This is a genomic window from Acidimicrobiia bacterium (assembly GCA_035948415.1).
Classification (GTDB): Bacteria; Actinomycetota; Acidimicrobiia; order IMCC26256; family PALSA-555; genus PALSA-555.
This window is the reverse complement of the sequence record DASZJD010000076.1, coordinates 1-57,671: the sequence shown is the minus strand read 5'-3', so window position 1 is coordinate 57,671 and position 57,671 is coordinate 1. Positions and strand designations below refer to the sequence as shown.

At 73.7% G+C, this 57,671-nt stretch carries 51 protein-coding genes, 2 tRNA genes and 2 pseudogenes (1 of these 55 running past the window's edge); 38 read left to right on the top strand and 17 right to left on the bottom strand.

The genetic code is table 11. From position 1 onward, the window contains the following. Positions 1–254, bottom strand: partial view of an alkaline phosphatase family protein gene (locus VG869_10840; GenBank protein ID HEV3451690.1) — the beginning only. The gene continues 1,213 nt to the left of window position 1, outside the view; 254 of the gene's 1,467 nt are visible here — the first part of the coding sequence; the start codon lies at positions 252–254; its stop codon lies off the left edge, out of view. 440 nt (positions 255–694) lie between these two features. Between VG869_10840 and VG869_10835 the strand changes: the two genes are divergently transcribed. From VG869_10835 to VG869_10825, 3 genes are all read left to right on the top strand, one after another. Next, on the top strand, positions 695–2,053 hold the full coding sequence (locus VG869_10835) for a hypothetical protein (GenBank protein ID HEV3451689.1): 1,359 nt from the start codon (positions 695–697) through the stop codon (positions 2,051–2,053). Further along, a complete protein-coding gene (locus VG869_10830) occupies positions 2,050–2,880 on the top strand; it encodes a hypothetical protein (GenBank protein ID HEV3451688.1) in 831 nt (276 codons plus the stop codon). The genes VG869_10835 and VG869_10830 overlap by 4 nt, the downstream gene beginning before the upstream one ends. Before the next feature lie 784 nt (positions 2,881–3,664). Next, positions 3,665–7,621: an alpha-(1->3)-arabinofuranosyltransferase family protein gene (locus tag VG869_10825; GenBank protein ID HEV3451687.1), complete on the top strand. Its 3,957-nt coding sequence runs from the start codon at positions 3,665–3,667 to the stop codon at positions 7,619–7,621. 1 nt (position 7,622) lies between these two features. Here the strand turns inward: VG869_10825 and VG869_10820 are convergent, their stop codons facing one another. Then, positions 7,623–9,803, bottom strand: coding sequence for a glycosyltransferase (locus tag VG869_10820; GenBank protein ID HEV3451686.1), 2,181 nt, complete (start codon positions 9,801–9,803; stop codon positions 7,623–7,625). A 299-nt stretch (positions 9,804–10,102) separates the two neighbouring features. Between VG869_10820 and VG869_10815 the strand changes: the two genes are divergently transcribed. The 9 genes and pseudogenes from VG869_10815 to VG869_10775 all read left to right on the top strand — a co-directional run bounded on the left by VG869_10815 (position 10,103) and on the right by VG869_10775 (position 17,956). After that, complete coding sequence (locus VG869_10815; GenBank protein ID HEV3451685.1) at positions 10,103–12,007, top strand: hypothetical protein; 1,905 nt, start codon at positions 10,103–10,105, stop codon at positions 12,005–12,007. A gap of 48 nt (positions 12,008–12,055) precedes the next feature. Then, positions 12,056–12,598, top strand: a complete 543-nt coding sequence (locus VG869_10810; protein ID HEV3451684.1) for a hypothetical protein — start codon at positions 12,056–12,058, stop codon at positions 12,596–12,598. A 497-nt stretch (positions 12,599–13,095) separates the two neighbouring features. Further along, positions 13,096–14,259: a hypothetical protein gene (locus VG869_10805; GenBank protein ID HEV3451683.1), complete on the top strand. Its 1,164-nt coding sequence runs from the start codon at positions 13,096–13,098 to the stop codon at positions 14,257–14,259. Positions 14,260–14,355: 96 nt separating this feature from the next. After that, positions 14,356–15,111: a methyltransferase domain-containing protein gene (locus VG869_10800; GenBank protein HEV3451682.1), complete on the top strand. Its 756-nt coding sequence runs from the start codon at positions 14,356–14,358 to the stop codon at positions 15,109–15,111. A 95-nt stretch (positions 15,112–15,206) separates the two neighbouring features. Beyond that, positions 15,207–16,631 carry a glutamate--tRNA ligase gene (gltX, locus tag VG869_10795; GenBank protein ID HEV3451681.1) on the top strand — a complete coding sequence of 475 codons (1,425 nt, stop codon included), beginning with the start codon at positions 15,207–15,209 and terminating at the stop codon, positions 16,629–16,631. A 76-nt stretch (positions 16,632–16,707) separates the two neighbouring features. After that, positions 16,708–16,779, top strand: a tRNA-Gln gene (locus VG869_10790). Positions 16,780–16,785: 6 nt separating this feature from the next. Then, a tRNA-Glu gene (locus VG869_10785) sits at positions 16,786–16,861 on the top strand. Positions 16,862–17,242: 381 nt separating this feature from the next. Next, a pseudogene (locus VG869_10780) lies at positions 17,243–17,530 on the top strand (HU family DNA-binding protein). Positions 17,531–17,581: 51 nt separating this feature from the next. Further along, positions 17,582–17,956, top strand: coding sequence for a histone-like protein 2 (locus VG869_10775; GenBank protein HEV3451680.1), 375 nt, complete (start codon positions 17,582–17,584; stop codon positions 17,954–17,956). 59 nt (positions 17,957–18,015) lie between these two features. On the opposite strand, the gene VG869_10770 is transcribed toward VG869_10775, so the two are convergent. Together VG869_10770 and VG869_10765 are read right to left on the bottom strand one after the other, a co-directional pair. Next, on the bottom strand, positions 18,016–18,732 hold the full coding sequence (locus VG869_10770) for a PIG-L family deacetylase (protein ID HEV3451679.1): 717 nt from the start codon (positions 18,730–18,732) through the stop codon (positions 18,016–18,018). Continuing rightward, positions 18,729–19,328, bottom strand: coding sequence for a hypothetical protein (locus VG869_10765; GenBank protein HEV3451678.1), 600 nt, complete (start codon positions 19,326–19,328; stop codon positions 18,729–18,731). The genes VG869_10770 and VG869_10765 overlap by 4 nt, the downstream gene beginning before the upstream one ends. Before the next feature lie 22 nt (positions 19,329–19,350). Here VG869_10765 and VG869_10760 point away from each other — a divergent pair, with 22 nt between their 5' ends. From VG869_10760 to VG869_10745, 4 genes are read left to right on the top strand one after another with little or no spacing between them, the layout of a single operon-like run. Continuing rightward, a complete protein-coding gene (locus VG869_10760; protein HEV3451677.1) occupies positions 19,351–20,070 on the top strand; it encodes a lysophospholipid acyltransferase family protein in 720 nt (239 codons plus the stop codon). Continuing rightward, complete coding sequence (locus VG869_10755) at positions 20,067–21,080, top strand: NAD(P)H-dependent glycerol-3-phosphate dehydrogenase (GenBank protein HEV3451676.1); 1,014 nt, start codon at positions 20,067–20,069, stop codon at positions 21,078–21,080. Before VG869_10760 ends, VG869_10755 begins: the two co-directional genes overlap by 4 nt. Further along, positions 21,077–22,252, top strand: coding sequence for a hypothetical protein (locus tag VG869_10750; protein HEV3451675.1), 1,176 nt, complete (start codon positions 21,077–21,079; stop codon positions 22,250–22,252). The genes VG869_10755 and VG869_10750 overlap by 4 nt, the downstream gene beginning before the upstream one ends. Further along, positions 22,249–23,340 carry an adenylate cyclase regulatory domain-containing protein gene (locus tag VG869_10745; protein HEV3451674.1) on the top strand — a complete coding sequence of 364 codons (1,092 nt, stop codon included), beginning with the start codon at positions 22,249–22,251 and terminating at the stop codon, positions 23,338–23,340. Before VG869_10750 ends, VG869_10745 begins: the two co-directional genes overlap by 4 nt. Here VG869_10745 and VG869_10740 read toward each other — a convergent pair. After that, positions 23,330–26,110: a glycoside hydrolase family 38 C-terminal domain-containing protein gene (locus tag VG869_10740; protein HEV3451673.1), complete on the bottom strand. Its 2,781-nt coding sequence runs from the start codon at positions 26,108–26,110 to the stop codon at positions 23,330–23,332. The genes VG869_10745 and VG869_10740 overlap by 11 nt on opposite strands. 49 nt (positions 26,111–26,159) lie before the next feature. On the opposite strand from VG869_10740, the gene VG869_10735 reads away from it, so the two are divergent. The 3 genes from VG869_10735 to VG869_10725 are packed head-to-tail and all read left to right on the top strand — an operon-like array spanning position 26,160 to position 27,585. Next, a complete protein-coding gene (locus tag VG869_10735) occupies positions 26,160–26,807 on the top strand; it encodes an HAD-IB family phosphatase (GenBank protein ID HEV3451672.1) in 648 nt (215 codons plus the stop codon). Positions 26,808–26,816: 9 nt separating this feature from the next. Beyond that, positions 26,817–27,236, top strand: a complete 420-nt coding sequence (locus tag VG869_10730; protein ID HEV3451671.1) for an RpiB/LacA/LacB family sugar-phosphate isomerase — start codon at positions 26,817–26,819, stop codon at positions 27,234–27,236. Between the two features lie 55 nt (positions 27,237–27,291). Continuing rightward, complete coding sequence (locus tag VG869_10725; protein ID HEV3451670.1) at positions 27,292–27,585, top strand: GYD domain-containing protein; 294 nt, start codon at positions 27,292–27,294, stop codon at positions 27,583–27,585. A gap of 4 nt (positions 27,586–27,589) precedes the next feature. Here VG869_10725 and VG869_10720 read toward each other — a convergent pair whose 3' ends face one another. After that, on the bottom strand, positions 27,590–27,799 hold the full coding sequence (locus VG869_10720) for a hypothetical protein (protein ID HEV3451669.1): 210 nt from the start codon (positions 27,797–27,799) through the stop codon (positions 27,590–27,592). A 79-nt stretch (positions 27,800–27,878) separates the two neighbouring features. On the opposite strand from VG869_10720, the gene VG869_10715 reads away from it, so the two are divergent. The 5 genes from VG869_10715 (at position 27,879) to VG869_10695 (ending at position 32,039) form a co-directional block, all read left to right on the top strand. After that, a complete protein-coding gene (locus VG869_10715) occupies positions 27,879–28,535 on the top strand; it encodes a ribonuclease HII (protein HEV3451668.1) in 657 nt (218 codons plus the stop codon). 51 nt (positions 28,536–28,586) lie between these two features. Beyond that, a complete protein-coding gene (locus VG869_10710) occupies positions 28,587–28,955 on the top strand; it encodes a hypothetical protein (GenBank protein ID HEV3451667.1) in 369 nt (122 codons plus the stop codon). After that, entirely contained in the window at positions 28,952–29,716 is a 765-nt protein-coding gene (locus tag VG869_10705; GenBank protein ID HEV3451666.1) for a class I SAM-dependent methyltransferase, read from the top strand. The genes VG869_10710 and VG869_10705 overlap by 4 nt, the downstream gene beginning before the upstream one ends. A gap of 96 nt (positions 29,717–29,812) precedes the next feature. Further along, on the top strand, positions 29,813–30,460 hold the full coding sequence (locus tag VG869_10700; GenBank protein HEV3451665.1) for a hypothetical protein: 648 nt from the start codon (positions 29,813–29,815) through the stop codon (positions 30,458–30,460). Beyond that, complete coding sequence (locus VG869_10695; protein HEV3451664.1) at positions 30,444–32,039, top strand: DNA polymerase Y family protein; 1,596 nt, start codon at positions 30,444–30,446, stop codon at positions 32,037–32,039. Before VG869_10700 ends, VG869_10695 begins: the two co-directional genes overlap by 17 nt. Before the next feature lie 58 nt (positions 32,040–32,097). On the opposite strand, the gene VG869_10690 is transcribed toward VG869_10695, so the two are convergent. After that, positions 32,098–32,976 carry a sterol desaturase family protein gene (locus tag VG869_10690; GenBank protein HEV3451663.1) on the bottom strand — a complete coding sequence of 293 codons (879 nt, stop codon included), beginning with the start codon at positions 32,974–32,976 and terminating at the stop codon, positions 32,098–32,100. 313 nt (positions 32,977–33,289) lie between these two features. Here VG869_10690 and VG869_10685 point away from each other — a divergent pair, with 313 nt between their 5' ends. From VG869_10685 to VG869_10675, 3 genes and pseudogenes are all read left to right on the top strand, one after another. After that, entirely contained in the window at positions 33,290–33,943 is a 654-nt protein-coding gene (locus VG869_10685) for a hypothetical protein (protein HEV3451662.1), read from the top strand. A 241-nt stretch (positions 33,944–34,184) separates the two neighbouring features. Then, positions 34,185–34,541, top strand: a complete 357-nt coding sequence (locus tag VG869_10680; GenBank protein ID HEV3451661.1) for a Rid family hydrolase — start codon at positions 34,185–34,187, stop codon at positions 34,539–34,541. 128 nt (positions 34,542–34,669) lie between these two features. After that, positions 34,670–37,900: pseudogene (locus VG869_10675) on the top strand (error-prone DNA polymerase). Positions 37,901–37,946: 46 nt separating this feature from the next. Here the strand turns inward: VG869_10675 and VG869_10670 are convergent. Beyond that, entirely contained in the window at positions 37,947–38,756 is an 810-nt protein-coding gene (locus tag VG869_10670; protein HEV3451660.1) for a L,D-transpeptidase, read from the bottom strand. A 95-nt stretch (positions 38,757–38,851) separates the two neighbouring features. On the opposite strand from VG869_10670, the gene VG869_10665 reads away from it, so the two are divergent. Both VG869_10665 and VG869_10660 read left to right on the top strand, forming a co-directional pair. Continuing rightward, positions 38,852–41,269 (top strand): HAD-IC family P-type ATPase, encoded by a 2,418-nt coding sequence (locus tag VG869_10665; GenBank protein ID HEV3451659.1) that lies wholly within the window; start codon positions 38,852–38,854, stop codon positions 41,267–41,269. A 10-nt stretch (positions 41,270–41,279) separates the two neighbouring features. Next, entirely contained in the window at positions 41,280–41,792 is a 513-nt protein-coding gene (locus VG869_10660) for a pyridoxamine 5'-phosphate oxidase family protein (protein ID HEV3451658.1), read from the top strand. 13 nt (positions 41,793–41,805) lie between these two features. On the opposite strand, the gene VG869_10655 is transcribed toward VG869_10660, so the two are convergent. Then, positions 41,806–42,501, bottom strand: coding sequence for a VIT1/CCC1 transporter family protein (locus VG869_10655; GenBank protein ID HEV3451657.1), 696 nt, complete (start codon positions 42,499–42,501; stop codon positions 41,806–41,808). Positions 42,502–42,659: 158 nt separating this feature from the next. On the opposite strand from VG869_10655, the gene VG869_10650 reads away from it, so the two are divergent. Together VG869_10650 and VG869_10645 are read left to right on the top strand one after the other, a co-directional pair. Beyond that, on the top strand, positions 42,660–43,964 hold the full coding sequence (locus tag VG869_10650) for an acyl-CoA dehydrogenase family protein (protein ID HEV3451656.1): 1,305 nt from the start codon (positions 42,660–42,662) through the stop codon (positions 43,962–43,964). Positions 43,965–43,975: 11 nt separating this feature from the next. After that, positions 43,976–45,055: an adenylate/guanylate cyclase domain-containing protein gene (locus VG869_10645; protein HEV3451655.1), complete on the top strand. Its 1,080-nt coding sequence runs from the start codon at positions 43,976–43,978 to the stop codon at positions 45,053–45,055. 3 nt (positions 45,056–45,058) lie between these two features. On the opposite strand, the gene VG869_10640 is transcribed toward VG869_10645, so the two are convergent. After that, a complete protein-coding gene (locus tag VG869_10640) occupies positions 45,059–46,549 on the bottom strand; it encodes an alpha/beta hydrolase (GenBank protein HEV3451654.1) in 1,491 nt (496 codons plus the stop codon). Between the two features lie 61 nt (positions 46,550–46,610). Here VG869_10640 and mca point away from each other — a divergent pair, with 61 nt between their 5' ends. Both mca and VG869_10630 read left to right on the top strand, forming a co-directional pair. Next, positions 46,611–47,537 carry a mycothiol conjugate amidase Mca gene (gene mca / locus VG869_10635; GenBank protein HEV3451653.1) on the top strand — a complete coding sequence of 309 codons (927 nt, stop codon included), beginning with the start codon at positions 46,611–46,613 and terminating at the stop codon, positions 47,535–47,537. A 17-nt stretch (positions 47,538–47,554) separates the two neighbouring features. Beyond that, a complete protein-coding gene (locus VG869_10630; GenBank protein HEV3451652.1) occupies positions 47,555–47,941 on the top strand; it encodes an SCP2 sterol-binding domain-containing protein in 387 nt (128 codons plus the stop codon). Positions 47,942–47,950: 9 nt separating this feature from the next. On the opposite strand, the gene VG869_10625 is transcribed toward VG869_10630, so the two are convergent. After that, the gene (locus VG869_10625) at positions 47,951–48,799 is read right to left on the bottom strand and encodes a polysaccharide deacetylase family protein (protein HEV3451651.1); all 849 of its coding nucleotides are present in this window, start codon (positions 48,797–48,799) and stop codon (positions 47,951–47,953) included. Positions 48,800–48,808: 9 nt separating this feature from the next. Beyond that, the gene (locus VG869_10620; protein ID HEV3451650.1) at positions 48,809–49,996 is read right to left on the bottom strand and encodes a steroid 3-ketoacyl-CoA thiolase; all 1,188 of its coding nucleotides are present in this window, start codon (positions 49,994–49,996) and stop codon (positions 48,809–48,811) included. 35 nt (positions 49,997–50,031) lie between these two features. Between VG869_10620 and VG869_10615 the strand changes: the two genes are divergently transcribed. After that, positions 50,032–50,673 (top strand): hypothetical protein, encoded by a 642-nt coding sequence (locus VG869_10615; protein ID HEV3451649.1) that lies wholly within the window; start codon positions 50,032–50,034, stop codon positions 50,671–50,673. 3 nt (positions 50,674–50,676) lie between these two features. On the opposite strand, the gene VG869_10610 is transcribed toward VG869_10615, so the two are convergent. Then, positions 50,677–51,633, bottom strand: coding sequence for a zinc-binding dehydrogenase (locus VG869_10610; GenBank protein ID HEV3451648.1), 957 nt, complete (start codon positions 51,631–51,633; stop codon positions 50,677–50,679). Positions 51,634–51,695: 62 nt separating this feature from the next. On the opposite strand from VG869_10610, the gene VG869_10605 reads away from it, so the two are divergent. After that, positions 51,696–52,058, top strand: coding sequence for a hypothetical protein (locus VG869_10605; GenBank protein ID HEV3451647.1), 363 nt, complete (start codon positions 51,696–51,698; stop codon positions 52,056–52,058). Positions 52,059–52,067: 9 nt separating this feature from the next. Here VG869_10605 and VG869_10600 read toward each other — a convergent pair whose 3' ends face one another. From VG869_10600 to VG869_10590, 3 genes are read right to left on the bottom strand one after another with little or no spacing between them, the layout of a single operon-like run. Continuing rightward, the gene (locus VG869_10600; GenBank protein ID HEV3451646.1) at positions 52,068–52,661 is read right to left on the bottom strand and encodes a DsbA family protein; all 594 of its coding nucleotides are present in this window, start codon (positions 52,659–52,661) and stop codon (positions 52,068–52,070) included. 23 nt (positions 52,662–52,684) lie between these two features. Then, complete coding sequence (locus VG869_10595) at positions 52,685–53,212, bottom strand: phosphatase PAP2 family protein (GenBank protein ID HEV3451645.1); 528 nt, start codon at positions 53,210–53,212, stop codon at positions 52,685–52,687. 43 nt (positions 53,213–53,255) lie between these two features. Continuing rightward, positions 53,256–54,083 (bottom strand): PD-(D/E)XK nuclease family protein, encoded by an 828-nt coding sequence (locus VG869_10590; protein HEV3451644.1) that lies wholly within the window; start codon positions 54,081–54,083, stop codon positions 53,256–53,258. Positions 54,084–54,157: 74 nt separating this feature from the next. Between VG869_10590 and VG869_10585 the strand changes: the two genes are divergently transcribed. Further along, positions 54,158–55,168 (top strand): LLM class F420-dependent oxidoreductase, encoded by a 1,011-nt coding sequence (locus tag VG869_10585; GenBank protein ID HEV3451643.1) that lies wholly within the window; start codon positions 54,158–54,160, stop codon positions 55,166–55,168. An 11-nt stretch (positions 55,169–55,179) separates the two neighbouring features. On the opposite strand, the gene VG869_10580 is transcribed toward VG869_10585, so the two are convergent. Continuing rightward, entirely contained in the window at positions 55,180–56,115 is a 936-nt protein-coding gene (locus VG869_10580) for a TIGR03621 family F420-dependent LLM class oxidoreductase (GenBank protein HEV3451642.1), read from the bottom strand. 340 nt (positions 56,116–56,455) lie between these two features. On the opposite strand from VG869_10580, the gene VG869_10575 reads away from it, so the two are divergent. Both VG869_10575 and VG869_10570 read left to right on the top strand, forming a co-directional pair. Then, positions 56,456–57,334, top strand: coding sequence for an LLM class F420-dependent oxidoreductase (locus VG869_10575; GenBank protein HEV3451641.1), 879 nt, complete (start codon positions 56,456–56,458; stop codon positions 57,332–57,334). Positions 57,335–57,362: 28 nt separating this feature from the next. Beyond that, positions 57,363–57,671 (top strand): hypothetical protein (locus VG869_10570; GenBank protein HEV3451640.1); only part of this gene is annotated, 309 nt, incomplete at its 3' end.

Here is a 57,671-nt window from a genome sequence, read left to right as displayed (position 1 = left end):
GCGCACTGGAAGGACTTCGGGTCCGGAAGGCACGCGGTGGGCACGCCGCGCCGCATCGGGATGCCGTTCGCGCCCGGATAGGTGCCGAAGTAGCTGTCGAAGGAGCGGTTCTCCTGCATGATCACGACGACGTGCTGGATCTTGTGGATGCCCGTCGGGGCCCGCGATCCCGTCGTCGCGGCCGCACTCGAGCCGCCCCAGCACAATGCGGTCACGAGCGCTGCCATCCCGAGCTTCGTGATGTCTCGTCGCACGGTCTCACTCCTCGTCGGCCCCGCCGCCGACGAGGGCGCTTCCACCGACGCATTCCCGACGCTAGCGATCCTGGTCAACCCGGGCGAAACCCGGCGGGCTTCAGTATTGCCGGCGCGACTCGAGAATCAGCGTCACGACGACCGTGTCGGCGACCAGTTCTCAGCGCCACAATCGCTGAGCTCTCGTGCGATCACGCGCGTCCACAGGGCACGGCCGAGATGTGCCGCGGCGGCCGAGTTCCGTTCCGGGAAGGCAGGAGGATGGCGTAAGGTACGGCGCCACCAGAGCGAAAGGGCGGACGCGCTCTGGCGCCCGGCGGGGCCGGTGCGGCACTCGTCGACGAAGAAGGGCCGGGCTTCGGTGAACCGTGTAGATGGAGACGTAGACGCGCCGACTCGTTCCGATGCGCGTCCTGCCTAGAACGCCGCATCGCGGTCGGGTGAGCCAGCGGCTCGCCCGCGGCTCGGTCCGACATCGTCACCTCATCGCGGGATCGGCGTGGCTGATCGCCGCCACCGTGACCGCTGCCCTCGGCGGCTTCGTGTTCTGGCTCGTCGCTGCGCATGTCGATTCGACGACGACCGTCGGCCGCGCCTCCGCCCTGTTCACCTCGGCTCAGTTCCTGAACTACGCCACGGGCATGGGCCTGCCCGTCGCTGTCGCCCGATACGCGCACGACCGCACTCGAGACACACGCGTCCTCCTGGAATGGGGGTTGCTGTACACGGCCGCGACCTCGGTCGTCGGGACGGCCGTGTTCTTCTTGTTCGCCCCGCACTCGCTGGCGGCTCCGCTGCTCGTTGGCGGTCACGCACTGGGGTTCGCGCTGTTCGCGATCATCGTGACGGGGATGTCCTTCACGCTGATCGTCGACATGCGCCTCATGGCCCTTCGACGTTGGGGCTGGGTATTTGGTCGGGCGCTGCTGGTGTCCGTGGTCCGGATGCCGTTTGTGTGGTTCCATCCGTTCGGCGACCGTGCCCTCTGGCTCCTCGTCCTCGTCGGGGGGACACAGGCAGCGTCGGGCCTCGTCGGCGCGTTGGCCCTCCAGGGCCGCGTGTGGCACGCGTTGCTGCCGCTACCGGCGAATGCGGCGCGCGTGTTTCGGTACGCCTCGGTCAACTACCTTGGCCAGCTCGCGATCCAAGCCCCGTTCTTCGTGCTGCCGGTGATCGTCCTGCTCAAGGTGCGACCCGCGACGAACGCGGTCTTCTACATCTCGTGGAGTGTGATGGCCGTTGTGCTGCTGAGTGTGCAGATGGTCAGCCAGGCGCTCCTGTCCGAGGGGAGCAAGGAAGGTGCGCGTCTGGCCCCGCAGCTCCGAGTCACGCTCTGCATCGCGCTCGGCTTCGCCGGCTTCTGCTCCGTGATCGCCTACCTCGGCGCGGACTCGGTCACGACGCTCTACGGGGCCGCCTACTCCCATGCCGCGCACCTGCTGCCGATCCTTGTCCTCGCTACGGTGCCGTGGGCGGTGACGGTGACGCTCCTCGCCGAGGCGCGGATCCGAGAGAGCTCCGCCTCCACGGTGGCGATCAGCGTCGCATTTGCGCTGGCGGTGCTCGTGCCCGCCGTGTTCCTGACCACGCAGAACGCCGCGGACAGCGCGGCTCGAGCCTGGCTCGAAGGAAACGCAGTGGCGGCGTGCATCGCGATCGTGGTCTCGGTGGCCAGTCAGATCCGCCGTGGCGTCCGGGCGTCGCGCGTCGCGCTCAGCCTCGAGCCCCTCGCCGGATCGCGGCTCGGCGACGTGGAACGGACCCGACCCGCGCTCTTCGCACCCGGAAGGAACCGGTGAACCAGGGAAGCTTCGATGGCATCGGCCGCGCGGCCGCGGACCGCCCGTACGCAGCGTCGTCACGCGCGAGAAGGATCCTGGCGCTGCTGCTCGTCTCGGTCGTCGTCGCCGGGGTGAGCGTCGGTCTCACGCTGGTGGCCACCGGTCAGACGTCGACCCCAGTCGCGCACGTCCAGAACCTTTCGTTCGGAGTGTTCGACACGTTCCGGCGAGCGGACAGCCCAACGACCCTCGGCCAGGCGGACAGCGGCAAGCGGTGGATCCCACGGGTCGGGACTTGGGGCGTGAAGGGCGGAGAGGCGTACGTCGCCACTCCGGCATCCCGCCGCTACAACCTGGCCGTGGCGGACATGCACACTGGGGACGGCACGGTCCAGGTGACGCTGGCCCGGATGGTCGAGAGCGCCGGGCTGGTGTTCCGGTATCAGAACATCCTCAACTACTACGCCATCGTCGCCGTTCCGAGGTTCGCGACCTGGGGTGTTCTGCGGGTCGACCACGGGAAGCTGGCCTCGATCGGGCGCCTTGGCCTCGTGCCGGTTCAAAACCAGACGACCATCAGCGTCGTGCTGCGTGGGACGGAGATCGACGTCGCTGTCAACGGGCAGCTTCGGAAGTCGTTTGCCAACAACACCCTGCTGCAGACCGCCCCGTATGCGGGCCTGGTCGCGTTCGGCAGCGGTGGGCGCAACGCTCGTTGGGTGAACTTCGTCGCGTCGGGTGCGGCGCCCGCACCGCCAGCTCCCGCCCCGCGGCCTGCTGGCACGGCACCGCGCCCGCGGACTCCTACGACGCGGCGGCGCCCACCCAAGACAGCACGCACCTAGCGGTCATGCCCTGACGGCGGCGCCGGCGCGTTCATCCGTTCGGTCGATCGCTCGACGAATCACGTGATCGCGGCGACCCCGCCCGAGGCCGTTGGCGCGCCGGCCGCTGTTCACCGCCGCTCGCCCGAGCCGGTGGCAGGACCGTCGGCCGCTCGTCGATCCCGTCCGGGAGCGCTGATCCACGATCCGGCGACGTCGGATCCACGTGCGGAGCACGCGGTGACCGGAGCGAGGATCGGCCTTGACGAAGCGGTCGCGGCCGAGACGTGCAACCACAGTGTGCGGGGAGCGTCACTGCTCGGCGACCGCGTGCGCTCGGCTCCGCAACGTCACGGGGCAGTCGGTATCCTTGTTTGTCTGCCCGCAACGTCGTCGTGCAGATGCTGCGGTTGGTGGGGCTCGGTGGGCTGGGCCGACTCTTGGGCTATCGAGGCGATGGGCACGCATTGACAGCGCGTACACAACTATGGGCCGCCGATCAGAGGGTCCGCGTCACGCGCCGCAAACGCCGCCGGCGCAACCGCTCGACGCCGGCGGGGACCGGCTGGTCGCAACACGCCGTTGCCGACTCGGCGACGGGACGGCGCTTCGCGGCGGCGTTCGTCACCCGGACGACGGCCTGGACGCGCTGATGCCGGGCCTGGCTCCCCAAGCAGTGTCCTGCCACCGAGCCGGCGGGCGACGGCAGCGGTGAGGCGCTGACGTGCGCGTGGCGTGGGAGACGGCCCGGGACGTAAGGAGTCCCCCGGCGGGGACGGCCCCGTCGAGGCCGCCGGGCCCGCCGATGACCGAGCGCGCGCGGTTCTGGACGACGAGCGGAGTCCTGGTCGCGGCAGCCGCGTTCGCAGTCCTCACGAACTCGCCGGGCTGGTACATCGCCGATGCCCGCTTCGAGCAGTACTGGGGGGCCCAGCGGTACATCGCCCGACAGCAGTGGCTCTGGGACTCCGTGCGCGGCGTCGGGCGGCCGGCTCCGTTCTTCTCGCCCGTCATTGGTTCGTACCTCGCGCTCCTGCGGACGGTCGGCCTCTCGCCCGCGCTCAGCGAGCGGATGCTGCACGGCACGTACCTCGTGATCGCGGGGCTCGGGATGGTGCAGGTCCTGCGGCTTTTTCGGCCGCGGCTCGGTCCGGAGCACTTGCTGGCCGCGCTCTTCTACATGTTCAGCCCGTTCACCACACAGTTCTTGGTGCCGTCGGGGCTCTTCGTCCACTACGCGCTCGCTCCGTGGCTGCTCATGGCGTTCGTCCGTGGTGTCCGCGAGCCTGAGCACCAGTGGCCGTGGGCGGCCGCGTTCGCCCTCGCCGTCCTGACGATGGGCGGTCTGAACACGCCGTCGCTCGTCTACGCGGCCCTCCCGATTCTCCCTACCGCGATCTACCTCGGCGTGGTGACGCGGTCCGTGCCAGCGCGGGCACTCTTCGGCTTCCTCGGTCGAATGGTGGTGCTGACACTCGCGATCACGTCGGCGACCCTGATCTATCTCCGGTTCAACGTGAGCGGCTTCGCCGAGAACCTCGGGACCACGGAGCTTCCGAGGACCGTGAGCAGCCACTCGACGTGGGCGGAGAGCTGGCGTGGACTCGGCAACTGGCTGTCGTACCTGCGGACGTCGCTCGGTGTGGCCCGCCCGGAGTCGATCTCCTACTTCACGAACGCGCTGGTGGTCGCCGCAACTTGCGTGATTCCCGTGGTTGCGGTCGCCGTGGTCTGGCGCTCGCGATGGCGGCCACGGCTCGTGTTCGGCGGGATGGCGGTGCTCGCCCTCGTCCTGATGGTCGGGCTCTATCCCACCGACCATCTCACGATCGCTGGTCGCGTCCTGCAGTTCGGATACGACCACAGCCTGGTCATCCGCTCGTTCCGAGACACGTACAAGGCCGGCGCCGGGCTCGGGATGGGTCTCAGCGCGCTCTTCGCGGTCGGCGTCATCGACGGAACGAGATGGCTTGGTCGCCGGCGGCCGCCGCGGTCGGCATTCTGGATCCGATTTCTGGGCCTCGGCCTGGCCGTCATCGTGATCGGCGTCGCCTCGTTCCCCTTCTGGACCGGCCGGCTGTACTCCCGGACGAACCGGGTGGCGGCGGTCCCGCAGTACTGGCGCTCCGCGACCGCGTGGCTGGATCGTCAACCTGGCGACGGCCGGGTGCTGGTGTTGCCTGGGACGACACGGACCCGGTATCGCTGGGGGTACGTCGGAGACGACATCTTGGACGCGTTGCTCGCGCGGCCCCATCTCGTCCGTGAGTCCTTGCCGCAGGGCTTGGGACAGGCGGCGGATCTGCTCGTGGCCTTGGACGACGCTGCGCTGTCTCGCACCTACTTGCCGGGCTCGGTCGCCGCGGTGGCGCAGCGGCTCGGGGTCCGCTGGATCGTGCTGCGGAACGACGTCGCCTGGGAGACCAGCGACGCCCCGCGGCCCAGCGATCTCAACGCGCTCCGCGCCGACGCCACGCTGCACCGAGTCGCGACGTTTGGCCGACCCGGACAGAACGTCATCACACCCGGCGATGTCACCGCGCGCCAGCTCGGGGAAGGGCGCCTGCCGCCGGTCGAGGTGTACCAGGTCCGCGGCGCGGGCTCGCCGGTGCAGGTGGTCGCGAGGCAGCCCACCTTGCTGCTCTCCGGCAGTGGCGAGGCGTGGCCCGCGCTCTCGAGCGACGGCACGCTCGCGGCGGTCGGCGCGGTGCGCTACACGGCGGCGAGCTCCGCGGGCACGCTCCGCCCCCTCCTGGCCGCAGGGGCCCGTGTCGTCGTTACTGACACCAATCGCCGACAGGTGACCCAGGTCACGACCCTGCGGAACTTCGTGTCGCCGACGCTGGCCGCGAACGAGCAGCTCACGAGGGCGCCGGATGACCTCTTCCATCGTCCCGGCAGCCAGAGCCTGGCGACGTACGCGGACGCGACGCAGATCGTCGCGTCGAGGTACGGCAATCCCGTCGTCAATCCGTTCCAGACCTGGGTGCGGCCCGCGAACGCCTTCGACGGTGACCCGAACACCGCGTGGTACGTGGGCGGGTTGTCGAGCCCAGTCGGCGCCTGGGTTCGAGTCGACTTCAAGCGCCCCGAGCGGATCAGCCGGGTCGATCTGACCCGGGCTTCGACCGGGAGACGACGCGTGACCGCCGCCACGCTGCGCTTCTCGGACGGGACCACGGTGCCGGTCGGGTTCACCTCCTCGTCGACGACGGCGACGTTCAAGCCGCGCACCACGCGCTCGCTCGAGGTGCGCATCCGAGCCGTGCTGGGCTTCGGCGGGAGCGTCGGCTTCTCGGAGGTGACGATCCCGGGGCTTAACCTCACCGAGACGATCGCCGCTCCGACCGATCTGGCGAAAGCCGCCACCGCGAGTCCGGCCCTCAGCCGCGCGCTCGCGGGGGCTCCGTTAACGTTCTCGTTCCAACGTCTCGTGGGAGACGGAGCGTCGGACACCGAGCTCGCGGTCCATCGCAGTTTCACGACCCTCGGCACGCGCTCCTACCAGGTGGGGGGGACGCTCCAGCTCGACTCGTCCACGCCGGCCGACGCGGTCGCGCTGGCTCGGAGCGGCCTGCTGAGCCCAGACGGGTGTACCGACCGCCTGCTCACGGTCGACGGGCGTCCCGTCGCCGTGCGCCTGACGGGGAGCAGCCTCGTGCTCATCGGGGGCAGGCCCGTCGACTTCCAGGCCTGCAGCCCGGTCTCGCTCGCTCGCGGTCAACACCGACTCGACTCTCGACCGGGAGCCGACGGCGTGATCAGCACCGTGGCGCTGCAGGCGGGGGCTCCGGCCCCGGCAACTCGGAGCGCGCCAGCCGCAACCGTCCGGGTGCTGTCCGAGTCACCGACTCGGCTCCACCTGCAGATCGCGGCGCCACACGGCGGGTCGCTCGTCATCGGCCAGTCGTTCAGCGCCGACTGGCACGCGTCGGCGAGCGGGCACGCCCTCGGCTCGGCCCAGTCGATCGACACGCTGACCGGCTGGCAGCTGCCGCACGCCAGGGCCATCGATGTCGTGGCTTCCTATCGCCCCCAGCGGCTCTGGGAGCTCGCGCTCGCGATCACCGGCGGGACGACCGCCCTGTGCATCTTCCTGGTGGTCGGTGCGAGCGTGCGACGGAGGGCCGAGAGCCAGATGGTGTCGTCGCGCCCGTCACCGGATCGACGCGAGCACGTGCCGGTCGCGGACTCCGTCGGCGCGCTCGTGGCGCGCGCGCTCGTCCTCGCAACCGTCGGATACCTCCTCGGTGGTCTGGGCGGCGCGCTGCTCGCCGGGCTGGCGGCGCTGATCGCGGTCTACGACGCGCGTCTGGTAGGGCTCTATGCCCTGTTCGGGGTGGCGTTCATGGCCCTGCTCACGGTCTTCGAGTCTCCGCTCGATGCCAGCCCGGCGGTCTCAGGCTTCGTTGGGAACCACCCGGCGGCTGCCTTCGTCGGCCGGCTCGCGGGCCTGATCTTCCTGGTGGCGATAGCGACCCTGTCGTTCGCCGAGCGCGCGGGCGCTCGGGCTCCGAGTGAGGCGCAGCTCGCCCCGCGGCCGCGCCCGCCGCGAGCGTGGCGGGATTGGGCGGCGCCGATCGGCGTGTTCGCGCTCGGGTTCGGGATCGTCGTCAACGTCGCCGGGGATCGGTCGCTGCGATGGCTGGCCGTCCCTTGCCTCGTGGTCGTCCTCGCCGCGCTCGCGACCGCGGGGCTGGGGCGGCGCCGAGGTCCCCTTCCCCCAGCAGCGTCGAGCCCGCCCATTCGCGCGGGCACGTGACTCAGTCGGGCTGCGTGACGCGCGGTCGGAGCCGGGCTGCGCCGTTCTCCGAGATGGTCCCCGAAACGCGGATCGGGTACCCGTAGCGACGCATGAGCGGGAACGTCGTGGCGGTCGCCGTCAGCCGTCGCCACACCGGCAAGGCCTCTTTCCACGCCGAGTCGGGGGTGATGCGGACGAGGCCGTGCTGGAAGCGATTCGGATTTCCCCAGGCCGAGTGCGTCACCTCGAGGGCGACCTGGTCGTCGACCAGCAGCTGATCCAGATCGAGGGCTTCCCCGACGAACGCCCCGATCGCATCCAGCGTCTCGGCGGGACGCGAGACGAAGTCCTCGTAGCGAACCCGCAGGTAGCGGTCCGACGACCCGCCCCAAATCACGTCGGCCGCGGCGTTCGAGACATCGAAGTACGCGGCGCTGGTGAGCCAGCTCCGCCGCTGCATGAACACGCGCCCGCCCATGCCCTGCTCCCGGCGCTTGCGGCGCCACGACAGCGCGATGGCTCGCGGATCACGAACGAGGTGCAGGAAGTACACGTCGAGACCCGGCCGTGACTTCAAGATGTAGGAGTAATGCGGCTCCTTCGAGGAATCGACGATCACCCGGCTCCCGGTGACCGCGTGGATCGCCCGGTACAGGTGCTCGACTCGCTCGGGGAACGGCCCCAGCCGGCTCAGCAGACGGCCGCGGATGCCCTTGGTGAGCATGAGCGGGAGGTGCTTCGAGTTGAAGCGGCGCCGCAACTCCACCATCTCGTCGGCGTCGACGGCCCCTACCCCGCCGTACGCGTGGACGAAGATCTTCTGCCACACGGCGCAGTCCGCCAGCAGCTCGCCGCAGCTGCATCGTCCGCCCTCCCGGAGGCCGTACCGCCAGACGAAGGCCAGCTCGCCGGCGTTGAAGATCCCCTCGTACTGCCCGAGGATCCGGTCGATCAGGGTGCTCCCGGTGCGCCCGGTCCCACCGATGTAGAGGACCTTGATCGGCTCCTCGGACGCCAGGCCGCCCTCGCGACCGTGCCGCGTGAGGTCGATCGTCTTGGGGATCGGGTGCACGAAGGCCTGTTCGTAGGCGTCGACGGTCGACTCCCAGCTGTACCGGGCCGCCTCGGCGCGCGAACGCGACTGGAGGTCGCGGACCGTGGCCGGGCTGCGAGCCAGGCGGAGGAGCGCCGTCCGCAGGCCCTCGACGTCACGGGCCGGCACGACGCGCCCGGTCGCCACGGCGACGTCACGCACCCCGGGCAGGTCGGACGCGACCGGGACACAGCCCGCGGCCATGCCCTCGAGCAGCACGAGCCCGAAGGCTTCGAGCCGGCTCGTCGCGGCCTTCACGACGACGTCATGGCTGAGATAGAGGTCGGTCAGGACATCGTCGGTGACCGACCCGACGAAGGTGGTGTTGCTCGACGTCGCCATGGCCCGGAAGTGGTCTTCGAGCCGGCCCTTCCCGACCACGGTGAGCTCGAGGTCGGGTTCGTCCGCGGCGGCTTGGACGAGCTCCGCGATGCCCTTGTACGGCCGCATCTGCCCGACGAAGAGCACCCGCAGGGGGCGCGAGCCGTCGTACGGGGCGATGAGCCGCTCACCGGCGAACCGCTCGACGTCGACGCCCCACGGAATCAGGCGGACCGCTGGGCCGCGGCGGCTGCTCAGCATCGAGTGGTAGGAGGGCGTCGGGACGACGATCTCGTCGGCGAGGCGAGCGATGTGCCGGTGGAAGTTCTCGTAGAGGCGGGAGGCGGTCTTCCACTGGGCCAAGTCGATCGAGAAGTGATGGGTGTAGAGGATCCGAGGCCGTTGCGCCGCGGGCACGGTCCGAAGCAGCCCGAGGTAGGCGTCGCTGATGGTCGGAGCCGGGCCGTGGATGTTCACGACGTCGTAGTCGGCGAGCGCGGCTCGGACCGCGGGCCACTGCGCGGCGAGGGTGTTGAAACGGAACTCGCCCAGGTTCAGGTATCGGGCGTCGCCGCCGGTGAGGAGGTCGATCGAATGGCCGCGGGCGCTGAGCCCCGCCGACAGCTGATGGATGGCGCGGGCCACACCCGACTCGACCGGTGGCTGCTCCGAGCAGATGATGAGCGCGCGGACCGTGCCCCCGTGCCGGCGCTGCCCGTCCGCGCCCCACGCGGGGTGGAGGGGGATCGGGACCGCCCAGCCGCGACCTTCGGGTTCGGCTACCACGCGTGTCCGCTCTCGCGCCCGGGGCGGCCGGCGGCGCGGTCAGGGCGCGCGATGAGGAATCGCCCACGCACTACCGCCGTCCCCGCGGTTCGCGTCGCCCCAGTGCCCCCCAAGGGGGATGCCTCCCTTTACCCAGAGTGGGGCCCAGGGGCCCCAGTCACCACCCGCCGTGAGAGTATTCACGGATCTCGGCCGATGGCAAACCTGCGGGGGCACCGGCGGGCAGTGTCCAGCCGGCCCGCTGGGGGGCCGAGCGTGACCGCGCAGCGGAGCGGCGGGCCCCGGAGGCGAGGGTGGCGATGAGGCTGGGCCTGCCCCGACGCTCCCGGCCGGCGCTGGGTCAAGCCTTCCCGTGGCTGCTGGGGCTGGCGGCCGGCGCCGTCGCGCTCGGCCCCGCCCTCGGCGGCGGCGGTTCGCTCCTGAGCCTGGACCTCGTCGTCACGCCTCGCATTCCGGTGCCACGCGGGGTCTGGGGACTCGGACCCGAGCTGCCCCGGCGGGTCCCCTTCACCGTTCCCCTGGCCTGGGCGTCGACGGTCGTCGGCGGGTCGCGGATCTGGACCCTGGTGGCCTTGGCCGCGTTCGCGGCCGCGTCGGCCGGCGCGTGGAAGCTGGCCGAGGGCGCCCCGGCGATCGCACGCTCCGGCGCCGCCCTCCTGTACGCGCTCAGCCCGTTCGTCCTCACCCGACTCGGCGTGGGCGACCTCGCCCTGGTCGTGGCGATGGCGATCCTGCCGTGGGCGCTGCCGACGCTCCTGCGGCCCGACGAGGATCTCCGGCGGACCTTTCTCTGGGCTGCGGCGCTGGGATGCACCGGCCAGTTCGGTGGCGTGCTCGGGCTCTTCGTGGTGGCCGTCGGTGTGTTGGGATCGCGTGGTCGACGCGCGCCGGGGGTCGCGGGCGCCTACGTGCTCGCCCAGCTGCCCTGGGTGGTTCCGGGCGCGATCCTCCTCTCCCAGCCCCTCCGGCTCACGCACTCGTCCGCGTTCGCGACCCAGGCCTCCGGGCTCGGCGGCTGGCTGCGCGTCCTCGCCGGCTACGGCTTCTGGCAGCCCCGGCTGCAGGTGGGCCCGGTCGGCGGCGGTGCCGGCACCGGAGCCGCGTTCGCCGGCGCGGCCCTCGGGGCCCTCGCGGTGGTCGGCGCCCGGGACCTGCCCCGACCGTGGGGGCGACGGGCGGCGTGGTTGGCCCTCACGGGCGTCGCGCTCGGGCTGGCCAGCGCCGTGCCGGGCGTGCGCGTGGCGTACTCGGCGGTCGCCGACACCAGGCTCGGTGCCCCGCTGCGCGAGGGCCAGCGCCTCCTCGCCCTGTACCTGGTCTGGATGGCCCCGGCCGCGGCGCTGGGCGCGGCCCGCCTGGCGCGCCTGCGGGTCGGGCTGCTCGAAGGCGTGCTGTGGGCCGCCCCCTTCGCGATCGCCGTCGTGCTGGCCGGCCCCGGCCTCCTCGGCGTGGACGGACGCCTGGATCCCGTGTCGCTCCCGAGCGAGTGGAGCCGGGCTCGGACCGCGGTCGTCCACCGGCCCGGGACGGTGCTCGCCCTGCCGTGGCACGAGTACCTCCAGCTCCAGGTCGCCGGGGACCGGAACGTCTTCAACCCGGTGCCGATCTACTTCGGCGGCGACGTCCTGTCCTCGTCGGATCCCGAGTTCCAGTCGGGACCCGAGCAGGCCGACCCCCGTGAGCCCACGGCGCGCCGACTGCTGGGCGTCATCCGGGCCGGCGACCCCGTGGCGTCAGAGCTCGCCCGGCTCGGGGTCCGGTGGGTCGTCCTCCTCCATGAGGTCGACTGGCAGTCGTACGACTCCATCGCCCACGATCCGGGCCTGGTCCACGCCGTCGGCGGTCCGAGCCTCGACCTGTGGCGGGTTCGGGCTTGGCGGGGGCCCGTCGTGGACCGGACGGGCCGCACCGTGAGGCTCCGCACCCTCGTGCAGCCGTTCGGGCGGCTCGACGCCTCCGGAGCCGCGACCTGGTTCCGGCCCAGCGAGAACGGGTGGATGCGGGGCTGGAGCGCGGCCGGCGCCACCCCGGCCGGGCTCCTCCGGTTGCCGGCGGGGAGCGGTCCGGTCTGGTACTGGCCGGCGCTGCTGGTGCTGGCCGCCGACCTGGCGACCGCCGCCACCGCGGCCGTCGTGCTCGTCCGCCTGGGCGCGATTCGGGCCCGGAAATCCCCCGTTTCCGGACAAAACGGCTCGCAGGAGTAGCCACGCTCCGCCGCGGGCAGTAGGGTTTGGGCGCTGGGAGGAGGGGCAATGCTCCTGTTCGTGCGTGCCCTTCGGGCCGTGTTGGCGGTGGTCGTGGTGGCTGGCGCCTCCGCGCTCGCCCTCGGCGTGACCGCGTCCAGCGCCGGGGCGGCCTACAAGGGCTGCGACACCGCGATCTCGAGCTCGACGCTGGTGCCGGGTGAGCACGCGACCGTCGAGGGGGACGACGACTGCTTCGAGCACCAGTCGCCCGTCGACGTCGGGATCGACCCACCGGGCGCAACGCTGGGTGGTGTCACGTCGAGCCCGACGGGCGCGGTGAGTGCCAACGTGACGATCCCTCCGGGCTCGTCGCTCGGCCCCCACACCATCACGATGTCGGGCGCCGGCCCCGCTGGCACCGCGGTGACGTACAGCATCCCGGTCACGATCGTCGCCTCCGTGAGCCGCAGCAGCACCAGCAGCGGGGCCCTGGCCTTCACGGGCAGCGACGAGGGGATCCTGATCGCCATCGCCGCCGCGCTCATGGCGATCGGCCTCGGCGTCACCGCTGCCACTCGTCGGCGTCGCCGCGCGCGCGCAATCGGCTGAGCCACCCGCGCCGCCGGCTCACCAGCCCGCCTCGGGACGGTGCGCCGGCCCCACTGACGCGTCGGACGCCGCGGGTCGTCTGAGCACGTCGCGACGTCGCGCTGGCTGGGATCGGCCAACCGCCCTCGAGTCCACTCGGCGCTTCCGGCGGACATCACGATGCTCGCCCCAAGCTCCCGAGGCGCGGCTGACCCTCGAGATTCTCGTCGCCCACGGCGTGAGGGTCCGTGGCCGCCACCGAGTCCTTGACGTGATCGTCCCCGGAGCCCGGCGAGCGCCGCGTCCGCCGTGGTCCTGGTCTCGTCGACGGGCGTGCGCGGGGCGGGACACGCGGGTCTTCAGGACGCCACATCACGGGTCGATACCCCCCTTGTCATGGCCGTCCCGTCTCCTCCTGTCCGGACGAAGCGCGCGCACGCGGTGCCGCCCGATGCCCTTGTCCGTCGCCCTCGCGGTAGGGGAGAGGCGCGCGTCGACCGCCAACACGGGGGCTGAGGGTGCGCCGCCTCCGACTGATCCCCGCCGCGGCGGCGGTCGCCATGCTGGCGACGGCCTGCCTCGGAGCGCCGCTGGCGCCGACGCGAGGGGTCGCGCCCCTGGCGGTCACGTACTGCGCCCCCAGCGCGCCGAGCTCACCAGCCGACTACGGAGCCCTCTTCGACGGGCTCCGGCACGCGACGTCGGCGTGGCTCTCGGCCGACACCGCGATCCCCGTCACCCTGCCTGACGCGCGGACGGTCTGGTTGTTCGGCGACACCTACGCCGGCAGCCTGAACGCCAACGGGGGCATCGACCCCAACGGTCGGATGATCCACAACAGCTTCGTCGTGCAGGCGGGATCGTGTCTGACCCCGCTCGAGGGTGGTCAGCCGTCGGCGCCGAGCAGCCTGATTCCCGACCCGGCCGCCGGCCAGTACTACTGGCCGGCGTCAGCGGTGGTCGAGAACGGCGTCCTGCGCGTGTTCGTCTGGCACGTCCAGCGCACGGGCCCCGGCCAGCTCGGCTTCGCCGTGATCGACATGCAGGTCGCCACCTTCTCGCTCCCGGGCCTCGCGCTCCAGAGCGTCCAGCCACTTCCTTTCTCGACCAGCGCCACGCGGCCGTACGGCGCGACCTCGTTCGCGGACGCCGACGGGCACGTCTACCTCTACGGGGAAAAGGCGGGGAACGTCTTCGTGGCCCGAGCGCCGCTGGGCCAGATCATGGTTCCCGGGGCGTGGCAGTTCTGGGGTGACGTCGGCGCCGGACCGACCTGGGTTCCCACCCAGGCCAACGCCGTCCCGCTGCAGTGGACCAACATGCCGCCCCTGATCCCCGTGCCGAACGCCGGCCCTGGGCCGAGGGCGGAGCCCTGGATGACGCCGTGGGGCACCGGGTACCTGGCCACGGCCAAGCTCGCGAACGACGTGACCGACGACGTCAGCGTGTTCACGGCGCCGTCTCCCGCGGGCCCGTGGCGGTACTACGGCACCGTGGCGTCGACCGCCGCGCCCGGCCTCATCGCCTACGACGCCTACACCGGGACGCTGCCCGGCGTGGCGACACCGACCATCATCTACAGCACGAACCTGTCGCCGTTCACCACGCCACCGCCGCTCACCGGGCAGACCTACGGCCCGCACTTCGTGGGTCCGTTCCCCAACTCACTGCCCGCGCGCTAGCCGCATCGGGGACTCCCGGGGCCGCGGCACTCGCTCGAGCCGGCCTCGTCGCGCGATCGCGTACGATGCCAAATCGGTAGGGCGCAAGGCGAGAGGATGAGCGACCGAACTCTGAAGGCGCGCGCACCCGCACGTCGAGCCGACGTCTCGCGGCGGGAGCTGTTCCGCCTCTTCCTCGCTGAGCGACGAGACCCCGAGCCCTTCTACACGCGGCTGGCGTCCCGGGACATCGCCCAGTTCCCGCTGGACCTCCGCTCGGCGCTGGTCCTCGACCTCGCGTCCGGGCCGGGCTACTACGCGACGGCCCTCGCCGACCGTGGCGCCCTGGTCGTGGCGACCGACCTGGATCGCCGGGACCTCGCGCTGCGCTCCTCGGCCCTGCCGCGCGCGCTCGTCTCGGACGGGACCCGGCTCCCGTTCACGGCCGCGACCTTCGACGGCGTGTTCTGCTCGAACCTGCTCGAGCACACGCCCCGACCGGCGGAGATCCTCGCCGAGATCGAGCGGGTGTTGCGACCGGGCGCCTGGGCGTACCTGAGCTGGACCAACTGGTACTCGCCGTGGGGCGGCCACGCCATCACCCCGTTCCACTACCTCGGTCCACGACTCGGGCTCAAGACCTATCGGGCCGTCCTCGGGGAGCCGAAGGGCAAGAACCTCCCCTACGAGCGGCTGTGGCCGACGCACATCGGTCAGGTGCTTCGACTCGTGCGCCAGCGACCCGGTCTCCGGCTGCTCGACGCCTACCCGCGGTACTACCCGTCACAGCGCTGGATCCTCCGAGTACCCGGGCTCCGAGAGCTCGCGACGTGGAACTGCGTCCTGCTGCTCCAGCGGCGGCCGACGGGCTGATCCGGCGGGGCCCGCACCTGCGGCCGCCACCGGTGGCGCCCGGCCCTCCGGGCCGCTCGACCCCGCGGAGCGGATCGGCCGGCCAGAATGGCGCCATGACCGCGCCCGTGAGGGTGCGCTTCTCGCCCGCCCCCACGGGGTTCCTCCACGTCGGGTCGGCGCGCACCGCCCTCTTCAACTGGCTCTTCGCCCGCCACCACCGCGGGTCGTTCGTCCTGCGCATCGAGGACACCGACCAGTCCCGGTCCCGCACGGAGTGGATCACGGGCATCGTGGAGGCGCTGGGCTGGCTCGGCGTCGACTGGGACGGCAACGTCGTCCGCCAGAGCCAGCGGTTCAGCGAGTATCGGGCCGCGGCCGAGCAGCTGCTCGACGAGGGCTCCGCGTACGAGTGCTTCTGCACCCCCGAGGAGATCGCCGCCCGCAACGAGGCGGCACGCGCCGCCGGCGGAAGCCCCGGGTACGACGGCCGCTGCCGCGACCTCTCGTCGGCCGAGCGGACGGCGCGGGCCCGGGAGGGACGGCCCCGAACCCTGCGCTTCCGCACGCCGGACACGGGCGCGAGCTCCTTCGTGGACCTCGTGCGGGGCGAGGTGCGGGTGGACTGGGCCACCATCGCCGACTTCGTAATCGTGCGATCGGACGAGACGCCGCTGTTCTTCCTCGCCAACGCCGTCGACGATCTCGAAATGGCGATCACCCACGTCATCCGGGGCGAGGACCTGCTCGACTCGACCCACCGGGTCCTGGCCCTCCGGGCCGCCCTCGACCCCGGGGCGCCCCCGGCCTACGCGCACCTGCCGCTCATCGTCGGGCCCGACCGAGCCAAGCTCGGGAAGCGGCACGGCGCGGTGGCGCTCGAGGAGCTGCGCGACGCGGGGTATCTGCCGCAGGCGGTGCGGAACTACCTCGCCCTGCTCGGCTGGGCGCCGAGCGACGGTCGCGAGGTCCTCGACACCGAGGAGCTCATCCGGGACTTCGAGCTCGCCGACGTCACCCGAGCGGCGGCCGCCTTCGACCACGAGAAGCTCGACTGGATGAACGGGGAGTGGATGCGGCGACTCACCGTGCGGGAGCTCGAGGCCGCGACGGTTCCCTTCGCGACGGCGCGCTACGGCGCCGGCCTCGACCTCGACCGGCTGCGGGCGGCGCTGGAGCTGGGTCAGGAGCGGGCGACGACGATCGAGCGGCTGCTCGACCAGGCCGACTTCCTGTTCCTCGACGACGAGGAGTTCGCGATCGACCCCGAGTCCTGGGACCGGCTCGTGACGACCGACCGGGTCGACGAGGTGCTCGCCGCCGTCGAGCAGTACCTGGTCGAGCACGACTGGGACACGCCGGTCGACCTGCGTCCGAGCCTCGAGGCGCTCGGTCTCAACGTCCGCAAGACGATGCCGGCGGTGTACGCCGCGATCGAGGGCCGCCACGCGGGACTGCCGCTCTACGACTCGATCCGGCTCCTCGGACGTGACCGCGCCCTCCGCCGCGTCCGCCGAGCCCGGGACCTCCTCGCGCGCTGACGCTCGCGCGCTGCCCCGCGCGGCTCCCGCCTCGCCGGCGTCGTCGCGAGGTCGACCCGCTAGGCTGACCGCACCTTCGGGGGTGGTGTAATCGGCAACACAACAGGTTCTGGCCCTGTCGTTGGGGGTTCGAGTCCTCCCCCCCGAGCCCAACGGCCCCGTCGTCTAGTGGCCTAGGACGCCGCCCTCTCAAGGCGGAAACGGCAGTTCGAATCTGCTCGGGGCTGCCATCCACGGCCCGCAGCGTCGTCTCGACGTTGCGGGCCGAGCATCGTCCGGGGCGGCTCGCTCGGCTCCCCGACCACGTCGCGCGTCGCGGGTGCTCGCGTCGCGGTCGTCGCGGTCGTCGCGGAGACGTTCGCCGAGCGTCGAGCGCGGGGCCGAAAAACGGCGGAAATCCACCACTTTGCGGGCCGAATCCATTACGGTCAACGTGCGCGTCAAACAGCAGATGCGCGTCTCGCAGTGCTCTGCACGCGAGCGACGGAGGGACGACCACCACAACGCACGCGGGGAGAGCGTCGCAGGGAGCGCGTCGGGCGGCTGTCGCAGCCCGAAATGCTTGACACTGCACCTGTTATGCGTTCGACTTTCTTGAAGCACGCCGGACTCCTGGAGGAAGCGTGAACAAGTCAGAGCTCATCGACAAGGTCGCCGGGCAGGCGGGCCTCACGAAGTCCGACGCGGAGAGGGCGGTCAACGCGTTCATCGGCGTCGTCGAGGGCGCCGTCGCAACGGGCGACAAGGTCACCGTGCCGGGATTCGGGGCATGGTCCCGCACGCAACGCGCGGCCCGGACCGGGCGCAACCCCCGGACCGGAGAGCCGGTGCAGATCCCGGCTTCGAAGGCCGTCAAGTTCTCAGTGGGTGCCGATTTCAAGAAGAAGGTGAACAGCTGAGACCGAGCCCGACACGATCGGCCTCGGAGCCAAACCGTCAGAGAAAGGTAGGTGACCGTGCCTCCGGCCAAGAGACGCACACGGAAGACTGCTAAGAAGACCGCCGCTCGCAAGCCCGCGAAGCGTCGTACCGCCAAGAAGTCGGCCGCCCGCAAGCCGGCGGCGCGCAAGACGACTCGTCGTCGCCGGAAGTCGACGGCGAAGAAGGCTGCGCCGGTCAAGCGGCGTCGCAAGAAGGCTGCGGCCAAGAAGGCTCCGGCCAAGCGGCGTCGGCGGAAGTCGACGGCGAAGAAGGCGGCTCCGGTCAAGCGGCGTCGCAAGAAGGCTGCGGCCAAGAAGGCTCCGGCCAAGCGGCGTCGGCGGAAGGCGCCGTCCACCAACTCGGCGCCGGCCAAGCGGCGTCGGCGTCGGCGGGTGTCCCGCTAGCCCCGCCCCACCCGGTCGAGGGGGCCCCTCGGGGCCCCCTCGGCGCGTCCGGGCTCGCGTCAGAGCGGCTCGAGACGCTTGAAGCCCTCCGCCAGCTCGAGGCCCCACGGGGCCCCGACCGTCGCGGCCTCGTCCCGGATCCGGGCCGCGAAGGCCTCACGCTGCGCCGCCTCGTCGGGACCGCCGGCTTCGATGCCCATCGTCGAGCGCCACTGGCTGCGGTGGGCGAGGAGGGCCGCCACCTTGGCCGCCAGGCCGGGTCCGGCGTCCTCGACGTGGTCCAGGACCTCGGCCTCGAAGAGCAGCAGCCTCGTCGGTCGGTGCGCGGCGCCTCGGTCGGGGAAGAAGTGCGGGTCACGGGCGGCGACGACGGCGTCCAGCAGCAGCCGGCCGGCGTGGCGGTGGTCGGGGTGGAGGCGGTAGCGCTTCCACGGGTCGTGGCCGAGGACGGTCTCGGGGCGCAGCCGCCGGATCACCCCACAGAGCGCGGCCCGCTCGGCCCGGCCGGCCTCGAGCTCGCCGTCCACGAAGTCGAGGAACTCGACCGTCGCCGCGCCGAGCGTGCGCGCCGCCGCGTCCTGCTCGTGACGGCGCCGAGTCACCAGGTCGTCGACGTCGTCGCCGGCGTCCCAGCTCCCCTTCGAGCCGTCGGTGAGCACGAGCAGGTGGACCTCGGAGCCGGCGGCGGCCCATCGGGCCAGCGTGGCGCCGCAGCCGAACTCGACGTCGTCGGGGTGGGCGCCGACCGCCAGGGCCCGGGCGGGGACGTCGGTCACGCCCGGGTCAGCGCGTCGAGCGCGGCCAGGTCCTCCGGCAGGTCCACGTCGAAGGCCAGCTCCGGGTCTCGCACCACACGAACCGCCAGGCCGAGCCGGCGCGCCTCGGCGGCGTGGCGCCGGAACGAGCCCGGCCCGTACCCGAACCGGAAGTCCGTCCCCACGGGCAGCGACAGGACGTTCGTGCCGTCGTCGCGGTGACAGGGGACGAGGGCGACGACGGGACGCACGCCGTCGGCGGCCAGCCGCTCGAAGGAGCGCGCCCGCGCCAGGTCGCCGTGGACCACGAGCACCCGGTCGACGCCGGCCGCGCCCATGCGCTGGTACCCGAGGGCGGCGGCGGCGTCGAGCGATCCCGGGTCGTCGAGGACGGCGCAGTGCCGGTCGACCGCCCACGCCCGCACCTCGGGAGCGCTCGTGACGACCACCATCGGGTAGAGCGCCGCCGCGCCCGCGACCCGGTCGGCGAGGCGACGGCCGAGCGCGGCCCGCGCCTCGTCGCCGAGCTCCGGCGCGAGACGCGCCTTGCCGAGCAGGAAGGACCGGATCGGGAGCACCACACCGGCGCGCGCTGAGCGGCCAGAGTTGCGGCGCATGGGGCTGCCTATGCTACCGGCCGTGGAGCCGGTCTACGGTGCCTTGCGCAACGCGCTGGTGGTGCCGACCCGCCTGGCGCTGCGCTGGACGATCGAAGGCGCGCACCGAATCCCCGTGCGTGGACCGGTGATCCTCGCCAGCAACCACGTGTCCTACCTCGACGCGCTCGTCCTTGGCTACCTCGCCGACCGCCGTCACCGGCGGCTGCGGTTCCTCGCCAAGCGGGAGCTGTTCGAGAAGCCGGTGATGGGCGCGGTGCTGCGCCGGGCTCACCAGATCCCGGTGGCGCGCGACAGCGCCGCCGCGGCCGGGTCGCTCGACGCCGCAGTCGCGGCGCTCCGAGCGGGGGAGTGCGTCTGCGTCTTCCCCGAGGGGACGATCTCGCTCGACTTGGAGCCGATGGCCGGCAAGACCGGCACCGCCCGCCTGGCCGCGGCCACCGGGGTGCCGGTGACGCCGGTCGGTCTCTGGGGCGCGCAGCGGATCCTCTTCAAGGGCCGCAAGCCCCGGTGGCGCTGGGGGGTGGCCGAGGTGGTCGTCGTCGGCGACCCCGTGCGGGTGGCGGCGGACGACGACATCCGCGAGGCGACCGACCGGATCATGGACGCCATCGCCGCCGCCGTCGCCCGGGCGCGCGCGCTGTACCCGCAGCGTCCGGCCCCGGGCGAAGGGGCGTGGTGGGTCCGCCGACCCGAGACCGCGGTGCGGCGCCTCGACGCCTCGGGGTCGACGCCGTCGTGAGCGACCGGGTCGCGGTCGTCGGTGCCGGCTCCTGGGGCACGGCGGTGGCGGCGCTCCTGGCGCCGACCGCGGACGTGGTGCTCTGGGCCCGCGACCCGGCGCTCGCCGAGCGCATCGACCGCGAGCACGAGAACCCGACGTACCTGCCGGGCCTGGTGCTGCCCGATTCCCTGCGCGCCGTCGCCGACCTGCGCCAAGCCTGCGAGTACGGCGAGGTCGTCGTGCTCGCGGTCCCGTCCCACGGGCTGCGGGCGGTGCTCGAGGACGCCGCGCCGGCGGTCGCGGCCGACGTCCCGGTGATCAGCCTCGCCAAGGGCGTCGAGCAGGGGTCGCTGCTGCGCATGACGGAGGTCGTCGCGGCCACGCTGCCGGGGCACCGCGGCGACCGCATCGGGGTGCTCACGGGGCCGAACCTGGCGCGCGAGGTCGCCGAGGGCCAGCCCACGGCGTCGGTGGTGGCGGTCGAGGACCCCGGCACCGCCGAGTGGCTCCAGCAGGTCTTCATGACCACGACGTTCCGGGTGTACACGAACCCCGACGTCACCGGGTGCGAGATCGCCGGCGCCCTGAAGAACGTGATCGCAATCGCCGCCGGCATCGCGGCCGGCCTCGGCTACGGGGACAACACGAAGGCCGCGCTCATCACGCGCGGCCTCGCCGAGCTGGCCCGGCTCGGCGTCGCCCTCGGCGGCGAGTCGCTCACGTTCTCGGGCCTGGCGGGGATGGGCGACCTGGTCGCGACGTGCACGAGCCCGAAGAGCCGCAACCGGCACGTCGGCGTCGAGCTCGGCCGGGGCCGGTCGCTCGACGAGATCGTCGCCGAGACGAACATGGTGGCCGAAGGGGTGAAGAGCACCGGCGCGGTGCTCGAGCTCGCGGCGCGGCACGGGATCGACATGCCGATCGCGGCGATGGTCGGCGCGGTGCTCTACGAGGGCCGTCGCCCCGCCGACCTCGTGCCCACGCTCATGCTGCGCGAGGCGAAAGCCGAGCTGCACGGCATCCGGTGACCGGCACCACGATCGGGACGGTCGGATCGGCCCGACAGGCCTCGGTCGACGAGCACGGCGGCGTCGCTCCCCTCGACGTGCCGTGGACCCTCGACTGGTCGATCGGCGCCGACGACCGCTGGCACGATCCTGCCTGCGAGCCCTCGACGCGCCAGTCCCTCGTCGACGCGGTGCCGGTGGTGCGCACCGCCGTGCGGGTCCCCGGCGGCGACGCCGTCCAGCACGCCTACGCCGTCGGCGGCGCCGACCTCGCAGTCCTCGACGTCGCCAACGAGTCGCCGGCGCCCTTCGCGCTCGCGTTCGTCGTGCGGGGGGCCCACCGCCTCGCCGTCGACGGCGGCACCGTCCTCGTCGACGGCCGACCCGCGCTCACGACGCCGCGGGCGCCGTCCCGCTGGGTGGCGACCAGCGACGGCACCACCGAGGAGCGGCTGCGAGCCGGCCGCGCCGACGGCGGTCCGTTCGTCCCCCGGCACGACCGGGCCGGGCGCCTCGTCGCCGCCTTCGTGCACCCGGTCGCGCACCGCACCTCGCTGCGGGCGGCGCTGACCCTCGCCGACGCCGACGCGGGCCCGCCCCGGCGCCCGCTGCCGTCACCGGCCGAGGCGGCGCGGGGCTGGCTGACCCATCTCGAACGGGGCCTGCAAGCCGAGCTGCCCGACGCCGCCCTCACGCGCTCGCTCCGAGCCGCCCGCGCCGCCACGCTGCTGGGCGCGGCGCGGGCGCCCGTCGACCCCCTCGTCGCCGCCGCGCTCGAGGACTGGGGCTTCGACGCCGAGGCGGCGGCGGCGTGGGCCGGCCTGGGCTGGCGGGGCCGCCGGGTCGCCCGGCGCCGGCCGGCGCCGCCGGCGCGGTGGTCCGACGTCGTCGCCGACCGGCCCGGCCCGCGGCTGCTCCTGGCCGCCCGCTCCCTGCTCGCCCACGAGACCAACCACGGCACCGTCACCCTCCTCGCCGACCTGCCGCCGGCGTGGCACGGCCACGACCTCGCCGTCCACGGCGCGCCGACCCGGCGCGGCCCCCTCTCCTACGCGGTGCGCTGGCACGGGCCCCGCCCGGTGCTGTTCTGGGACGGCCCCGCCGGGACGCGCCTGCGCGCCCCGGGGCTGGACCCGACGTGGACGACCGAGGCGGCGGCGGGCGACGCGCTGCTCCCGGCCCGGGTGGCGTGACCGACGCCGCCGAGCTCGAGACGCTCGGCCTCTACGACCCCGACGCCCCGGGCGCGGCGGAGCGGCTCAGCCTGTTGCGGCTCGCCCTCGAGCACGGCGCCAGCGTCGACGAGATCCGCAGCGCGATCGAGGGCGCCCGGCTGCACGCCCTCGCGGCCGAGCGCGTGATGCTCGACCGGCCCCCGCGGCTCACCCTGGCCGACGCGGCCCGCGCCGCCGGAGTAGCGCCGGACCTCGCGGCCCGGGTCTGGCGGGCGCTCGGCTTCGCCCTCCCGGCCGCCGACGAGGCCGTGTGCACCGACGCCGACGTCGACACGCTCGCCTTCTTCGCGTTCGTGGCCGACGCCCTCGGCGTCGACGGGGCGGTGTCGCAGGCCCGGGTGACCGGCGCGGCGCTGTCGCGGCTCGCCGACTCCTCGATCCAGCTCGTGCGCACCGGCGTCGAGGCCCCCCTCCGCCAGTCCGGGGCCGGGAACGTCGACATCGCGAGCCGGTTCGTCGACCTGGCGTCGTCGGTCGTGCCCCGCATCTACCCGATGTTCGAATCCGTGCACCGACGGCATCTCGTCGAGGCGGCCCGCCGCTACGCCCTCTGGGGCGTGAGCCCCTCCGAGGCCAGCACCACCGACGCCGTCATCGGCTTCGCCGACCTCGTCGGCTACAGCGCCTTGAACGAGCGGCTCTCCACCCGCGAGCTCGACGCGCTGGTCGCGAGCTTCGAGCAGCGCGTGCTCGACGCCGTCGCCGGACCCGGCGCTCGCCTCGTGAAACTGATCGGCGACGAGGCGATGTTCGTCGCGGGCACGGCCGCCGACGCGGCCGCGGTCGCCGGTCAGCTCCTCGCCGCCACCGAGCTGCCCACCATGCGGATCGGGCTCGCCGGCGGCACCGTGCTCGCCCGCGAGGGCGACCTCTTCGGCCCCGTCGTCAACCTGGCGGCGCGCCTCGAACGCCTCGCCGAGCCGGGGCAGGTGCTCCTCGACGCCGACACCGCGCGCGGGCTCGATCCGGGACGGGTCGAGGCGCGCGGGCGGCACACCGTGGCCGGCTTCGCGGAGCCGGTGGCGGTGTTCGCGCTCACCCGCTGAGCCGCAGCGTCGCGATCCCCCACGGACGCAGCGAGATCCCGCCCTCGAAGGGCTCGAGCGGTCGTCCGAGCAGGTCGACCACGTAGCCGCGGGCCGGCGCGCCGTCGTGCTCCACCGTGACCTCCGAGCGGGACGGCGAAGGGTTGAAGACCCGCACCGAGAGGAGCGCGGCCTCGCGGGCGACGGCCGAGACCTCGGCGCCGTCCACCCGCAGCGCCGCGCCGGTCGCGGCCTCGACCCCGGTCGTCGTCCCGACGCGCGCCCGCTCGAGCGGCACGAGGAACTCGGCCGCGGCGGCGTACAGGTCGGCGGCGGCCCAGTCGCCCCGGTGGGGCAGCAGCGCGTACTCGGCGACCTGGCGGCCCTGCAGCTGGGGACCCTCGAGCGGGTCCAGCGGGCCGGCCGGGTTGGGACGCAGCGCGGGCTCGACGCGCGACAGGTACCCCGTCGCGCGCAGCAGCGTGAGCGCGAGCTCCCGTCCGTCCTCGACGACCTCGTACTCGAGGAGGCCGTCGTGGAGCACGCCGAGGCCGACCTCGCCGTCCGAGACGTCCACGAAGCGGCGCGACACGAACGTCGGCAGCCCGGCCTCGTGCGGCCCGCCCTCGGCGGTGAGGCCCCGACGGACCACCGCGAAGGCGCACTCGGCGTCCGAGCCCGTCACCGTCACCGGCAGCGGGAAGTGGGCTCGCAGTCGGTGGTCGCGAGCCCGGTTCTCGACCGTCACCCGCACCCGCAGGAACCGCTCGCCGACCCGCAGCTCGAGACGGGTGCGCACCTCGCCGGTCACGGTCTGGACCTGGCGGCGCTCGCAGGCGCGCCGGTCACCGACCGCGCCCACCGGCCACCGGTAGGCTGCGCTGACCTCGAGCGCGGCCCGCACCGGCCCCCGCTCGACCACCGCTACCGATACCGTGGCCGGCCGGTCGACGACCTGGTCGACGGTCGGCGGCGAGTAGTTGTACGTGTCCCCGCCGTCTCCGCCGTCGACGAGCCGGTTCAGGCCCTCCATGCGGACCCCGTCTCGGGTCTCGATCGTGAGCCGGCCGTCGTCGGGGTCGACGGCCACGGTCAGGTGCTCGTTCTCGAGCCGGGTGCCGGCGGCGCGCACGGCGGTCGCGGGCCCGTCGCCCCCGACCGCCCGGTAGGTGCGCCAGCCGAACCCGGGCACCGAGTCGGCGGCGAAGACGATCCCGCGCGTCGGTGCCAGCTGCTGCTTGAAGCGGATCGTGGCGCCGGCCTCGGCGAGGGCCAGTAGCTCCTCGCGCGTGGGCTCGAGGTCGATCGCCGGCTCGCCCGGACGCGCGGCGCGGAACGTGTACTCCCAGTCGTCCGGGGCGAGCTCGACCCGGGTCACCTCGGCGATCGTCGCGGCCGCGAACTCGGAGCCGCGCAGGAGCTCGAGGACCCAGCGCACCTTCTGGCCCGTCACGACGGTCTGGAAGCCCTCGGTCCCGAGCTCCCAGGTGACCTGGGTCGCGCACGGCGTGCCGTCGTCGGCCTCGAGGTGCATCGGGCCGGCGCCAGGCACGACCCCTTCGACGAGCCCGCCGCGCGCGGACCGGGTGGGGTTCACGACGAGGGTGGCGCCGGCGGGGGCGGCCACCCGCCCCGCGAGCGCGTGGAGGGCGTCGCGGACCAGGGCGTCGCCGACCTGGCGGGCCTCGTGGTAGCGGACGAGGACGGCGTCGACGACCTCGTCGTGGCTGCAGGCGCACGAGGAGTCGTGGGCGCTGTTCAGCACCAGCTGCCGCCAGCCGATCTCGAGGAGCGCCGCCGGGTAGTCCCGGGCGGGCCGCAGCAGCGCCGACAGCGGCTCGGCCCGCAGCTCCAGCGCCCGCTCGGCGACGGCGCAGGCCCGATGGACGTCGACGCGGTTCGACGCCACGCCCATCAGCACGCTGGCGCGGGCCCCCGAGCGGAGCTCGCCCGGCCACGTCGCCAGGCCGGCGGTGGGCTGGGTCGGCAGGTACTCCGGGAGCGACGTGACGACGAACCGGTAGTCGTCCTGGATGGCGTTGGCCTCGGCGACGACGCGACCGAGCCAGGGCTGCGGGAGCTGATGGTCGGTGCCGTTCATGAGCAGGAGCGCGCCGTCGGGCAGGCGAGCGTCCCCGAGCTCGAGCTCGTAGCCGTGGGCGCGCCCCACGAGGGCCTTGGCGTCCTCCGGCAGGTCGCGGCCGTTCGAGTACGAGCCGTAGAGGTACTCGGCCCGGACCCGGGAGCCGTCCGGCGCCTCCCACCAGAACGCCGTCCTCGTGACCGCGGCGGGGACGCCCCGCCACACCACCGCGTGCTCGAAGCCGGCCTGGGCGAGCAGCTGCGGCATCTGGGCCACGTGCCCGAACATGTCGGGCAGGTACCCCACGCGCATGCCGCCCCCGAGCTCGGCGGCGCGGGCCATCCCGAGCTGGAGGTCGCGCACGAGCGTCTCGCCCGAGACCATGAACTCGTCCATGAGGATCATCCACGGGCCGACCTGGAGGCGACCGCTGGCGGCGAGCCGGCCGAGCGGCGCCGCCGCCTCGGGGCGGACGGCGAGGTAGTCGTCGAGCACCGCGGTCTGGCCGTCGAGCAGGAAGCGCGCGTACGAGAGGTCCCGCTCGAGGAGCGGGAGCAGCGCGTCGAGCAGCGCCACGAGCCGGACCCGGAACACCTGGAACGGCAGGTACCACTCACGGTCCCAGTGGGTGTGCGGCACGATGGCGACCGTCGTCGGGCCCGGCGCGCGGCGCTCGGTCACCGAGCTGGGGGCGCGGGGCGAGGCCATCGGCGCAGCCTACGAGGGCGGCCGACCACGACCCGCGTAGCATCGTCCGATGCCGAGCCTGTCGCTCGACCTCCCGCGGACGTCGGTGTTCCTGGACTTCGACGGGACCGTCACCGAGCGCGACGTCGGCCAGCACCTCCTCGACCGCTTCGCCGGCGACGAGTGGCTGACGCTGCGCGACGAGTACCGGGCGGGGACGATCGGGAGCCGCGAGTGCCTCGTCGGCCAGTGGGACCTCCTCCACGCCGACGAGACGACGCTCCGGGCCGCCGCCGGTGACGTGCCGCTCGACCCCGGGTTCGAGGGGCTCGTCGCCGCGCTGCGGGACGCCGGCGCCGAGCTGGTCGTGGTCTCGGACGGGTTCGGCTTCCGGGCCGAGGAGGTCTGCGCCGCCGCCGGCGTCCGGGTGCTCACGAACCACGTCGACTGGGCCGCCCGCCGCCTCGAGTTCCCGCACGAGGACCGCTGCTGCCCGTGCTCGACGTGCGGGGTCTGCAAGCAGGCGCCGATCAAGGAGGCCCGCCACGCCGGGCGGACGACGGTGCTCGTCGGCGACGGGACGAGCGACCGCAAGGCGGCGCTGCTCGCCGACCTCGTGTTCGCGAAGGGTCGCCTGGCCCAGTGGTGCGCGCTGCAGGAGGTGCCCCACCGCCGCTTCGCGACGCTCGCCGACGTGCACGCCGCGCTGCTGTCGTAACCTGCCCGCATGCGCGTGGCGATCGGCTCCGACGAGCAGACGCCGCTGACCGAGGCCGTCGTCGAGGATGTCGCGCGTCGCGGTCACGAGCTCGTGCTCGTCGGTCCGCCCGCCGGCGAGGCCAAGGCGTGGGCCGAGGTCGGCCACGACGTCGGCCAGCTCGTGGCCTCCGGGACCTGCGACACCGCGGTGCTCTTCTGCTGGACCGGGACCGGCGCGTCGATCGCCGCCAACAAGGTGCGCGGCGTCCGCGCCGCGCTCTGCACCGACGCCGCCACGGCCGCGGGGGCTCGTCGCTGGAACGACGCCAACGTGGTGGTGATGGGCCTGCGGCTCACGAGCCCCGAGGTGGCGCGCGAGGTGCTCGACGCCTGGTTCACCGCCGAGCCCGACGCCTCCGAGGCCGACAACATCGCCCGCCTCGAGTGACGGCGGCCCTCGGCCGTCCTCGCTCCCTCGGGGCGCGCGCTCTACGCTCCCCGCCGTGGGGACCTACGTGATGCTGACGACGCTTGGGCCGGACGGCTGGGCCACCGTGCGCGAGAACCCGGACCGCATCCGGGAGGTGACCGAGGAGGTCGAGTCGATGGGGCTGCGGGTCGTCGCCCAGTACGCCCTGATGGGGCAGTGGGACTTCCTGAACATCATCGAGGCCCCCGACGAGGCGACCCTCGCCACCGCGGCGATCACGCTCGCGGCGCGGGGCACGATGCGCACGATGACGCTCCAGGCGGTGCCCGTCGATCAGCTGGTGGCGCGGCTCCGCCAGGGCGGCTGAGCGGTCAGATCCACCACATGGAGCGGCCCCGGTGCTCCTCGCGGACCTCGTCGTCCACGAAGAGGGCCGGGAGCACGGCGCCGTCCGAGCGGCGGCGCACCCGGTACTGGGCCGGGTGGTCGCTGGCCTCGTCGACGATGGCGTCCACCTCGAAGCCTCGGGCCCATCGACGGTCGTAGCGAGAGCGGACCTCGATCCGCGTGCCGGGCTGCATCCGGGAGCATGCTACCGAGGCGAGATGACGCCTCGGAACCGGAGGTGTTGCGCGTGGGTGAACGGATAGGTTCCCGTTGGTGACGTTCCCGACCCTCCGCCTCGAACGGCGCTGCTGGCAGGCGGGGGACCGGGTCGTCGTCGGCGTCGACGAGGTCGGCCGCGGGGCGTGGGCGGGCCCGGTCACCGTGGGCGCCGTCGTCTCGGCGCCGGAGCACCTCCGCGGCATCCGCGACTCGAAGCTGCTGACCCGTCCCGAGCGGCAGCGGGCGGCCAGCGCCGTCCGCGGGTGGGCGCTGGCGATCGGCGTCGGCCACGCCTCGTACGAGGAGTGCGACGCGCTCGGGATGACGATGGCGTTGCGCGTCGCCGGGCGCCGAGCCCTCGCCGAGCTCTCGGCCCAGGGCTACGAGCCCGACCGCATCATCCTCGACGGCAACTACGACTACCTGGCCGGCGGCGACCGGGTGACGACGGTCGTGCGGGGCGACGTGTCGGTGCTCGCCGTCGCCGCCGCGTCCTGCGTCGCGAAGGTGACGCGCGACGCCATCATGATGGACGAGGCCGAGCACTACCCGCCGTACGACTTCGAGTCGAACGTGGGCTACCCGGCGCCCGCGCACCAGTGCGCGCTGCGCGGCTACGGCCCGAGCGCCATCCACCGCCGCTCGTGGATCTTCATGGACGGCCTGTGCTGGCGCGGCGTCCCGCCGCCGCCGGGTCGCCTCTTCGTGTGAGCGACCGCGCTCGGCGCCCCGTCCGTCGTTCCGACCTCTAGAGTCGCCGGCGTGGGCCAGGACATCACGGTGACGGCGCGGCGTGGGGCGTCCCCCGCGGTGATGATCTTCGACTGCAACCGCTCGATCACCGGCATGGCCATCGAGCGGTACACGACGGTCGACGACACCAGCGGGGCGCGACCCCCCGACGTCCTCGCCCGCCGGCTCTTCGACCTCGGCGCCACCCGCGTGACCGTGTACTCGAGCGCGGTGACGGTCGAGGCGCCGCCGGACCGGTGGGGCGAGCTCGAGGGTCAGGTGGAGCACGCCATCCGCCACCTCTTCGGCTACTACGGCGACGAGGCGGGCTGGTCGCCGGACGCGCTGCGCGCCATCGGCGTCGAGCCGGTGACGCCCCCCGAGCCCGCCGCCGAGTGACCGGCCCGCTGCGCCGGGCGTGGGACGAGGAGGCCGAGGCGTGGGCGGTCTGGGCTCGCGCCCCCGGCCACGACGCCTTCTGGCACCACACCCTCCCCGAGCTGGCCGCGCTCCTGCCGGCCGCCGGCTCGCTCACGCTCGATCTCGGCTCGGGTGAAGGGCGGCTGGCGCGGGAGCTGCGCGCCGCCGGCCACCGCGTGCTCGGGCTCGACAGCTCCCCGACGATGGCGCGCCTGGCCGCGACGCACGACGAGCCGACCGACGCCGTCGTGGCGGACCTGGCCCGCCTCCCGCTGCGCGCCGGGTCGGCCGACCTCGCCGTCGCCTGCCTGTCGCTCCAGGACGTCGATGACCTCGGCGGCGCCGTGCGCGAGACCGCCCGAGTCCTCCGCGCCGGCGGCCGATTCGTGCTGGCGCTCGTGCACCCCATCAACTCGGCGGGCCGGTTCGCCGACCCGTCGCCGGACGCCCCGTTCGTGATCACGGGCTCGTACTTGGCGACGTTCCCGTACGCGGATCGCGCCGAGCGGGCCGGCCTGGCGATGACGTTCCACTCGATGCACCGACCCCTCGAGTCCTACACCCGAGAGCTCGAAGCGAGCGGCTTCGTCATCGAGGCGCTCCGCGAGCCGTGCTGGCTCGACGCCGGCGGCGCCACGCGCTCGGAAGGGTGGCATCGGATCCCGATGCTGTGCCTCCTGAGCGCCGTGAAGCGGCTGCCCGCGCCGGCGGCCGCGCCGTGGGCTCGGGGGTCGGGGTGACGACGCGCACGCGGTGACGAGCCGCGGGTGTCGCCCCCGCCGGGACGCCTCACCCCCGCTCTTGCCTATCGAACGTATGTTCGCTAGACCGGGGGGATGAGGCTGGCTGCGCTCCCGTCCCGGGACCCCGTCGCCCGAGCCCGTCTGACCGAGGTCCACCAGCGGACCCGCCCCGTCGTGCCGGCCTGGGCGCGGACCCTGCCCGTGCCCGGCCCGCTCGGCCGGCTCCTGCCGGAGGTCGTGCGGGGGTCGGTCGTGGTGGTGGAGGGAGGGGTGGGGACGGGGGCGACCTCGGCGGCCCTGTCGCTGTGCGCGGCGGCGACCAGCGTCGGGGAGTGGGCGGCGGTCGTCGACCTCGACGGCACGCTCGGCGGCGAGGCGGTCGCCGCCGCCGGGGTCGCCCTCGAACGGTTCGCCGTGGCCCGGCGGGTTCCCCCCGACCGCTGGGCCGCGGCGGTCGCCGTGCTGCTCGACGGCGTGAGCGTGGCGGTGGCCGAGGTGCCGCGGCACCTCCGACCGGGCGACGCCCACCGCCTCGCGGCCCGGGCCCGCGAGCGGGGGGTCGTCCTGGTGCCCCTCGCCGCGCCGCGGAGCCCGTGGCCGGCCAGCGCGACCCAGCGGGTCCACGTCGAAGGGGGCCCGTGGTCGGGTCTCGGCGGCGGCGGCGGTCTCCTCGCCACCCGGCCGCCCCGGGTGCGGCTCGTCACCGGCACGCGGGAACAGGCCGGTGTCCTCGCCGGCTGAACGGACCCTCTGCGTCTGGTGCCCGGACTGGCCCGTCGTCGTGGCCCGCCGGGCGGTCCCGGCGCGGGCGGGCCAGCCGGTCGCGGTCGTCGAGCCCGGCGCCCACGGGACGCTCGTGCGCGCCGCGTCGAGCGAGGCGCGCCGTGACGGGGTCCGACGCGGGCTGCGCCGCCGCGAGGCGGAGGCCCGCTGTCCGGGCCTCGTCGTGCTCGACGCCGACCCCGCGGTCGAGGCGCGCGCCTTCGAGGTGGTCGCCCGCGCCGTCGAGGCGGTCACCCCGGGGCTGGTGCTCGAGCAGCCGGGGGTGCTGACGTTCCCCACCCGCGGGCCCGCCCGCTACTTCGGCGGCGACGCCGGCTTGGGTCGACGCGTCGGGGCCGCCCTGACCGAGATCGGCCTCGCCGAGGCGAGGGTCGGGGTCGCCGACGGCCGGTTCGCGGCGCGGCTGGCGGCCCGACGCGCCCGCCCCGGCGACGCCCACGTCGTCGCGCCGGGCGACACCCCCTCCTTCCTCGCCTCCTGGCCGGTCGACGTGCTCGACGACGCCGAGGGCCTGCCCGAGCTCCTCACCCGCCTCGGCCTGGAGCGCCTCGGGGACTTCGCGGCCCTGCCCGGCTCGGCCGTGCTCGCCCGCTTCGGGCCCGCCGGGGTCCGCGCCCACCGGCTGGCCCGCGGCCTCGGCGAGCACGCGGTGCGCCCGGCCCCGGCGCCGCCCGAGCTCGTCGAGACCTGGGAGTTCGACCCGCCGGCCACCCGGGTCGAGGAGGTCGCCTTCGTCGCCAAGGGCCTCGCCGACCGGCTGCTCGACCGGCTGGCGGCGCGAGGCCTCACCTGCACCCAGGTCGTCGTCGACGCCGAGACCGAGCACGGCGAGCGGCTCTCGCGCTGCTGGCGCCACGAGGGCGCGCTCACCGCCACCGGCCTCGCCACCCGGGTGCGCTGGCAGCTCGACGGGTGGCTCACCCGCGGCGGCGAGGCCGCCGAGGACGACGCCACCGGGGGCCTCACCCTCGTGCGCCTGGTCCCCGACCAGGTCGTGGCGGCGACCGGGCGCCAGCTCGGCTTCTGGGGCGGCGACGCCGCCGCCGGCGACCGGGCCGACCGGGCCCTGGCCCGCCTCCAGGCGATGGTGGGACCGAGCGCGGTCGTCACCGTCCTGCCCCGCGGCGGACGCATCCCGAGCGAGCGGACGGGCTGGGTGCCGTGGGGCGAGGCCCGCGACGGCGACCCGGGACCGGAGGCCCCGACCTGGCCCGGCGCGGTGCCCGGGCCGCCGCCGGCCCGCGTCTTCGAGTCCCGGCTCCCGGTCGCGCTGCTCGACGCCGACGGGGAGCCCGTGCTGGTGTCGGGACGGGGCGAGGCCTCGGCGGCGCCGGCCCGCCTCGTGGGCGACCCGCTCGGGGTCGCCGACGTCGTGGCCTGGGCCGGGCCCTGGCCCCAGGACGTCTGCTGGTGGGACCGGGTCAGTCGTCGCCGCCGGGCGCTCTGGCAGGTCGTGGCGCGCACCGAGGTGACCGACGTCGCCTGCCTCGTCGTGGTGGAGGGGGGACGGGCCGGGATCGAGGCGATCTACGACTGACCCCCGAGGTCGATCGCCACCGCCAGGGCGCGCGCCCGCCACCCGGTGAGCGCGGGCACTACCCGGACGCCGCGCCGGCGCGAGCGGCCGCGGTGAACGGGTAGCCGAGCTGGCGCCCGTAGCCGACCGGCGGGACCGGCTCGGACGTCCCGAACCCCGACGGCCACCGATGGCGCGGCAGGTAGGCGGTGCCGAAGAGCTTGTCGACGACAGGAGTCCCGAAGTTCGTGTTGATGGCCTCGCGGTCCAAGGCGTGGTGCCAGTGATGCCACTCGGGCGTGTTGATGACCCACCGCACCACCGGGAACCGCAGCCGCACGTTGGCGTGCTGGAACAGCGCCAGCAGCGTGAAGAACACGACCACGCCGCCGAAGGTGCCGCCACTGAACCCGAGGAGGTACAGCGGGATCACCACCGCGCCGTGGGTGAAGACCTGGTCGATCGGGTGCACGCGAGCAGAGGCGAGCCAGTCCATGTTCTCGATGCTGTGGTGCACGGCGTGGAACCGCCACAGGAACGGCACCTGGTGCGTCAGGCGGTGCGCCCAGTACTGCCCGACCAGCACGATGAGCACCGCCAGCGTGACCGCGACCGCGGCGGGCAGGGCGCCGGCGATGTCGAGCCGTCGGACCCAGAAGAACGGGATCATGGCCACGACCAGGGCCACGAGGACCCCGACGGTGATGAGCACGTTGTTCACGAGCAGGTGGGTCAGGTCGGTGAGGAAGCCGCGACGGAACACCCGCTGCGGTCGGAGCGCGAACACCTTCTCGAGCGGCACGAACAGCAGGAAGAGCACGGCGATCCCGACGACGCCGGCGCCGCGGGTGACGAGGCCGACGACGAGGGCCGTGACGGTGATGAGCCCCACCGCGAGCCCCGCACGCGTCGGTCGGTCGGCCGCCGCCGGGCCCTGGGAACTCGCAGTGCTCTCCATGGCCGCCCTCCGATGCTCTCGATCTCCCCCCGGGATAGCCCCGGACTGTGAAGGCAGCGGGCGGGACGGATCATCGGTCGGTGAAGCCGGGGCGACGGTCAGCCCGGTGCCCGGGGTCAGCGGGCGGCTCGCGGCGGTGCGCCTCTGCCGCGGCGTCCTGGTCTCCGGTTCGTGGACGCTCGGCGCCGCCCCGTGAACGGGTCGTGAGCGTCCTTGACGCGCTCCGTTCGCGTCTCGGAGACTGTCGCGCCGCGTCAGGGGTAGGAAGCGACGACCGCACGCGATCCGACGCGGGTCGCCGAGGAGGCATCAGGTGAGTGCAGACGAAGGCGGATCCCGACTCGCCCGCCTCGGGCCGTGGATGGGGATTGCGTTCGTCGCGCTGTTCGTGGCCGGCTTCCTCGTGTTTCCCACCCCGACCGACAGCCGCAGCGCCGTGCGCACGCTGAAGTGGGCGACGTGGTGGAAGAACAGCGACCACCGGACGCAAGCGATCATCGGCGCCTACCTCATGGTGCTGGGTGTGCTCGCGTTCGTCTGGTTCGCGTGGAGCCTGCGAGAGCGCGTCCGTGACCGCGGTGGGCTCATGTTCACCTTCGGGTCGGTCTTCGCCGCCGTCGCGCTGGTCTCGGCGCTCATCCGGGCGAGCATCCCCGGCGCGAAGGAGTTCGGCAGCACGCCCGTCCCCGTGAACGAGCTCCCGCAGCAGTTCGACTCGATCGGCTTCGCGCTCTTGCTGGTCGCGGGTGCGTTGGCGGCGGGCCTGTTCGTCCTGCTCGCGTCGCTGCTCGCCCGCCAGGACCGGACGCTCCCGCTCTGGCTGATCATCTCCGGCTTCGTCGTCGCCGCCGCCCAGCTGGGGGGCGTGGTCTTCTTCCCCTTCGTGCTCTTCCCCCTGTGGGTGCTCGTCACGTCGATCCTGTTGATCCAACGCGAGCGGCTCGTCCCGTTCCTGTCGAGCGAGTAGGCGGCCCGGGTCGGGCGCGGGCGGGGGCGGTCGACCCGGCAACGCCGGCTCCGAGCCGGACGAGGCGGCCGGGGTCCTGGCCTTCGGGCCCGGCGGGCCGGGGGCCACGGCGGCGGGCGAGGGCCCACCCACCCGGGCACTTGGTGATGAGCGGCTTGACGAACCCAGCGCGAGACCGCACACTCGCCCGCTGCTAAGGAGGGGCATGGGATTAGAGCGATACGACCCGTTCGACGGCGCCTTGCCGTTCTCGCTCGCCGTGGCATCTGGCGACACGGTCCACGTTTCGGGCATGGTCGGCCTCGACCCCGAGACACTCACCGTTCCGGCCGACATCGAGAGCCAGATGCGAATCGCCTACCGCAGCATCGCCGACGCTCTCAGCCAGTTCAGCTGCACGCTGGCGGATATCGCCGACCAGACGGTTTTCTTCGTCGGTGACCATGAGGCCGCGGTGGCAGCCGGCGACGCCATTCGCCACGAGCTGTTCCAGAGCGGGCTCTCGGCGAGCACGATGGTGGGTGTCGACAAGCTGGTCGACTCTCGCTTCCTGGTCGAGATCAAGGTGACCGCCTACCGCCAGGGCAGCGCGCAATAGGGGTTGAGCCCCGTGTCCCAGCCGGCGCGTTGGGTCTTGGGTTTGTCAGCCCGCACATCCCCGGGCACTTGGAGCCTCGAACATGTGTTCGATAGGGTGACGCCCCCGGGCCCGGGGGGTGCCACCTGTACGCCGAGCTGCACTGCCACACGAACTTCTCGTTCCTCGACGGGGCCAGCCACCCCGAGGAGCTCGTCGACGAGGCGGCCCGCCTCGGGTTGTCGGCCCTCGCCGTCACCGACCACGACGGCTTCTACGGCATCGTCCGGTTCGCGGCCGCGGCCGCCGGCGTGGGGCTGCCGACGGTCTTCGGCGCCGAGCTCACGCTGGAGGCCCGGGAGCCCGCGAACGGGGCCGCCGACCCCCCGGGCGAGCACCTCGTGGTGCTGGCGGAGGGGCCGCGGGGGCACGCCCGCCTGGCCCGGGCCATCAGCGAGGGGCAGCTGGCGGGGGAGAAGGGCGCCCCTCGCTTCACGCTGGCCGGCCTCGCCGAGGCCGCCCGCGTCGGCGTGCACGCCAGCGGCGGCCGGGCGAGCGTCACGAACGACGCCTGGGTGGTGCTGACCGGGTGCCGCAAGGGCCCGGTGCCGCGCGCGCTGCTCACCGCCGGTCCCGCCGCCGCCCGCCGGGCCCTCGAGCGCCTCGTGGCCGCGTTCGGGCGGGACCGGGTCCTCGTCGAGCTGTGGGACCACGGCGACCCCCTCGACCGTCACCGCAACGACGCCCTCGCCGAGGTCGCGGCCCACGCCGGGGTGGAGGTCGTGGCCACGAACAACGTCCACTACGCGACCAGCCGCCAGCAGCCGCTCGCCACCGCGCTCGCCGCCATCCGCGCCCGGCGCTCGCTCGACGAGCTCGACGGCTGGCTGCCGGCCTCGCCGCTGGCGCAGCTCCGCCGGCCGGCAGAGCAGGCGCGCCGGTTCGCCCGCTGGCCCGGCGCGGTCGAGCGCACGCTCGACGTGGCGGGCGCGTGCGCGTTCGACCTGCGCCTGGCCGCACCCGACCTCCCCGACCTCGACGTCCCGCCCGGCCACAGCGACATCTCGTGGCTGCGCGAGCTCACCTGGCGGGGAGCCGCCCTGCGCTACCCGGCCAGCCACCCGAACCACGACCAGGCGGTGCGTCAGCTGGCCTACGAGCTCGACGTGATCGAGCAGCTCAACTTCCCGGGCTACTTCCTGCTGCTCGACGAGATCGTGTCGTTCTGCGCCCAGCACGACATCTACTGCCAGGGTCGGGGCAGCGCGGCGAACAGCGCCGTCTGCTACGCGCTCGGCATCACGAAGGCCGACGCCGTCGCCCTCGGGCTGCTCTTCGAGCGCTTCCTGTCCCCGGAGCGGGACGGGCCCCCGGACATCGACCTCGACATCGAGCACCAGCGCCGCGAGGAGGTGATCCAGTTCCTCTACCAGCGGTACGGGCGGGACCGGGCCGCCCAGGTCGCCAACGTCATCTCCTACCGGCCCCGCTCGGCGCTGCGCGAGATGGCGAAGGCGGTCGGGCTGTCCCCGGGCCACGCCGACGCCCTCACGAAGTGGATCGACCGGTGGCGGTCGCGCGAGGAGGCCTTCGACGACGTCGTCGCCTCCGACGGGGCGCCGCCGGTCCCCGAGCTGGTGCTGGACCTGGCCCGCCAGGTCCTCGACTACCCGCGCCACCTCGGCATCCACTCGGGCGGGATGGTCATGGCCGACCGGCCGCTCGTGGAGTTCTGCCCCGTCGAGTGGGCCCGCATGGAGGACCGGTCGGTGCTCCAGTGGGACAAGGACGACTGCGCCGCCGCCGGCCTCGTGAAGTTCGACCTGCTCGGTCTCGGGATGCTCACGATGCTGCACCTCGCCGCCGACCTGGTCCGCGTGCACGAGGGCACCGAGGTGGACCTCGCCACCATCCCCCAAGAGGACGAGGTCTACGACCTGCTCTGCGCCGCCGACACCATCGGGGTGTTCCAGGTCGAGAGCCGAGCCCAGATGGCGACGCTGCCTCGTCTGCGTCCTCGCACCTTCTACGACCTCGTCATCGAGGTGGCGCTCATCCGGCCGGGCCCGATCCAGGGCGGCTCGGTGCACCCCTACCTGCGGCGGCGCAGCGGGGAGGAGCCGGTCACGTACCCCCACCCGATCCTCGAGCCCTGCCTGCGCAAGACCCTGGGGGTGCCGCTCTTCCAGGAGCAGCTCATGCAGATCGCCATCGACGCCGCCGGGTTCACCCCGGGCGAGGCGGACCAGCTCCGTCAGGCGATGGGGTCGAAGCGCTCACGGGCGCGCATGGCGGCCATGCGTGACCGCCTGCTGCGAGGCATGGCGGAGCGGGGGATCACCGGCGAGACCGCCGAGGAGATCGCCCGCAAGCTCGAGGCGTTCGCCGACTTCGGGTTCCCCGAGAGCCACTCGGTGAGCTTCGCCTACCTGGTGTACGCGAGCGCGTGGGTGAAGCGGCGCTACCCGGCCGAGTTCTCCGGCGCGCTGCTGAACGCGCAGCCGATGGGCTTCTACTCGTCCCACACGATCGTGCGGGACGCGATCCGCCACGGGGTGCAGGTCCTCGGCCCCTGCGTCCAGGCGTCCCGGCGGGACTGCACCCTCGAGCCCCGCACCGCCGACGTCGGGCCGATCGGCGTCCCCCGGCCGGGGTGGCACGCCGACGTGTCCACGCACGCGGTGCGGATCGGCCTGCGCTACGTGCGGGGCCTCGCCGACCGGCTGCTGGACCGGATCGACGAGGCCCGCGCCGAGCGGCCGTTCACGGATCTCGAGGACTTCACCCGCCGCACCGGGGCCACCGTCGACGCCCTCGAGTCGCTGGCGACGGCGGGCGCGTTCGCGGCCTTCGGCGTCTCCCGGCGGGAGGGGCTCTGGGCGGCCGGCGGCCTGCGCGACGCCCGCCCCGACACCCTGCCCGGCATCGTCACCGGGATCGACGCGCCGCCGCTCCCGGGCATGACCGAGGTGGAGGCCACCGCCGCCGACCTCGCCGCCACCGGCCTGTCCGCGGCCCGGCACCCGACCGAGTTCGTGCGCGACGAGCTGGCCGCGTCGGGGGTGGTCACCGCCGAGGCGCTCCGGTCCCGGCCCGACGGCGACGCCGTCGAGGTGGCCGGGGTGGTCACGCACCGCCAGCAGCCCGAGACGGCCAAGGGGGTGGTGTTCCTCAACCTCGAGGACGAGACCGGGCTCGTGAACGTGATCTGCACGCCGGACGTCTGGCAGCGGTATCGCCGGGTGGCCCGGACCTCGCCGGCCCTGCGGGTCCGGGGTCGGCTGGAGCGCCAGCAGGGGGTCGTGAACCTCCTGGCCCGCCACCTCGAGGCCCTCGCCCTCACCCCCGCGGCGCTCCCGCGGTCACGCGACTTCCACTAGTCGGGACGCCGCTCGGTCGGTGCCGCCGTCGGCCGGCGCACCGGGCTCAGCCGATGACGACCGGCGTGCCCAGGGTCAGGTAGGGGATGAGCGCGAGGTCGACGTCGTTCGGGACGTGCACGCAGCCGGCCGACAGGTCGGCGCCGATGCTTGCGGGCTGGTTCGTCCCGTGGATGGCGATGCGACCGTCGCCGGTCCCGAAGTGCATGAGCACGTCCGAGTGCCCGGAGAGCCCGAACGCGAAGGGACCGTAGGGATGATCCATGGTGTGGGTCGGGAACAGGTCCCGGACGAAGTACTCGCCCGGCGGGGTCGGGGTGTTCGGCGCGCCGATGCCCACCGTGCTCGTCAGCACGACGGCGCCGTCGCTGATGCGGATCAGGCGCAGCTGGTGCGCCGCCAGCGAGACGCTGACCTCGTACTGCGGGGTGGCGGTCGTGACGTCCGCGGCGCGGACCCAGCCGGTCGAGCCGTTCGGCCGGCTCGGTAGCAGCGCCTCGAGCCAGTCTCCCTGGCGGGCCACGCCGAGCAGCACGAGCGGCGAGCCCAGCTCGTCGGTCGCGGGCAGCGACGCCGCCGGCGCCGCCGCGTCGGGGCCCGAGTAGAGCTGCAGTCCGCCGCCGCCGACCGGCGTGAGCACGGACAGGACCGCGGCGCGGGTCATGGGGACCATGACCGCTCGCGCCAGCGCCGGGGCCAGGCGGAGCTCCCGACGGAGGGCGTGGGACGGCGCCGACGCGGGCGCCGCGGCGTGGACGCCGACGGTCCAGGTCCCGACGACCGCGCCGACCGCGCCGACGGCGAGGCAGGAGAGGGCCCGCGCGCAACGCAGCCGCGATCTGCCTCCCGTCGCCATCACCGCGGGGTATCGGCCGAGGGGGTGGCCGCCTTGAGCCGCCGCGACCCATGCGCTGGGCGGCCGCGGAGGCCTCCTCGGCTACGGTCAGCCCGATGACCGCGTCCGGGCCCGCGGAGTCGGGCGCGCTGGCGCCACCCCGGTCCGGGCCCGACACGCCGCCGACCGGGCTGACGGCAGCCGAGGTCCGCGACCGGGTCTCACGGGGGCTCACGAACGGCGGCGGCGAGCGCACGAGCCGTTCCTACGGCGAGATCATCCGGGCCAACGTCTTGACCCGCTTCAACGCCATCCTCGGCACGCTGCTGGTCGTCGTCCTCGTCGTCGGCCACCCCCAGGACGGGCTGTTCGGGTTCGTACTCGTGGCCAACTCCCTGATCGGGATCGTGCAGGAGGTCCTCGCCAAGCGGAAGCTCGACGCGCTCGCGGTGCTGAGCGCGCCGCGGGCCCGGGTCGTCCGCGACGGCGAGCCCGCCGAGGTCGCCATCGAGGAGATCGTCCTCGACGACCTCTGCGAGCTGCGCACCGGCGACCAGGTCCCCGCCGACGGGCTGGTCCGGCAGGCCGACGGGCTCGAGATCGACGAGTCGCTGCTGACCGGCGAATCGGACCCGATCGACAAGCGGCCGGGCTCGACGGTCATGTCCGGCAGCATCGTCGTCGCCGGCTCCGGACGCTTCCAGGCCACCGCGGTCGGCCCGAACTCGTACGCGCGCCGGATCGCCGCCGAGGCCCGCGAGTTCCGGCTCGCCCGCTCCGAGCTCGTCGACGGCATCAACTTCCTGCTGCGCCTGATCCAGTACGCGCTCTTCCCGATCTCGGGGCTGCTGCTCTGGCAGCAGCTCCGGACCGACCAGGTGCCCGCCGCGCTCACCAGCGTCGTTGCCGGCGTGGTCGGGATGGTCCCCGAGGGCCTCGTGCTCCTGACCAGCCTGGCGTTCGGGATCGCGGCGCTCACGCTGGCTCGGCGCAACGTCTTGGTGCAGGAGCTGCCGGCGGTCGAGGGTCTGGCCCGGGTGGACGTCGTGTGCTTGGACAAGACGGGAACCCTCACCGAGGGTGACGTCGTGTTCGCGCGCTCGGAGCCGCTCGACGGCGCCAGCCCCGCGGACATCGACGCCGCGCTTGGCGCCCTGGCCGACGACCCGAACCGCAACGCCACCCTCGCCGCGCTCGGCGCGGCCCTGTCGGCGCCGGACGGATGGCGCCGCACCGCGACCACCCCGTTCTCCTCGGCGCGCAAGTGGAGCGCGGCCAGCTTCGAATCCCACGCGACGTGGGTGCTCGGCGCACCGGAGATGGTCCTGCCCGACGCGGCGCCGGACCGCGCGCCGCGCTCGCGTGCCAACGATCTCGCCGCCGACGGGAAGCGGGTGCTGCTGCTCGCTCGCAGCGACGCCCCGCTCGCGGACGAGTCGCTCCCGGTCCCGCTGACGCCGGTCGCGCTCGTCCTCCTCGAGGAGAAGGTCCGTCCCGACGCCCGCGAGACCCTCGCCTACTTCGCCGAGCAGGGCGTGGCGCTGAAGGTGATCTCCGGTGACAACCCCCGCACCGTCGCCGCGGTGGCGGCCCGGGTCGGGCTCGCCGGCAGCGACGACCCGGTCGACGCGCGCGAGCTGCCGGACGACCCCGCGCAACTCGCTGACGCCCTCGACACCCACTCGGTCTTCGGCCGGGTCACGCCCCAGCAGAAGCGCGGGATGGTCCACGCCCTCCAGTCCCACGGCCACGTCGTGGCGATGACCGGCGACGGGGTCAACGACGCGCTGGCGCTGAAGGACGCCGACATCGGCGTCGCGATGGGCTCCGGCGCCGCGGCCACTCGCGCCGTCGCCAAGCTCGTGCTCCTCGACGGGCGGTTCGCGACGCTCCCCGGCGTGGTGGCCGAGGGCCGCCGCGTCATCGCCAACATCGAGCGGTCGGCGAACCTCTTCGTCACGAAGACCGTCTACGCGGTGCTGATCGCGGTCATTGTCGTGATCCTGAACTGGAAGTACCCGTTCCTGCCCCGTCAGCTGACGCTCATCAGCAACTTCACGATCGGGATCCCCGGCTTCTTCCTCGCCCTGGCGCCGAACACGCGCCGGTACATCCCGGGCTTCATCAAACGGGTGCTGCGGTTCTGCGTGCCGGCGGGCTTCGTCGTCGGGTCCGGCGCCCTCGCGGCGTACGGCGTCGCCTACTACGCCGAGCACGCGTCGCTGACCGAGTCCCGAACGACGGCCACGCTCGTCGTCGCGGCGATCGCCCTCTGGGTCCTCGTGATCCTCGCCCGCCCGGTGAACTGGTGGCGGGGCCTGCTCGCGCTGACGATGGTGCTCTCGGTCGTGACGATCGTCGCCGTGCCGTCCTTCCGGAGCTTCTTCGCGCTCGCGCTCCCGCCCGGCCGCGTCCTCGGGGAGGCGGCCGCGATCGCCGCCGTCGGGATCGTGCTCGTGGAGCTCGGGTGGCGGACCACGCGCTTCGTCGCCGGTCGACACGACGGCAGCCGAACCGCGGCCGCCGCGCCGTAGGGCGAGCGCCGTGTACGAGACGCCCGCCGACCTCGAGCAGCTCCAGGCCCTGCTCGACGCCAGCCACGAGGCCGCGGGCCCGCACCTCGCCAGCATCTTCACCGCCGAGCGGCGCCTCGACGCCCGGTCCCTAGCCGGCCTGCTCGTCGGCGTGCAGGTGCTGAACCTGGCCACGGTCACGGCCGCCGGCCGCCCGCTCGTCGCGCCCGTCGACGGGCTCTTCTACCGGGGGCACTTCCACTTCGGGTCCTCACCGGACTCGGTTCGGGTCCGGCACCTCCGGGCCCGGCCGGCCCTGAGCGCCTCGCACACCCGGGGCGAGGAGCTCGCGGTGATCGTCCACGGCGAGGCCCGGTTCCTCGACCTCGGCGGCGCCGAGCACGCCGGCTTCCGCGACTACCTGCTCGAGACCTACGTGCCCGCGTACGGGCCGGGCTGGGAGGACGGGGTCGCGGGATCGCCCTACGCCCGCATCGAGCCTCGGAAGCTGTTCACGTTCTCGTGGCCGGCGTCGCCGGCCTGACCGGGCGCGCCGGCTACACCGCGGCGCCGACCAGGGCGCCGATGGCCCACGTCACCAGCATGGCGAGGCTCCCGCCGGCCAGGACCCGCAGCGCCGCCCGCCGCACCGGCGCGCCACCGAACCGGCCGCCGAGCGCGCCGGTACCGGCCAGCAGCAGCAGGGCCAGCCCGGCCACGACGGGGATGCGAGCCGAGCTCGGCAGCACGAGGGCGGCGGCGAGAGGGAGCGCCCCGCCCAGGGAGAAGCTCACCGCCGAGCTCACCGCCGCCTGCACCGGCGCGGCCACCCCGACCCCGGTCATCCCGAGCTCGTCGCGCAGGTGGGCGCCGAGCGGGTCCGCCTCCATGAGGCGCTGCGCGACCTCGCGGGCGAGGCCGCGGTCGAGGCCCCGGCGCTGGTAGATCTCCTGGAGCTCGGCGAGCTCGAAGTCGGGGTGCTGGAGGATCTCCCGTCGCTCCCGTGCGATGTCGGCGAGCTCGGTGTCGCGCTGCGAGCTCACCGAGACGAACTCGCCCGCGGCCATCGCCATGGCGCCGGCGACGAGCGCGGCCGCGCCCGCGACCGCGACCTGGCTTTGCGACGAGGTGGCGGCGGCGACGCCGAGCAGGATGCTGGCGACGGAGACGATCCCGTCGTTGGCGCCGAGGACGGCGGCGCGCAGCCAGCCGATCCGGGCGTACCGGTGGCGTTCGGGTTGATGGGTCCGCATGCTGCTCCGTCCCGGGACGGTCCGCCCGAGCCGCCCGCGTCGGCGCGGCGGGCCGAGCGCGACGTCGAGGATATCCGTGGTCTGGTCGCGACGGATCGACGGCGGATGGAGGCCGCGCCGTGGGAGGCGTCAACCGACGACCGCTACGATCCGGGTCGGTGCCAAGCACAGGGGGAGCCATGGCCGTCGACACGTCCCAGCTCGCCGACGCCCAGCTTCGAGAGCAGACGCTCGAGTTCTTGCGGGAGCAGCTGCCGGCGGGCTGGATGGACGCCATCGACGCCGGCGACGAGGAGCGGTACGCGGCGTTGCGGCGGTCGCTCGACTACCGCGACTGGTGCCGCCGCCTCGGGGAGGCGGGCTACGCCACGCCCACGTGGCCGGCCGAGTACGGGGCCGGGCTGTCGCTCACCCCGATGCAGGCCAAGCACGTGAACGAGGTGCTGAGCACGTACCGGGTGCCGCGGCCCTTCAACATCATCGGGATCGGCATGGGCGGGCCGACGGTCATCACGTGGGGCACCGAGGACCAGAAGCACCAGCTCCTCCGGGGCCTGGCCACGAACGAGGAGATCTGGTGCCAGCTGTTCAGCGAGCCCGGCGCGGGGTCCGACGTGGCCGGCCTGTCGACCCGGGCCGTCCGTGACGGCGACGAGTGGATCGTCACCGGCCAGAAGGTCTGGACCACGCTCGCGCACCTGGCCAGGTACGGGATGCTGCTGGCCCGCACCAACCCCGACGTGCCGAAGCACAAGGGGCTCAGCTACTTCGTCCTCGACATGCGGCTGCCGGGCGTCGAGATCCGCCCCCTTGTGCAGATCACCGGCGACGCCGAGTTCAACGAGGTGTTCCTCGAGAACGTGCGGATCCCGGACGCGATGCGGGTGGGGCCGGCGGGGGAGGGCTGGCGGGTCGCGATCACGACGCTCATGAACGAGCGGGTGTCGCTCTCGGGGGCCGGGTCGCTCGCCGGCGACGCCGTCGGCGGCAGCCCGATCCGGACGCTTATGGACCGCCACCGGCCGGTCCGCGACCCGCTGCTGCGGCAGCGGCTGGCGCAGGCCTACATCGACGGTCGCCTGATCCGGCTGAACAACCAGCGGGCCGGCGACAAGCGCAAGAGCGGCAGCGAGGCCGGGCCCGAGGGCTCGATCACCAAGCTCATGCAGGCCGAGTTCAACCAGCGGCTCCAGAAGCTGGCGGTGGACATGGAGGGCGCGGGCGGCGCGGCCTGGGAGCCGACCGGCGTCGCGAAGGCCGAAGGGCCGCTCGCCTATCTCGGCGGGATGGGCGACGACCGACCGTCGATCGCGCGCGGGTTCCTGCGCGCCCAGGCCAACACCATCGAGGGCGGCACGTCGAACGTCATGCGCAACATCCTCGGCGAGCGGGTGCTCGGCCTGCCGAAGGAGCCGGACAACTCCCGGGACCTGGCCTGGAAGGACGTCCCCCGCTCGGCCTGACGGGCGGACCCGTGGACCGGTCGCTCGCCCGGTACCTGCGCCGGCGCGGCGCCAGCCCGACCGAGATCGAGCAGGCGGTCCGCAACGGCTACCTCACCCTGCTGGTCTTCGACCGGGCGGTCATGCCCGGCGAGCGCAAGTACACGCTGGCGGCGGTGGCGGCCGCGGCCGGCACCGACCTCGTCACGGCGCGTGCGCTGTGGCGGGCGCTCGGGTTCCCCGACCTGCCCGACGACCTCCCCGCGTTCACCGACCGGGACGTCGAGGCGCTCCGGGGCTTCGTCGAGCGGCTTCACCGGCCGTGGGTCTACGACTGGACCCTGGAGCGGGCGCTCCCCCAAGCGCGGGTGCTCAGCTCCGCCCTCGCCCGCATCGCCGACGCCGAGAGCGACGACGTGGCCCTGTCGGTGGACGACGCCCGTCGCGCCGGGCTCTCCGACGAGGAGCTGGCCGCCGCGGTGGCGACGAACCTCGACTTCGACGACATCAGCCGCCTCGTCGACCACGCGCACCGCCTGCAGCTGCGCGCCGCGCTCTGGCGCAAGCTGGCCGGCAGCGAGCCCGGCACGCCCGGGACGGTCGAGGTGACCGTCGGGTTCCTCGACCTGGTCGGCTACACCGCGCTGGCCGAGGACCTCGACGACCGCGAGCTCTCCGACCTCGTCGAGCGCTTCGCCGGGATCGCCCACGACACCGTCGTCGCCCACGGGGGGCGGCTGGTGAAGACGATCGGCGACGAGGTCATGTTCATCGCCGACCGCCCCCAGACCGCGGCCGTGATCGCGCTCAGCCTCAGCGCCGAGTCGACGAGCGACGAGGTCTTGCCCGACGCTCGAGCCGGGATCGCGTCCGGGACCGTGCTGTCGCGGGAAGGCGACTACTTCGGGCCGGTCGTGAACCTGGCCAGCCGGCTCACCGAGCTCGCCTACCCGGGGACGGTGCTGGCGTCGAGCGACGTCGCCGCCGCGCTGGCCGGTGACGAGCGGTTCACGCTGCGGCGGCTGCCTCGACGTCGCGTGCGCGGCATCGGCCGCATCGACGTGTACCGCCTCGGCGCCGCGCCGGAGCCGGCGCGGGCGCCCACGGGCTGAGGCTCAGGGCCGGCAGCGGCGGCCCACCGGCGGCAGCGTGTGGCGGAGGAGAAAGGCGTCGACGGAGTCGTCGATGCAGGTGATCCCCTTCCCGTAGCCGGCGTGCTCGGTGCTGACCAGCGTGAGCAGGCGGGAGCCGCGCAGACGCTGCTGGAGGTCGACGGCCCCGGCGTACGGCGTCGCCGGGTCGCCGGTCGTCCCGACGATGAGGATCGGCGGGGCGTCGGTCACCCGGACGTCGCCGACCTGCTCGGACGCCGGCGGGGCCGGCAGCCGGGGGTCGCACCCGAGCGGCGACGCGGCGAGGAACCCGCCGAAGATCGGGAACTCCTGCGAGTACTGCGCGTAGGTGGCGCGGTAGTCGTCGAAGGAGAGCAGCGAGTCGCGGCGGTCGTCGCAACGGATGGCGTTCAGCGCCTCCTGGAGGTTGTTGTAGTGGCCGTCGGGTCCCCGGCCGGTCAGCGGGTCGGACAGCTCGGCGAGCCCGTCGCCGACGCCCCGCTCGGCCTGGTCGAGGGCGTGGGCGAGGAACGGCCAGCCCGTCGCCCGGTCGTAGAGCGCGCCGGCCAGCGCCAGGTAGAAGAGCGTCGCCCCCGCCTTCCGCCCGTCGGCGACCGGCAGCTGGAGCCCGCTCTCGAAGCGCTGCTGGAGCGTCGCGAGCGCGGCGCGTGGATCGCCGCGGTGGTGGAACGGGCACGAGGTTCGCGCCGCGCAGTCGGCGAGGAACGCGTCGAGGGCCTGCTCGAAGCCGACCGCGTTGTCGTGCAGCTCGCCGGCCGGCGAGCTGGAGAGGTTGACGGCCCCGTCGAGGACCAGGGCGCCGACGCGCGCCGGGTACAGCTGCGCGTACACCGCGCCGAGGACGGTGCCGTACGAGTAGCCGAGGAAGTTCAGCTTCGGCTCGCCGAGCGCCCCCCGGAGCGCCTCGAGGTCGCGGGCCGTGCTGCGCGTCCCGACGTCTGCCAGCCACTGGCCCTGGCGGCTGACGCAGGCCTGCACCAGGTCGACGGGCCCGTTCGTGCCGGCGTAGAAGCTCTGGAACTGCTCCGGCGTGTCAGGGGTCGGGTCCTGGGCGAGCACCTGGTCGTAGGTGGGGTCGTCGACGCAGGCGATCGGTCGGGAGGAGCCGGTCCCGCGCGGATCGAAGCTCACGAGGTCGTACCGGGCCCGGATCACCGCGGGGATGCCGAGCAGGCCGCCGTTGCGGAGCGATTCGGCGCCGGGGTCGCCCGGGCCGCCGTAGTTGATCACCAGCGTGCCGAGCCGGTGCGCGTGGTCGGAGGCCGGGTGTCGGGCGACTGCGAGCGTCACCGGCGCGCCGGCGGGCTGGGTCCAGTCGACCGGCACCGACAGGGTGGCGCACTGGTTGCCGCCGCCGCACTTGCGCCAGGCGAGCGTCCCGCCTCCGGGCGGCGCGACGGCGCCCGCGGCCGGCACCAGCAGCGCCATCGTGGCCAGGACCGCGCCCATCGCGAGCGCGGGGCCTCGTGGCACGGGCGGCACACTACCGATCGGTTGCGCCGGACCACCCGCGGGGGCGGTACCGTCGTGCTCGATGACCCCCACGGATCGCAACGGTGATCGGCTCGCGCTCCTCAGTGTGCACGCGCACCCCGACGACGAGGCGTCGAAGGGCGCCGCGACCGTCGCGCGCTACCACGACGAAGGCGTGTGGTGCGCGCTGGTGTGCTGCACCGGCGGCGAGGCCGGCGACATCCTGAACCCCTCTGTCGACACGCCCGAGGTTCGGGCCCGCCTGCCCGAGGTTCGCATCGAGGAGCTCGAGGCCAGCGTCGCCGCCATCGGGTACGACGTCCTCCACCTGCTCGGCTACCACGACTCCGGGATGCCGGACACGGACACGAACCGACGCGCCGACAACTTCGCCAACGCGCCGCTCGACGAGGCGGTGGGCCGCCTGGTCGCGATCATCCGCGCCGAGCGGCCCCAGGTGATCATCACCTACGCCGACGACCGCGAGTTCTACCCGCATCCGGATCACATCCGGGTCCACGAGATCTCGCTGCCCGCGTTCGAGGCCGCCGGTCAGGCCGACCGCTTCCCCGACGCGGGACCGCCGTGGCAGCCGTCGAAGCTGTACTACACGGGCTTCTCGCGCCGCCGCGTCGAGGCGCTCCACGCCGCCTACCTCGAGCGCGGCGAGGAGAGCCCGTTCCAGCGGTGGTTCGAGCGGGACTTCCCCGAGGGCGGGGAGCGACGCTTCACCACGTTCGTCGACGTGGGGCCCTGGCTGCACCGCCGGCGGGAGGCCCTCCTCGCGCACCGGACCCAGGTGGACCCGGACGGCTTCTGGATGCGCCTGCCCGACGAGGTGATCCGCAACGTGTTCCCCTGGGACGAGTACGCGCTGGCCCGATCGTCGGTCGGCCAGCCCGCGGCCGGCGACACCGAGGACGACCTGTTCGCGGGCGTGCGAGCCGAGCGGGCCGCCGAGCCCGTCGATACACTCCGTCGCCGCTGAGCGCGAGAGGGGGACCGGTGCCGAAGTACCTCACCCAGGAGTGGTTGGAAGAGGCGCGGGCGCTCGCTCAGGACCAGCCCGAGCGGCCGGGCGCCAGCGCCACGATGCAGTTCGTCGTGACCGGGGCTCCCGACGGCGAGATCAAGTACTACTGGGTGCTCGAGAACGGCCTGCTGGCGGAGGCCGCGCTCGGCGAGCTGCCCGACGCCGAGGTGACGCTCACGACGACCTACCCCGACTCGGTGGCGATCCAGAAGGGGGAGCTGGACGCCAACGCCGCGTTCATGCAGGGCAAGACCAAGGTCACCGGCAACATGGGCAAGCTCATGCAGCTCATGCCGCTGACCATGTCACCCGAGTACCGCGCCCTGCAGGACAAGATCCGCGCCATCACGACCTACTGAGCCGCGGCGTCAGGCGGCGCGCTGGAGCTCGCGCAGCTCGCGGTAGCCGATCAGGGTCGCGCCGGCCCGGTCGACGAGGTCGGGGAGGGACGGGTCCGCGCAGAGGAAGGCGTGGTCCTCGACCCGCCCGGCCCAGTCGGGGTACGAGGCCCGCAGCTCGTCGGCGTCGACCGCCGGGTGCAGGTACACCTCGGTGACGCCGGGCCGCAGGTCGAAGAGGGCCCGCTCGACGTGCTTCCGCGCGCCGACACCCTGGTAGAAGACGAAGTGGTCGGGGTACACGATCCCCTCGGCGGTGGCGAGGTCGCGGTACGGGAAGCCCACCACCCGGTGGCCGCCCTTCGGGCCCATCCGGAGGGGCAGCTCGAAGTCGATCGCGAGCTCGAGGTACACGCCGAAGAAGTCGGCCCGCAGCTGCAGGGTCCCCATGTGGCTGTCGAGGTGGCTCACGTCGAAGCCCCACAGGATCGCCCGCTCGATCTGGGCCTGGAGCTCGCGGCGGACCTCGTCGAGGTCGGCGTGGTCCCACGTGTCCTCCACCGTGCGGGGGAAGCCCCCGTCGCCGTCGAGGAGGCTCGGGCAGTAGGTGATCGGCGCCCACCGGTAGGTCTCGAACTCGGCGTTCAGGGTCAGGTGGACCCCGACGTCCTCGCCCCGGTACTGCGCGGCGGCGTCACGCGCCCACGGGCACGGCACCATCAAGGACGCGCTCGTGCCGAGGCCGTTGCGGAGGGCGTCGTACACGCCGACGTTCGCCGAGCGGAGGCAGCCGAGGTCGTCGCAGTTCACGATGACCAGCCGCGCGTCCGGCGGGTAGCCGAGCCGCTCGGTCAGCGGTGCACCCTCGACGGGAGCCACGACGCGAGGCTACGGCAGCCGCTCGAGGATCGTGCCGGTGCCGAGGCCCCCGCCGCAGCACATCGTCACGAGGCCGTACCGGCCGTCGGTGCGCTCGAGCTCGTGGAGGGCGGTCGTGACGAGGCGGGCGCCGGTGGCGCCGACGGGGTGCCCGAGCGCGATCGCACCCCCGTTCGGGTTCACCGTCGCCGGGTCCGGGTGCAGCTCCTGCTCCCAGGCCAGGACGACCGAGGCGAAGGCCTCGTTGATCTCGACGGTGTCGAACTCGCTCATCGTCAGCCGGTTGCGGTCGAGCAGCCGGTGGGTGGCGTCGATCGGCCCGGTGAGCATGAGCACCGGGTCGACGCCGACCAGGCACTGGTCGACGATGCGGGCTCGCGGCCGCAGGCCCAGCTCGGCCGCCGCCGCCGCCGAGGCCAGGAGGACCGCGGCGGCGCCGTCGGTGATCTGCGACGACGTGCCGGCGGTGTGGATGCCGTCCGGTCGGGCCACCGGCTTCAGCGCCGCCAGCGCCTCGAGGGAGGTCTCGCGCAGGCCCTCGTCGCGGTCGACGCGGTGGGTGGTGCCGGTCGGCTCGCCCTCCTCGAGGTCGGGGGCGTCGATCGGGAGCACCTCCCGCTCGAAGCGGCCCTCGCGCCAGGCCGCCTGCGCCCGCTGCTGGGACTGGAGCCCGAACCGGTCGCAGTCGGCGCGGCTGATGCCCCACTTGTCGGCGATCCGCTCGGCCGCCTCGAACTGCGACGTGAACTCGAAGCGGTCGAAGTACGACTTCGGGAGCGGTCGGCCGGGGCCTTGCGACACCGCCGCGCCGAGCGGGACACGGCTCATGGACTCGACGCCGCAGGCGAGGGCGACGTCGACGACCCCGGCGGCGACGAGCGCGGCGGCCAGGTTCGTGGCCTGCTGCGACGAGCCGCACTGCGCGTCCGCGGTCGTCCCCGCCACCTCGATGGGGAGGCCGGCGCTGAGCCAGGCCGTGCGCGCGATGTTGAAGGTCTGCTCGCCGGTCTGCGTCACGCAGCCGCCGACGACCTGGCCGACCCGCTCGGGGTCGAGACCGGCGCGTTCGACCGCCGCCCGCTGCACCGCGCCGAGGAGCTCGGCGGGGTGGACGCCGGCCAGACCGCCGTTGCGCCGACCGAGCGGCGAACGGACGGCTTCGACGATGACGACTTCGTGATCGGTGCTCGCTGCCATGAGCCCGATCGTACCGGCGCCCTACGCTCGCCGCCGTGGGCCGCCCGCGCTCGGGTCTCGTCGTCGTGCTCGTCGCGACGGGTGTGGTGGCCGCCTCCTGCTTCGGGGGCGGCGGCGGGTCGGCGTCGCCGCACCGGGCTCGGGCCGGGGCGGCGAGCAACGACCCGGGGTGCCAGTTCATCGTCGCCGGCGAGGCGAAACGGTCGACGGTCCCGCTCGTCAACATGGCGGAGTACCTGATCGACGCCGCCGCGCAGCCGACGGTCTGCTACGACAAGATCACCTTCACGTTCGACAAGGGCAGCAACGCGGACCTGCCGCCCAGCTACAGCGTGTTCTACAAGCAGCCCCCGTTCGCGCCCGGGCTGCCCACCACCGCCGCCGAGACGCTGACGGGCGTGCACGCGATCCTCGAGGTGATGATCACCCCGGCGTCGGAGACCGACGTTCGCAACCCGGCGAGCTCGGTCCAGACCTACAAGGGCAACCTCCGGCTCTCGTTCCCCCGGGCCATGCGCCACATCCTGATCGTCGAGCTGCTGCGGAGCTTCCCGCAGCCGTCGCCCGACCCGAACGCCTCCGTCGTCGTGTGGCTGATCGGGCTCGACAGCCGGCGGCCCTTCACGACCGACGCCGCGAACTCGCCGCCGCACGTGAACGTGCTGATCCTGAACTGAGCCTCACGGCGCCACGAGGACGACCTTCCCGAACTTGCCCCCGGTCTCGAACCGCTCGTAGGCGGCGGTCGCCTCGGGAAGCGGGACCGCGGCCTCCACCGGCACCCGGATCTCGCCGCGGGCGAGCAGCGGCAGCGCGTGGCGCTCGACGAGCTGCGCCGCCGCCGCCTTCTGCTCGAGCGGACGGACCCGGAGGGTCGAGCCGTGGATCCGGCCGCGGCGCTGCATGAGCGTCAGCAGGTTGACCTCGGCGTGCCCGCCGGCGCCGACGCCGATCACGGCGACGCGCCCGCCCGTGGCGAGCGCGTCGAGGTCGTCGGGGAGGTTCGGGGCCCCGACCACCTCGAGGATGACGTCGTACGGCGCGTGGCGGGCGTGGGCGTCCGGCCCGATGACGGTGACGGCGCCGCTCGCCGCCGCCAGCTCGGCCACGTCGACACGCCGGGCCTCGTTTCGCACGCTGGCCACGACGCGGGCCCCGGCCCGCGCCGCGAGCTGGACCGCGGCCACCCCGACGCCGCCGGCGGCGCCGTGCACGAGCAGCCGCTCGCCGACGGTCAGCCCGCACTGCGAGAAGAGGGCGTCGTGCGCGGTGGTGAAGACCTCGGGGAAGCCGCCGGCCTCGGGCCACGACACGCCGTCGGGGACGGGCAGCGCCGTCCGCTCGTGGACGACGGCCAGCTCGGCCTGCGCGCCCCCGCCGACCACGGCCATGACGCGGTCCCCGGGTCCGAACCGGAAGCAGCGGTCCCCGGCCGCGCGCACCGTGCCGGCCAGCTCCATGCCGGGGATGTCGGCCGGCCACCCCGGCGGGGCGGGGTAGAGGCCCTGGCGCTGCATGAGGTCGGCGGCGTTGACCCCCGCCGCCCGCACCTCGACGAGCAGCTCCTCCGGGCCCGGGACGGGATCCGGGTGCTCCTGCCACCGCAGGGCCCCGTCGACCACCGTCACCGCGTGCACGGCCCGGAGCGTAGGGAACCCGGCGGGCGGCGCGCGGCGGCGCGGGCGGTACCGTCCGGACCGTGGCTCTGGACGAGGCGCTGTCGATCCTCGACGAGGACGGGAACGAGATCGTCCTCGACGGCGACGAGGCCGCGTCGCTGCTCGCGCTCGCCCACGACTTCGACGCCGCCACGGTGTCGGCCTGCCCCGACTGTCGCGGGCGGGTGCTCGCCTGCGTCGCCGTCGTCGACCTTCTCGGCGACGTGCCCCCGCACCCGCGGGGACGTGAGCTGCTCGACCTGGCCGAGGACGCGCCCACCCTGCACCTCTACGTGCAGGACCTGGTCACGTCCTGTGAGCACGCGGGATGGCGGGACCCGGGGTTCACCGAGTGGTCGGATGTCCTCGAGGAGTTCGTCGAGGCGCGGCGGGGCCTCCAGTGAGGCGCGGCCCTAGCGGGGTATCCGGGTCCGCTTGAACTCGTTCAGGCGGGCCCAGTCGAGGAGGCCCACCATCCGCTCGAGGTCGTCGATTCGGCCGCGCTCCATGAAGCGGACGAAGACGGCGTCATCGTGCTCCACGAACGTCGGCACCCCGAAGACCTCCCAGTCGTCGACGGCCTGGGTGTGCTCGGCGGCCAGCGTCTTGAGGGGCCGCCCGCTCCACGCCTCCTCGGCGACGGCGTCGGGGTCGAGCCCGACCGACGCGACGACGTCCCGCAGCACGGACTCGTGGCCGAGCTTGCGGCCGTGGTCGTGCCGGGCCGCGAACAGCCCGAGGTGCGCGTCGAGGAAGTGCTCGGGGAACGCGTCGCGCACCGCGATCCCGTAGAGCAGCGCGAGAACGCCGGTTCCCCACGAGTCGGGGCTGCGCTCCCAGACCGGGGCTTCGTCGTCGCCGACGTGGACCTGGTCGAGCGAGAAGGGCAGGAACCGCCACTCGACGTCGGGGAGGGCGTCGGCGCGGATGGCGGCGACGATCGCCTCGTGCGCGTTGCGCGCGAACGGGCAGCGATAGTCGAACGTGACGGCGACTTGACGAGCCATTCGATCTCCTGGGCGTCTCGCGCTCACCGTACCAGCCGTCGGGCGACGCGCCCGAGGGTGAGCCCCAGCGCGACGCCCGCGATCCCGTCGGAGGCGTGGTGGATGCGCGTGTAGACGCGGCTGGCCGCGACGGTCGCGGCGAGCGCGTAGTAGAGCGGGCCGAGTCGGCTGCGGCGCGACAGAATTGCCGCCGCGGTGAACGCCGTGACCGCGTGCCCGGACGGGAACGACGACGTGATGGGACGGCGCATCCGGTACGGCAGCGGCTCGTCGTGCGAGAAGTGATCGGGAGGCCGCACTCGGCGGAAGGCGATCTTCACCGTGTTCGTCACCGCGGACTCGCCGGCGAGGGCGAGGAGGAACCGTCCACCCCACCGGACGTCACGGGTACGGGCGACGCGGATCGAGCCGAGCGCGAGCCACAGCAGCGCGTGGTCGGCCGCGCTCGAGATGCCGTACATGACGTGGTCGAGGCCCTCGGAGCGCCGCGACGCCAGCCACTTCTCGAACCGCTCGTCGAACGCGGTCACGGCCTCGCCGTAGGACGACATCGGCCCTCGAGCCTACCGGCGGCCTCGGCCGGCACCGTGACCGTCAGCCGAGCGGCAGCATCGGTTCGATCACCGTCCCGGGACCGCGCAGGACCGCGGCGTCGACGGGGTCACCGCCGTGCGCGGGGCAGTAGGGCCGGAAGGTGCAGAAGTCGCACAGTCGACTGGGGTGGGGACGGAAGTCGTCGTGCGCGCAGGCGCGCTCGATCGCGGCCCAGAGCGCGAGGGTGCGCCGGCTCAGCCCGGTGCTGGACTGGTCGCTCGGCGTGGCGATGATCGCCTCCGGCTTCGACAGATACAGGAGCTGGACGTGGTGGGGCCGCTGCCCGAAGTTCTGCTCGCAGAGCAGGGCGTACATGTGGACGCCGGCGAGGCTCTTCGACTCGAAGAGCTCGGACGGCACCGAGCCGGTCTTGTAGTCCGTCACCACCAGCTCCCCGTCGACGAGGTCGAGCCGGTCGATCACGCCTCGGATCCGCACGCCGGCGACCTGGGCCTCGAGGCGCAGCTCGAGGCCGATCGGATGGACGGACTGCGGGTCCTCGAGCTGGAAGTACCGCCGCACCAGCTCCTCGGCGTCCCGGTCGAAGGCGGCGCGCTCGTCGTCGTCGAGCTCCAGCGCCGCGAACTCGGCGTCGTGGGCCAGCGTCACCCGGGCCCGGTCGAGGTCGGCGAGGGCGGCGTCGAGGGTGCGGTCGTCCCGGGGCCGGTCGAGGAGGAACTGCAGGGCCAGGTGCACGAGGGTGCCCTTCGCGGTCCACACCGACGGCGGCTCCGGGAGCCGGTCGATGTAGGCGAACCGGTACGCGAGGGGGCACTCCTTGAACGCCGAGATCGAGCTCGGCGACAGCGCGTAGGGCAGCGGAGCCATCCTCGGCGGAGGGTATCGCCGGGGTGCGACGGGGGCGCGGACCGTTCGGCGGCGGCCCGGTACGCTCCGCCGGCGTGAAGGTCGACGGCGGCCTGCCGGGCGCCGACCCGGAGGAGGTGGCCCGGGCGGCCCGAGAGCTCGAGGACGTCGGCTACGACGGCGGCCTGACCGCCGAGACCTCCCACGACCCGTTCCTCCCGCTCGTCGTCGCGGCGGAGCACACCGAGCGGCTCGAGCTCGGCACCGGCATCGCGGTCGCGTTCGCTCGGAACCCGATGAACCTGGCGAGCATCAGCAACGACCTCCAGGCGCTCTCGCGGGGACGGTTCCGCCTCGGGCTGGGGAGCCAGATCAAGGCGCACATCGAGAAGCGCTTCTCGATGCCGTGGTCGCATCCGGCGGCCCGGATGCGGGAGCTGATCTTGGCCATCCGAGCGATCTGGGCGTGCTGGAACGACGGCGCCCCCCTCGACTTCCGAGGCGAGTTCTACCGGCACACGCTCATGACGCCCTTCTTCAACCCGGGCCCGAACCCGTCGGGCCCCCCGACGATCCAGCTCGCCGCCGTCGGCGAGCGGATGACCGAGGTCGCGGGCGAGGTCGCCGACGGGATCATCCTCCACGGGTTCACCACCGAGCGGTACGTGCGCGAGGTGACCCTGCCCGCGCTCGAGCGGGGCTTCGCGAAGCGGGGCCACCCTCACGAGGCCTTCGAGGTGTGCGGGCCGCTGTTCGTCGTGACCGGGACCACCGACGAGGAGTTCGACGCCGCCCGCACGGCCACGAAGCAGCAGATCGCCTTCTACGGGTCGACGCCGGCCTACCGCCCGGTCCTTGAGCTCCACGGCTGGGGCGACCTGCAAGGCGAGCTGAACGCGCGCTCGAAGCGCGGCGAGTGGGTGGCGATGGGCGACCTCGTCACCGACGACATCCTCGAGACCTTCGCGGTGGTCGCCAAGCCCGAGGACATCCCGGCTCGCATGCTCGAGCGCTTCGGCGACGTCGTCGACCGCATCAGCTTCTACGCGCCCTACCGGAGCGACCCCGACCGCTGGAAGGGCGTGCTGGCCGGCTTCCGGGACTGACCGCCCGGCGCCTACGTGCCGGCGAGGCGGGCCACGACGGGTGCCAGCGCCTCCATCGCGTCGTCGGGCACGACCCAGTACGTGAACCCGTACCGGGCGCGACGCTGCTCGATCGTGTCGCAGAGCTCCTCGACGGTGCCGAGGAGCACGAGCGGGACGTCGAGCGCCTCGCCGGGCTCGAGCCCGAAGGCGGACGCCATCCGTTCGGCGACGGCGGCCCGCTCGCCGGTCAGCATCACGAAGGGGCAGTGGCACTGCAGCTCGAGGGAGGCCAGGCGCTCCCCGGCCGCGTCGCGCACCCAGCCCACCTTCTCGTCGAAGGCGCTCGGCGTCGCCGACGCCGCGGTGTCGCCGCCGAGCTCGCCGGCGCTCAGGGTGGCGTTGAAGCTCACGATGTCGGCGGCGCGGGCGGCGAGCGACAGGATCCGCCGGCCCCCGCCGCCGATGCAGACCGGCGGGCCGCCGGGCCGCCAGGGCGGGGGGGTGCCGACGGCGCCGTCGATCCGGTAGTGGGCGCCGGTGTAGTGCACCGGATCCGTCGACGACCACAGCGCGCGCATGACGTCGAGGGCTTCGCCCATGCGTTCGATGCGCACGCCGGGCCGGTCGTAGTCGAGCCCGGCCTCGTCGTAGTCGGAGCGCTTCCAGCCCGCGCCGAGGCCGACCTCGAGTCGGCCGGCGCTGGCGCGGTCGAGCGTGGCCAGCTCCTTGGCCAGCACGACGGGGTGGCGGTAGTCGTTGTCGAACACGAGCGTGCCGACGCGCAGCGTGGTGGTCGCCTCGACGGCGACGGCGAGCCCGACGAGGGGCGCCCACTGGTCCTGGAAGTGGTCGGGCATCAGGAGCGACGTGTACCCCAGGTCCTCGGCGCGTCGGGCCCGGGCCCGCCAGGCCGGCCCGTCGTCGGCGCGAGAGGTGATGACCCCGAAGCGGAGCGGCCGGGTCACGGCGCCGGGCCCGAGCCGGGGATCGAACCGGGTGGCAGGAGGAGCGGCCCCTGCCCGCACCCGGGCGGGTGAGCGCGGGCGGAGCCGCCCAGGTTGAAAACACGCGTGTCGTGGCGCGACATTCCCGCTCCGCCCCGATTGCCGGCACCTCGACGGCTGACGGTCTCGGTCGGCCCGGTGCGGTGGGGGGCGAGGTCGGCGAGCCGCTGGTGGTCCTCGTCCGCGAGGTCCCGATTCACGGGCCGGATGGTGTCACGCGCCGCGCCGCGCGCGCCCCGGGTGCGGCGACGGCGCGACGCCGTATGCTCCGCCGTCGTCCCGCCGCCGACAGGAGGGCCGCATGCGGGTCGGGCTGTTCCTCCCGAGCTTGAGCCCACTGGCGACGCCCGAGTTCCTCATCGCGTACGCGGAGGCCGCCGAGCAGAGCGGGTTCGCGTCGATCTGGCTCGGCGAGCACGTCGTGTTCCTCGACGACTACGCCTCGAGCTACCCCTACTCGGCCGACGGTCGGCTGGGGCTCCCCTCGGACGTCGGCCTGCTCGAGCTCTTCGGCACGCTCACGTACCTGGCTGCCGTCACCGACCGCATCCGGCTCGGCACCGCGGTGTGCCTGGTGCCGCAGCGCAACCCCGTGTACACGGCGAAGTCGGTCGCGACCGCCGACTGGCTCTCCGGTGGTCGGGTGGACTTCGGCGTGGGCATCGGCTGGCTGCGCGAGGAGTTCGCCGTCCTCGACATGCCCTTCGAGCAGCGCGCCGCGGTGAACGCCGAGTACCTGGCCGTCATGCGGTCCTGCTGGCAGGACGAGGTGTCTTCCTACGAGGGGCGCCACTACACGCTGCCGCCCTGTCGGATGTACCCGAAGCCCGTCCAGCAGCCGCACCCGCCGATCTACTTCGGGGGCGAGACCGATGCGGCGCTGCGACGCGTCGCACGGCACGGCGACGGCTGGCACGGCTTCAACCACCTGCCCGACTCGGCGGCGGCGTCGGTGCGCCGCCTCGAGGGCTTCCTCGCCGACGAGGGTCGCAGCCTCGCCGACGTCGACGTCACGGTCGGCGCGTACCTCCAGCCCGTGCAGCCGACGCACCTCGCGGCCTACCGTGACGCGGGCGTCGACCAGCTCGTGCTGAGCGCCTTCGCCGCCGATCCCGACGGGATCCGCACCGTGCTCGGCACGCTCGGCGACGAATACGTCGACGCGGCGGCCCGGCTCTGACCGGCCGCCCGAGAACGAAGGAGGCTCGATGAGTCCGGACCGCAAGCTCGGCGAAGTCGCCACGAAGCCCCTGTTCGAGAACGAGCGGGTCAAGGTGTGGGAGATGGAGCTCGACCCGGGCGAGAGCTCGGACGTCCACGAGCACCGCCGCGACTACCTCTTGATCCAGCTGGAGGGCGACAAGATCGCCGGGATCTTCGAGCCTGACACCGGCGGCCCGTATCCGCCGGGCACCGTGGAGGGCGACGTCGCACCGGGCAGCGTGATCTACATCGAGCGCGGCGGGATCGAGACGGCGAAGAACACGGGCACGAAGCGCTATCGAGAGATCCTCGTC

Excerpts from the sequence above, each read along its gene's own strand:
- VG869_10825 (HEV3451687.1), top strand. The coding sequence starts at position 3,665 with ATGACCGAGCGCGCGCGGTTCTGGACGACGAGCGGAGTCCTGGTCGCG.
- VG869_10815 (HEV3451685.1), top strand. The coding sequence starts at position 10,103 with ATGAGGCTGGGCCTGCCCCGACGCTCCCGGCCGGCGCTGGGTCAAGCC.
- VG869_10810 (HEV3451684.1), top strand. The coding sequence starts at position 12,056 with ATGCTCCTGTTCGTGCGTGCCCTTCGGGCCGTGTTGGCGGTGGTCGTG.
- VG869_10800 (HEV3451682.1), top strand. The coding sequence starts at position 14,356 with ATGAGCGACCGAACTCTGAAGGCGCGCGCACCCGCACGTCGAGCCGAC.
- gltX (HEV3451681.1), top strand. The coding sequence starts at position 15,207 with ATGACCGCGCCCGTGAGGGTGCGCTTCTCGCCCGCCCCCACGGGGTTC.
- VG869_10765 (HEV3451678.1), bottom strand. The coding sequence starts at position 19,328 with ATGCGCCGCAACTCTGGCCGCTCAGCGCGCGCCGGTGTGGTGCTCCCG.
- VG869_10740 (HEV3451673.1), bottom strand. The coding sequence starts at position 26,110 with ATGGCCTCGCCCCGCGCCCCCAGCTCGGTGACCGAGCGCCGCGCGCCG.
- VG869_10735 (HEV3451672.1), top strand. The coding sequence starts at position 26,160 with ATGCCGAGCCTGTCGCTCGACCTCCCGCGGACGTCGGTGTTCCTGGAC.
- VG869_10730 (HEV3451671.1), top strand. The coding sequence starts at position 26,817 with ATGCGCGTGGCGATCGGCTCCGACGAGCAGACGCCGCTGACCGAGGCC.
- VG869_10720 (HEV3451669.1), bottom strand. The coding sequence starts at position 27,799 with ATGCAGCCCGGCACGCGGATCGAGGTCCGCTCTCGCTACGACCGTCGA.
- VG869_10700 (HEV3451665.1), top strand. The coding sequence starts at position 29,813 with ATGAGGCTGGCTGCGCTCCCGTCCCGGGACCCCGTCGCCCGAGCCCGT.
- VG869_10690 (HEV3451663.1), bottom strand. The coding sequence starts at position 32,976 with ATGGAGAGCACTGCGAGTTCCCAGGGCCCGGCGGCGGCCGACCGACCG.
- VG869_10670 (HEV3451660.1), bottom strand. The coding sequence starts at position 38,756 with ATGGCGACGGGAGGCAGATCGCGGCTGCGTTGCGCGCGGGCCCTCTCC.
- VG869_10665 (HEV3451659.1), top strand. The coding sequence starts at position 38,852 with ATGACCGCGTCCGGGCCCGCGGAGTCGGGCGCGCTGGCGCCACCCCGG.
- VG869_10655 (HEV3451657.1), bottom strand. The coding sequence starts at position 42,501 with ATGCGGACCCATCAACCCGAACGCCACCGGTACGCCCGGATCGGCTGG.
- mca (HEV3451653.1), top strand. The coding sequence starts at position 46,611 with ATGACCCCCACGGATCGCAACGGTGATCGGCTCGCGCTCCTCAGTGTG.
- VG869_10620 (HEV3451650.1), bottom strand. The coding sequence starts at position 49,996 with ATGGCAGCGAGCACCGATCACGAAGTCGTCATCGTCGAAGCCGTCCGT.
- VG869_10600 (HEV3451646.1), bottom strand. The coding sequence starts at position 52,661 with ATGGCTCGTCAAGTCGCCGTCACGTTCGACTATCGCTGCCCGTTCGCG.
- VG869_10595 (HEV3451645.1), bottom strand. The coding sequence starts at position 53,212 with ATGTCGTCCTACGGCGAGGCCGTGACCGCGTTCGACGAGCGGTTCGAG.
- VG869_10590 (HEV3451644.1), bottom strand. The coding sequence starts at position 54,083 with ATGGCTCCGCTGCCCTACGCGCTGTCGCCGAGCTCGATCTCGGCGTTC.
- VG869_10575 (HEV3451641.1), top strand. The coding sequence starts at position 56,456 with ATGCGGGTCGGGCTGTTCCTCCCGAGCTTGAGCCCACTGGCGACGCCC.